Source organism: Pseudomonas moorei (assembly GCF_042846945.1).
GTDB classification, from domain to species: Bacteria; Pseudomonadota; Gammaproteobacteria; order Pseudomonadales; family Pseudomonadaceae; genus Aquipseudomonas; species Aquipseudomonas moorei.
Genome location: NZ_AP035776.1, coordinates 685,001 through 742,425, shown reverse-complemented (window position 1 = coordinate 742,425; position 57,425 = coordinate 685,001). Strand labels below are relative to the sequence as shown.

The window sequence follows — 57,425 nt, the reverse complement described above, 5'->3', positions numbered from 1 at the left end:
CGAGGGCGATGATGGCGCGCACGATGGCGGCGTCGTGTGGGTCATCGGGCAAGCCGCGAACGAAGGATTGGTCGATTTTGAGTATGTCCAGGGGCAGGCGCTTGAGGTAACTCAGTGACGAGTAGCCTGTGCCGAAGTCGTCGATCGCCAGTTGCACGCCCAGATGCTTGAGTTGATGCAGCACCGCCAGCGCTTCTTCCGCCTGGCTCATGATGAAGTTTTCGGTGATTTCCAGCTGCAGGAATCCCGGTTTGAGGCGGTTGTCCTTGAGCAGTTGTTCGATGCGGCCGAGGAGGTTGGGTTGGCGCAGCTGAGCGCCCGCCAGGTTGACGGACAGCGGGCCAAGGCCTTCGTAGGTCAGGTTCCATTCGTGCATTTGCCGGCAGGCGGTTTCAAGCACCCAGTCGCCGATCTGCAGGATCATGCCGTTCTCTTCGGCCAGGGAAATGAAATGCTCTGGCGGTACGTCGCCAAAGGTCGGATGACGCCAGCGAATCAGCGCTTCTGCCCCGACCAGGCGATAGTCTTCGAGGCTGATTTTCGGTTGGTAGTAGAGCTGCAGCTCGTTGCGCTCGATGGCGCGCCGCAATTCATGCTCCAGCGCCACCCGTTCACTGGCTTGCGCGGTGAGGTCGCGGGTATAGCTTTCGACCCGGTTACGGCCCTTGGCTTTGGAGCGATACATCGCCGCGTCGGCGTTCTTGATCAAGGTGGCGACATCACAGCCGTCCTGTGGATAGAGGCTGGTGCCGATACTGGCGCTGATGAAAAACTCGTGCTCACCGGCCTGGAACGGGGCGGTAAAGCAATTAAGCAGCTTGGTGGCGATATTGTCGGCGTCGCTGGCTTGCTGCAGGCCAGGTAACAGGATGATGAACTCATCGCCGCCCAGGCGGGCCACGGTGTCGATATCGCGCAGTTGCTCCTTGAGGCGCACGGCAATGCCTTTGAGCAGCAGGTCGCCGACCGGGTGACCGAGGCTGTCGTTGATGTGTTTGAAACGGTCCAGATCCAGGAACAGTACCGCGCCCTGGCCGCCATTTTCCTTCTGGGTATTGAGGGCGGTCTGCAGGCGGCTTTCGAATAGTGTGCGGTTTGGCAGACCCGTCAGGGGGTCGTGGTGGGCCTGGTAATCGAGTTTGGCCTGGGCGTGTTTGAGGCTGGAAATGTCAGCGAATACCGCCACGAAGTGGGTGATGAACTTGTCCCGGTTGCGCACGGCGCTGATGGTCAGCCAGCTCGGGTAGAGCTCGCCGTTCTTGCGCCGGTTGGAAATCTCGCCTTGCCAGTGACCTTCGGCGGTCAATTGATGCCACATGGCGGCGTAGAACGCGCTGTCATGCAGGCCGGAGGCAAGCAGGCGCGGGGTATGGCCCAGGGCTTCGCTTTCGCTGTAGCCGGTGATTTCGGTAAACGCGCGGTTGACGGCGCTGATGTGCTGCTGGGTATCGGTGATCAGTACGCCTTCGGCAGTGCTCTCGAACACTGTCGCCGCTTGTTGCAGTTTCTCCTGCATCAGGTGGCGCTCGGTGATGTCCCGGGCGATGGTCAGCATGCAGTCCTCATCGCCAATCGGCAGCGGACGGCTGGACACTTCGCAGAGGCGAATCTGTCCGTCGCTGCGGCGAATATGGCAGCTAAAGTCGCGGACAAAACCGTCGCGGTGCAGCAGGTCGAGCATCTGCTTGCGTTCGTTGAGGTTGACCCAGATACCCAGGTCCAGCGCCGAACGGTCCACCGACATCGCGCTGTTGAACCCGGTAATGCGGCTGAACCCTTCGTTGACCTCGATCAGCAGGCCGTCACTTTGCCGGGACAGCAACAAGCCGTCCGGCGAGGCGTGGAACGCCTTGGCGAATTTCTCTTCGGAGGTTTGCAGTTGTTGCTGGGTTTCCTTGAGCTGGGTGATATCACGCACGACCACCACCAGCGCCGGGGTCGTATCGAGGTCAAAGGGTTCGGCGGAAATCAGGCCGGTAAACACCTGGCCATTGCTGCGACGAAAGGGCATCTCCAGGTTGCGGATGCTGCCAGCCTGCAAGCGCTGCAACAGCCCCGGCCCGACGCCGGGAATGCCCCAGATATTCAGGTCGGTGGCGGTCTGGCCGATGACGTCCTCGGCACGCAGGCCGATCTGTTCTTCGAACGCTTCGTTGACTTCGAGCAGGCAGCCGTCGGAAAGGCGCGCGATGACCAGAATGTCGGGGCATTGCTGGAAGACCGAGGCAAATTTCTGCTCCGACAGGCGCAGGGCTTCTTCGGTGCGTTTGGCTTCGCTGATGTCGATCATCAACCCGCGCATCACTGGTTCGTGGCCATGTTCGATCAGGCTGACGATATCGCGCACCCACAGACAGCGCCCATCGGCGGTGATGACCCGGTAATCGAGGCTGTGATCGCGTCCGGCCAGCACTTCGTGATCACAGAAGTTCTGCGCGCGGGTCAGGTCGGCGGGGTGAATGATGTTGCGCCAGAAACCCGGAATCAGCCAGTGCGACAGCGGATAGCCAAGCAAGGCTTCGGCGTGGGGCGACACATAGCTGTAGGTGAAGTCGCTCATCCGCGCTTCCCAGGCAATGGCCGACAGGCTCTCCACCAGCCCGCGGTAGTGGTATTCGCTGCTGCGCAGTTCCTGTTCCAGATCGACGCGGCGGGCGATCTCCGAGCTCAGTCGGCGGTTGATCCGGATCACCACGGCCAGCACGATCATCAACAGCAGTAATCCCGGCAGGCCATAGACCAGCAAATCGGACCAGAAAGTTCGATGATCGAGGACGTTGCCCACCCAATGCTCCTGGATGGCACTGATTTCTGCGGGGCTCACGTCCGCCAGTACCTTATCCAGGATGCCAACCAACACCTTGTTGTCCCGGGGCACGCCCATGGCCAACTGATAGCGATAAGGGGTTTCGCCGCTGACGTACAGCCCGTCCAGCTTGAGCTGGCGCAGGCTCCACACACTGGAGGCGAGGTCGCCCACCACCGCGTCCACTTCATCGGTGGCGAGCGCCTGCAGTGCAGAGCTGACATTGGGCATCGCCACCAGGTTCAAATCGGGATTGTGGGTGCGCAGCAGTTCGTGGGGTGCGTAGTTTTCCACCACGGCGATTTTCAGCCCGTAGAGGTCCTGGATTTTGCGAGGTTGGGCGCCACCGACATGCGCCAGGATGACAATCGGGAAATCCAGATAGGGGCGCGTGAACGACAGGTAGTTCTGGCGTTCCGGGGTCGACATGATGCCCGGCAACAGGTCCAGCTTGCCTTGTTTGGCTTGCTCCAGCACGGCCGTCCAGCTGACCGGCTCGATAGGCGTCAGCTGAACGGCCAAACGCTGACGGATCAGGTCGATATAGTCCGCCGCAAGTCCCTGGTATCGGCCCTGATCGTCGCGAAACTCAAAGGGAGGCCACGAGGCATCGACACCCAGGCGCAAGTTCGGGTGGGCCGCAAGCCAGCTACGTTCTTCGTCGTTCAGAGTCAGCGCGCCAGCCGTTGCGGTCCAGGTCATCAGCGACAGCAAAAAAAGCACGGTCGGCAGTCTGGGCATAACGGTCTCGTTATGGCTCGGGGGAATGTTTCGAGTGTAGACGGGCAAATCGGCGGAAGGGGGAGGACGGGGGATTTAATCTGTAGAAAGCAAAACCCCCGGCCAGGGCCGGGGGTTTTGTGATCACTCGTCGAGGAAGGAGCGCAGATGCTCGCTTCTCGTCGGGTGGCGCAGCTTGCGCAGCGCCTTGGCTTCGATCTGACGAATCCGTTCACGGGTCACGTCGAACTGCTTACCAACCTCCTCAAGGGTGTGGTCGGTATTCATGTCGATACCGAAGCGCATGCGCAGAACCTTGGCTTCACGGGCAGTGAGGCCGGAGAGTACTTCGCGCGTCGCTTCCTTAAGGCTCTCAACGGTGGCTACATCGATTGGCGACTGCATGGTCGAGTCTTCGATGAAGTCGCCCAGATGGGAGTCTTCGTCATCACCGATCGGGGTTTCCATGGAGATCGGCTCTTTAGCGATCTTCAATACCTTGCGGATCTTGTCCTCAGGCATTTCCATGCGTTCGCCCAGCTCTTCCGGCGTCGGTTCACGACCCATTTCCTGCAGCATCTGGCGGGAAATGCGGTTGAGCTTGTTGATCGTCTCGATCATGTGCACCGGAATACGGATGGTGCGGGCCTGGTCGGCGATCGAGCGAGTGATCGCCTGACGGATCCACCAGGTGGCATATGTCGAGAATTTGTAGCCGCGGCGGTATTCGAACTTGTCTACCGCTTTCATCAGGCCGATGTTGCCTTCCTGGATCAGGTCGAGGAATTGCAGGCCACGGTTGGTGTACTTCTTGGCGATGGAGATCACCAGACGCAAGTTCGCTTCAACCATCTCTTTCTTCGCGCGGCGGGCCTTGGCCTCACCGATCGACATGCGACGGTTGATGTCCTTGATCTCGGCGATCGTCAAACCGGTTTCGGTTTCCAGCGCGGTCAGCTTTTGCTGGCAACGAATGATGTCCGGTTGCAGGCGACCAATGGCTTCAGCGTATTTGCTCTTGCCTTTGGCCAGTGCGTCGGACCAGCTTTCGTCGACTTCGTTGCCCGGGAACTGGCGCAGGAAATCGGCACGCGGCATGCGCGCATCACGAACGCAGAGCTGCATGATTGCACGCTCTTGCTGACGCAGGCGATCCAGGGCACTGCGAACACGCTCGACCAGGCCTTCGAATTGCTTCGGAACCAGTTTGATCGGCATGAACAGGTCGGCCAGCGCCAACAGTTCGGCAACGGCTGCCTTGTTGTGGCGACCGTGCTTTTTCAGGGCCTTGCGGGTTATTTCCATCTGATCGGCAACAGCACCAAAGCGCTGTGCTGCGATGATCGGATCCGGACCGCTTTCGGCTTCCTCTTCGTCATCCGAGGCTTCGGCGTCATCATCGTCAGAATCGTCGTCCGCTTTCACGGCTTTCGGATCGATCGGTGGTGGCACTTCGGCTGCAGGCGGCGCAATGCCGTCGTCCGGGTCGATATAACCGCTCAGGACGTCGGACAGGCGACCACCTTCGGAGGTGACGCGGGTGTACTCGGAGAGAATATGGTCAACCGTGCCAGGGAAGTGCGCGATTGCGCTCATCACTTCACGGATGCCCTCTTCAATACGTTTGGCGATTTCGATTTCGCCTTCACGCGTGAGGAGCTCTACAGTACCCATTTCGCGCATGTACATGCGCACCGGGTCGGTAGTGCGACCAATGTCGGTCTCGACCGCTGCCAGCGCAGCTGCTGCCTCTTCGGCCGCGGCTTCGTCGGTATCGGCGTCGGCCAGCATAAGGGAATCCTTATCTGGCGCAACCTCGAATACGTTGATCCCCATGTCGTTGATCATGCGGATGATGTCTTCCACCTGTTCCGGATCTGAAATATCCTCCGGCAGGTGGTCGTTGACCTCCGCGTAAGTCAGGTAGCCCTGCTCACGACCCAGTTTGATCAACTCAATAATACGAGACTGCTGTTGCGCTTTTCCGGACATAACACCCTATCCACTGAAGGTCTTGGCGGGCAAAAAACAAGCCGAGGATTATACCTGAGCTATGACCTCACGCGCCAGTTGAGGTCGGGTTTGATGCGGAAACATTGCGACTTAATAGGTCGCGCAGTTGGTTTTTCTCTTCTGTGCTCAGTTCACTTTGACGTGCTTTCCTGAGCAGTTGTTCCAGGTTTCGCTCGCGTTGGCGGGCTGACAAGCTAGTAATGGTGTCGAAAAACTGTTGTTCAAGGTTGTCCCCTTCAATCAGCCATTCCTTTTCCGCCAGGGCCTTGAGCAAACGGCCTTGCTCCGTGCCGTGCCAACGTGCAATCAATTGAAATGAGTTTAGCTTGGGATTCTTCTGCACGGCTTCGAGCAACGCCACCAGCAGTTGAGTATTGGTGTGGTCCTCGGCGGCAAAGTGCCCGGCATCCTCGACTTTTTCCGCCAGTTGCGGGTGATGCAGTAGTGTACGCAAGGCGGCAAGGGTCGGTGGTTCGACGGCGGCCGGGACCCGCGGGGCACGTGGTTGATCGCGATCGCCGCCACGCTTGCCGTTCTTGTCCCAGGGTTTTTTGTCCCATTTCTTGCCGCCGGCACCGGGTTTCTTGGGCGTCCATTCCTGTTGCGGCACATACATTTCTTGCGATTGCGGCTGATGATAGTCGCTGTAATCGGGCATCGCGTCGTAATCGATGCCCGGGTCGTAAGCGGGCGGCGCCTCTTGTGGCGCGCTTTGCGCCAGTTGGCTGACCGTTTCGCTGCTCAGGCCGGTGATTTCGGTCAGGCGCTGGCGCATCAGAATGCGCAGGTTGGCTCCCGGAACCTTGTCGATCAACGGCGCTGCGAGGGTGGCCATATGGGCCTTGCCTTCGAGGGAGCGCGGGTCCGATTCTTCTGTCAGCTGTTGAAAGAAATAATCTGCCAGTGGCTGGGCGTGCTGGTTGATTCGCGCGCGAAAGGCGTCAGTGCCTTCGGAGCGTACCAGTGTGTCGGGGTCTTCGCCTTCGGGCAGGAACAGAAAGCGTGCCCGTCGCCCATCCTGCAGGCTTGGCAGGGTGGCTTCCAGTGCACGCCACGCGGCGTTGCGACCGGCCTGGTCGCCGTCGAAGCAGAACAACACGCTGGGCACGACGCGAAACAGTCGCTTGAGGTGTTCTTCGCTGGTGGCGGTACCCAGGGTGGCGACGGCGTTGCGCAGACCTTGTTGGGCTAGGGCGATGACGTCCATGTAGCCTTCGACGACGATGATTTCGTCGAGGTTGCGGTTGTTCTTGCGCGCTTCATACAGGCCATAGAGTTCCTGGCCTTTATGAAATACCGGGGTTTCCGGTGAGTTCAGGTATTTCGGCTTGTCGTCGCCCAGCACCCGACCGCCGAAGGCAATGACGCGCCCGCGACTGTCGCGGATCGGGAACATCACGCGATCACGGAAGCGATCGTAGCGTTTGCCGGTTTCGGCGTTCTCGATCAGCAGGCCGGCATCGATCATGGCTTTTTGCTGCAAGGTGTCGCTGCTCAAGTGCTTGAACAGGTTGTCCCAGCCGGGTGGCGCGAAGCCGAGGCCAAAGTCGCGGGCGATTTCGCCGGTCAGGCCACGACCTTTGAGGTAATCCACTGCAGCTTTGCGCGATGGGTGGCTTTTCAGGGCCTGACGGTAAAAGTCGGCCGCAGCGGTGAGTAGCGGATACAGTGGCGAATCGGTCGGCTGGCGCGGTTTGTGCGCGCGACCGCTTTCTTCCCTTGGGACTTCCATGCCGGCCGCCTTGGCCAGGTCTTCGACGGCCTGGACGAAATCCAGGTTGTCGTGGTCCATGATGAAGCCCAGGGCATTGCCGCCAGCGCCGCAGCCGAAGCAGTAATAGAACTGCTTGTCGGGACTGACGCTGAACGAAGGGGTTTTCTCTTTGTGGAACGGGCAGCAGGCGGTGTAGTTCTTGCCGGCTTTTTTCATTTGCAGGCGAGAGCTGACCACATCGACGATGTCGGTGCGGTTCAGAAGGTCGTCAATGAAGCTCTGGGGAATTAGCCCGGCCATGGCGTTCTCGTCATCTGCGCTGAATGAAGTCCGAAACGAAGGGTAGTCGAACGAAGGTCGTTGTTTGAGGCGCGCAAGAAGGGCGGCTCGACCGGTGTCGTCTGCGTAATCGCTGTCGGGAAGTGTATCTGCCGAAAATCCCCTGACGTTAATGCCAATCAGTATTCGACTTTTTGAAAGTGTTGCGCTGAATCCGGCTGCGGCCAGTCATGGGCCTCGGATAGCTCATCATTTGCACGCGTGAGGTGCCTTGGGCTGATCGTCGTGAGAGGAATCAGTGGGTGTGCTCGTCAGTAGCCTTGAAAGGCTCGTCAGAAAAGACGTGCACCGCTGGCAAAAGAGCCAGGTCTGACGCGGTGAAGCAGATTTGTCTCGGTCGCGTCTGCGGCTTCGACAGTGAAGCATCAAGCGTTTTACGCAAATGCCATTAGCCCGGCAAAGAGCCGGGCTTGGCAGAAGCTTGCTACGAACGTCTGAGTATTAGTACAGACGAACGGCGCGGCGCTGTTCGCGCTGAACTTTCTTGGCGTGACGCTTAACAGCGGCTGCTGCTTTGCGCTTACGCTCAGAAGTTGGCTTCTCGTAAAATTCGCGGCTACGAACTTCAGCCAGTACACCGGCTTTTTCGCAGGAGCGCTTGAAACGACGCAGAGCTACGTCGAAGGGTTCGTTCTCTTTTACTTTGACGGCTGGCATCCAGAGCTACCTTCATTCATTACCGGGGTCAACATCCTCGCGGCAAAAGAGCACTTGAAGACGTCGGTTTTTAAGGGTTGCGGATGTTAACCCCTCATCGCACGGAATGCAAAGCCTCTGATCGAAAACCGCTGGTCGGGGCATCGCGCGACGACTATTATGCGCGCCTTCGAATTCAGCCTAAACAAGGCGCAAACCCATGCTAGTACTGGGATTAGAAACCTCCTGCGACGAAACCGGTGTCGCATTATATGACAGTGAACGCGGTCTGCTGGCCGATGCGCTGTTCAGCCAGATCGACCTGCACCGTGCCTATGGTGGCGTAGTGCCGGAGCTGGCCTCGCGTGACCACGTCAAACGCATGCTGCCCCTGATTCGTCAGGTGTTGGCCGAAGCCGACTGCGTGTCGACCGAGATCGATGCGATCGCTTATACCGCGGGTCCTGGCCTGGTAGGGGCGCTGCTGGTCGGCGCTTCCTGTGCTCAGGCACTGGCCTTCGCCTGGGGCATTCCGGCCCATGGCGTACACCACATGGAAGGCCACTTGCTGGCGCCGATGCTTGAGTCGCAACCGCCGGAGTTTCCGTTCGTCGCTTTGTTGGTATCCGGCGGTCATACGCAGCTGGTTCAGGTCGACGGGATCGGTCAATACACGCTTTTGGGCGAGACTCTGGACGATGCCGCCGGCGAAGCGTTCGACAAGACCGCGAAAATGATGGGCCTCAACTATCCTGGTGGCCCGGAAATCGCTCGTCTGGCTGATCAAGGGGTTGCAGGACGTTTCGTCTTCCCGCGTCCGATGTGTGATCGTCCTGGCCTCGATTTCAGCTTCAGCGGCCTGAAGACCTTTGCCCTGAACACCTGGCAGCAGTGTGTGAGCGCCGGGGACGACGGCGAGCAAGCCCGTTGCGACATCTCGCTGGCGTTCCAGCAGGCCGTGGTGGAGACTTTGACCATCAAGTGCAAGCGTGCCCTGAAGGCGGCGGGCATGAAGCGTCTGGTGATCGCTGGCGGGGTCAGCGCCAACAAGGCGCTGCGCACGTCCCTGGAAAAAATGCTCGGTGACATGAAGGGCGATGTTTTTTATGCCCGCCCACAGTTCTGTACCGACAATGGGGCGATGATCGCTTTTGCCGGCTGCCAGCGCTTGCAGGCCGGTCAGCAGGAAAGTCTGGCGATCAGTGTCCAGGCGCGTTGGCCGATGGAGCAGCTCTCGGCGCTGTGATGATGGGCGCTACCGGGCGGCATTTAAAAATGCCGTTCGCGCCCGGCAAACAGGTCGCGTAGATTGCCGCGATGACGCCAGACGATCATCCCCGTGAGCGCGCTCATGGGCAGCAGCGCCCCGGGTTCTTGCCAGGCCAGCAGCGGCAGGGTCAGCGGCGTAGCGATCAAGGCGGCCAGTGAGCTGGTGCGGGTCAGGTAGAACGTCAGCAGCCAGGCGCAGACCGCCAGTAGCGCCGCAGGCGGGTACAGGCCCAGCAGCATGCCGGCAGCGGTGGCGACACCCTTGCCACCGCGAAAGCGGAAGTACAGCGGGAACAGGTGGCCGATGACGGCGCAGACGCCGATCCAGGCCTGATCATGCAGGGAAAGCCCGGCAAAACCGGCGATCAGCACGGGCAGCAGGCCTTTGCAGAGGTCTCCGAGCAAAGTCAGGACGGCGAGTTTTTTGCCGGCCAGGCGCAACATGTTGGTGGCGCCGGCATTGCCCGAGCCACTCATTCGCGGATCGGGGTTACCGGTCAGGCGGCTGAGCAAAATGGCGAAGGACAGAGAGCCGAGCAGGTAGGCGAGGATCGCCAATAACCAAAACATGCTAACTATTCCGGGCGAGGAAGCCCTGATTCTAACGGCGCATTGCGCCCTTGTCGTGTAGCGGAGAAAAGTGCTTGGACAGAGTGTTTATCGAAGGCCTGGAAGTCGACACCGTAATCGGTGCCTACGACTGGGAGCGAGGCATCCGACAGTGCTTGCGTCTTGATCTGAGTTTCGCCTGGGATAATCGTCCGGCAGCCGCCGGTGACGATCTGACCCTGGCGCTCGATTACGCGAGTGTTTCGTCGCGCATCCAGGCCTTTGCCGAGCAGGCGCAGTACCAATTGGTGGAAACCTTCGCCGAGCGTCTCGTGGAAGTGCTGATGAGCGAATTCAAGATCACCTGGATGCGTCTCAAGCTGACCAAGCCCGGTGCAGTGCCGGCCGCTACCGGCGGTGTGGGTGTGGAGATCGAGCGCGGATGTCGCTGACTCAGGTGTATCTCGGTCTCGGTAGCAATATCGAGCGTGAAGCCCATTTGCAGGCCGGCCTGGAGGCTTTGGCAGGATTTCTGGTGGACATCCGCTGCTCGGCGGTTTTCGAAAGCCAGCCGGTGGGGATCAAGAGCGGGCCGTTTTTCAATTTCGTGGTGTCGGCCTTTACCGATCTGCCTCTTATTGAACTGGATCGCCGGCTGAAATTCATCGAGGCGGACAATGGCCGCTACGCCCCGGATCGCAAAGGTTTGCCGCTGGACATCGATGTATTGCTGTTCGGTGATCTGGTGGGCAACTTCGATGGTTTGGTGTTGCCGCGAGCGGAAATTCTGAAAAATGCCTTCGTGATGTGGCCGTTGTCGTTGATCGCGCCGGATCGAGTTCATCCGGGCGTCGGCAAGAGTTTCGCCACATTGTGGGCGCAATCGCAGATTGATCAAGTGCTGGCGCCCGTGGCCTTTGAGTGGCGTGGCATTCAACTGACACCTTCAGATTTGTTGTGACATTCATGACGCCATCGCGGGCTAGCCCACAGGTACGATGCAATCCCTGTGGGCTAGCCCGCGATGTCGTCAGTCAGAACGACGCGGTCTCTTTATAGGCCTTCAACGCCTTGAGTCGTTCACGCTTGATCGCCTCACCCAGTTCCGGCCCTTTGAACCCCTTCTCCAGCAATGGCTGCACCGCAACACTGCGTGCCGCAGTCGCTGCCCCGCGCAGATAATCCGCTTGTGGATAACTTCGCTGCTCCAGACCCTTGCGTCCGCGCGCGTCCATTTCGCATGCGGCGATAAATTCCTCGAACCGTTGCGGTCGACGGTAAACGTCGAAACTCTGCAGCAACTCCAGTAACGTCGACGGTTTTAGCTCCAGGGCACGATGGCTGTGGGTGTGGTATTCACCCACCAACAGCGCCAGTTCCTGACAATCCTTGGGGGCCTTGAAGCGTTCGTTGACCGCTTTGATCAGTTTCAGTCCCTTGAATTCGTGGGCGATGTGCCGAGGCCATTCTTCTTCCGGCGTCAGGCCTTTGCCCAGATCATGCAGCAGGCAGGCCCAGCGAACGGTGAGCGGTTGCTTGTGGCGTGCGGCTTGTTCCAGCACGCTCAGGGTATGCGCGCCCGTGTCGATTTCCGGATGATGGGCTTGTGGCTGCGGCACGCCGAACAAGGCATCGACTTCTGGCATCAGTTCTTTTAGTGCGCCGCATGCCCGCAGCACTTCAATGAATACTTGTGGCTGATCTTCCATCAGTGCGCGGGAGATTTCTTTCCAGCTGCGTTCCGCGGTCAGTGCTTGCAGCTCACCTGATTCGCTGAGTTGACGCATCAGTTCCAGCGTTTTGGGAGCGACGGTGAAGCCAAGCGCGGCATAACGGGCCGCGAAGCGCGCAACGCGCAGAACCCTCAGGGGATCTTCGGCAAACGCGGGGGACACATGACGAAGCAGGCGTGCTTCGAGATCGCGTTGTCCGTGGTACGGATCGGTCAGGTTCTGTTGATCGTCTTCGGCCATGGCGTTGATGGTCAGGTCACGACGGATCAGATCTTCTTCAAGGGTCACTTCGGGGCTGGCGTGAAAGGTGAAGCCGCCGTAACCGCGTCCGCTTTTGCGTTCGGTGCGGGCGAGGGCGTATTCCTCTCCGCTTTTTGGGTGAAGGAATACCGGAAAGTCCAAGCCGACCGGGCGAAAGCCCTTGGCGAGCATTTCTTCGGTGGTGGCGCCCACCACAACCCAATCGATATCGGTGACAGGTTTGCCCAGCAGGCGATCTCGAACGGCACCGCCGACTTTATAAATACGCATAAAAAACCTCCGTTAGCTCGACAGGATAACCGTTGCGTCGAGCTTTCGGAGGCCGAAACAGGATCAAAGATGTATGACGGCCAAATCCAGTCGGCCGTAATCTCCCTCGCCGTGCTCGCTTCTGGGCGGAACGTGGTGGGTTTTCATCACTTGGTCGCCTTGCAGGGTCTCCAGGTGGATGTCGAAGCCCCAGAGGCGGTGCAAGTGCTTGAGCACTTCCTCTGTGGAGTCTCCCAGCGGTTTGCGATCATGTTGCTGGTGGCGCAGGGTCAACGAGCGGTCACCGCGCCGGTCGATGCTGTAGATCTGTACGTTGGGTTCGCGGTTACCCAGATTGTATTGGGCAGCCAGGGTTTCACGAATGATCCGATAGCCGCCTTCATCGTGGATTGCCGGTACCAGCAGGTCGTCCTTCTGGTCGTCATCGAGAATGCTGAACAGCTTCAGGTCGCGGATCACCTTGGGCGAGAGGTACTGCAGGATGAAACTCTCATCCTTGAAGCTGCTCATGGCGAATTTGATGGCCGCGAGCCAGTCGGTGCCGGCAATTTCCGGGAACCAGCGGTAATCCTCTTCCGTGGGTTCTTCGCACATGCGCCGGATGTCGCGGTACATGGCGAACCCCAGGGTGTAAGGGTTGATCCCGCTGTAGTACGGGCTGTCGAAACCGGGTTGAAAGACCACGCTTGTGTGGGACGTCAGGAACTCCATCATGAAGCCATCGGTGACCAGGCCCTCGTCGTACAGGTCGTTCATCAAGGTGTAGTGCCAGAACGTAGCCCAGCCCTCGTTCATGACCTGGGTCTGACGCTGTGGATAGAAATACTGGGCGATTTTTCGCACGATCCGTACGATTTCCCGCTGCCACGGCTCCAGCAGTGGCGCGTGTTTCTCGATGAAATACAGGATGTTTTCCTGAGGCTCGGCAGGGAAGCGCGCATTGTCCTTGTCGCTGTATTTATCCGCACCTTTGGGAATGGTACGCCACAGATCATTGATCTGTTTCTGCATATGTTCTTCCCGGTCCTTTTGCCGGCGACGCTCTTCTTCGGCGGAGATCGGATAGGGACGTTTGTACCGATCGACTCCGTAGTTCATCAGGGCGTGGCAGGAATCGAGCAGGTCCTCGACCGCGTCGATGCCGTGGCGTTCTTCGCACTGCATGATGTACTGCTTGGCGAACACCAGGTAATCGATGATCGAACTGGCGTCTGTCCAGGTGCGAAACAGGTAATTGCCTTTGAAAAAGCTGTTGTGCCCATAGCAGGCATGCGCAACCACCAGTGCCTGCATGCAGATGGTGTTTTCTTCCATCAGATAGGCGATGCACGGGTCCGAATTGATGACTATCTCGTAGGCGAGACCCATCTGGCCGCGGCTGTAGGATTTTTCAGTGCTAAGGAAGTGTTTGCCGTAGGACCAGTGGTGATAACCCAGGGGCATGCCGACAGAGGCGTAGGCATCCATCATCTGCTCTGCGGTAATCACTTCGATCTGGTTGGGGTAAGTGTCGAGCGCATAGCGGGCCGCAAGACGACTGATTTCTTTGTCGTAGGCCTGGATCAGCTCGAACGTCCATTCCGAGCCGGTGGAAATGGGTTGGCGCTTCTGCTCTTTGGCGGTCATGTCACTAACCTGCGCTGGAAGAGTTCACGGAAGACCGGATAGATATCCCCGGCCGAGACCAGTTGTTGCTGGGCAAAAGTGTCAGAGAACGCTTCGGCGATGCGTTCATACTCGAACCACAAAGCCTGATGTTCGCGTGGAGTGATCTCAACGTAAGTGTAGTACTGGACGAACGGCATGATCTGGTTGATCAGGATGTCGCGGCAGATCGGCGAGTCGTCGTTCCAGTTGTCGCCGTCGGAAGCCTGGGCGGCGTAGATGTTCCACTCATTGCTCGGATAGCGCTCGGCCATGATTTCCTGCATCAGCTTCAGGGCGCTGGACACGATGGTCCCGCCGGTTTCGCGGGAGTAGAAAAACTCTTCCTCGTCCACTTCGCGGGCGCTGGTGTGGTGGCGGATGAACACGACGTCGATCTTGTCGTAATTACGTTTGAGGAACAGGTAGAGCAGGATAAAGAAGCGCTTGGCGATGTCCTTGGTCGCCTGAGTCATGGAGCCAGACACGTCCATCAGGCAAAACATCACGGCCTTTGAACTTGGATTGGGCTGCTTGATCAGCAGGTTGTACTTGAGGTCGAACGTGTCGAGAAACGGAACGCGATGGATACGTGCGCTGAGTTTTTCAATTTCGGCTTCGACTTTCTGAATATCGCCGAAATTGTCCGGTTCTTCTTGCTTCAGTCGCAGAAGTTCCTCTTTCGCTTCACGCAGTTTGGCCCGGCTGCTGCCGGACAGCGCAATTCGCCGTGCATGGGCTGAACGAAGGGTGCGAATGATGTTGATCCGCGAGGGGTTACCTTCGTTACTGATGCCTGCGCGAACGGTTTTGAACGTGTCGGTGCCGGTCAGGTTGCGCTTGACCAGGTTCGGCAGCTCAAGATCCTCGAACATGAATTCGAGGAATTCCTCCTGGGTGATCTGGAAGACAAATTCATCCATCCCTTCGCCGGAGTTGCCGGCCTTGCCTGGCCCTCTGCCGCCGCCACCTCCCGGTGGGCGCGCAATGTGTTCGCCGCTGGTGAATTCCTTGTTACCCGGGTGCACGACTGTCTGCTTGCCACCGCGACCATGGTGAAGCACTGGCTCGTCAATGTCGCGGCCAGGGATGCTGATTTGCTCGCCGTGCTCCATATCGGTAATGGAGCGCCGGCTGACCGCCTCTTCGACAGCCTTCTTGATGTGATCACGGTAACGCCGCAGAAACCGCTGACGATTCACCGTGCTTTTGTTCTTGCCATTGAGACGTCGGTCGATCACATAGCTCATGACTGCTCCTTAGAAGCTGTCCTCAAAGGGGCAAGCAATCAAGCAGCACACCGAGTGCCAAGGGATGTACACGCTCCCCCAAGCGCTGTGGATACTGCCTGAACCTCGCTACTGCCTTTCGAACACCTTCCAGAGGCCTGTGTAACAGAAAATGCGTAAACAGGCCTCGGGCTGACGACAACCGGTCTGACCGGCAGCGGGTTATTGTGATTTTCTGACCCGCAGGTACCACTCGGACAGCAGTCGTACCTGTTTGTCGGTGTAGCCCCGCTCGACCATCCGTGTGACGAAGTCGTTGTGTTTCTGCTGGTCCTCTTTGCTGGCCTTGGCATTGAAGCTGATGACCGGCAGCAGGTCCTCGGTGTTGGAGAACATTTTCTTCTCGATGACCACCCGCAGTTTTTCGTAGCTGAGCCAGGTTGGGTTCTTGCCGTTGTTATTGGCCCGGGCACGCAGTACGAAGTTGACGATTTCGTTGCGGAAATCCTTCGGATTGCTGATACCGGCCGGTTTTTCGATTTTTTCCAGTTCCTCGTTGAGTGCCACGCGGTTGAGGATTTCGCCGGTTTCCGGATCGCGGTATTCCTGATCCTGAATCCAGAAATCGGCGTACAGCACGTAGCGGTCGAAAATGTTCTGGCCGTACTCGCTGTAAGACTCGAGGTAAGCGGTCTGGATCTCCTTGCCGATGAATTCGATGTAGCGCGGCGCCAGGTACTCCTTGAGGAAACGCAGGTAGCGTTCGCGGGTTTCCGCCTGGAATTGTTCCTGTTCGATCTGTTGTTCAAGCACGTAGAGCAAGTGCACCGGGTTGGCGGCGATTTCGTGCGGGTCGAAGTTGAAGACTTTCGACAGGATCTTGAACGCGAAACGGGTAGACAGGCCGTTCATGCCTTCATCGACGCCAGCATTGTCGCGGTATTCCTGGATCGACTTGGCCTTCGGATCGGTGTCCTTGAGGTTTTCGCCGTCGTACACGCGCATTTTGGAGTAGATGTTGGAGTTTTCCGGCTCCTTGAGGCGAGAAAGCACAGTGAACTGGGCGAGCATCTTCAGGGTGTCGGGCGCGCAATGGGCCTTGGCCAGCGAGCTGTTGAACAGCAGTTTGTCGTAGATCTTCACTTCGTCGCTGACCCGCAGGCAGTACGGCACTTTGACGATGTAGATCCGGTCGATGAACGCTTCGTTGTTCTTGTTGTTACGGAAGGTGTGCCATTCCGATTCGTTGGAGTGGGCCAGCAGAATCCCGGTGAACGGAATCGCGCCAAGACCTTCGGTACTGTTGTAGTTGCCTTCCTGGGTTGCCGTCAGCAATGGGTGCAGCACCTTGATCGGTGCCTTGAACATTTCGACGAACTCCATCAGGCCCTGGTTGGCCCGGCACAGTGCGCCCGAGTAGCTGTAGGCGTCGGCGTCGTTTTGCGGGAATTCTTCCAGTTTGCGGATATCGACCTTACCCACCAGTGCCGAGATGTCCTGGTTGTTTTCATCTCCCGGTTCGGTTTTGGCCACGGCGATCTGGTTGAGGATCGACGGGTAGAGTTTCACCACGCGGAACTGGCTGATATCGCCGCCGAATTCGGCCAGGCGTTTGGTGGCCCATGGCGACATGATGGTATTGAGATAGCGCCGTGGAATGCCGAAGTCTTCCTCGAGGATCGCGCCATCTTCAGTGGCGTTGAACAGACCCAGAGGCGATTCGAAAACCGGCGAGCCCTTGATGGCGTAGAAGGGCACTTTTTCGATCAGTTGTTTCAGCTTCTCGGCCAGGGACGATTTACCGCCGCCTACAGGGCCGAGCAGATAGAGGATTTGTTTCTTCTCTTCCAGGCCCTGAGCGGCGTGGCGGAAATACGACACGATCTGGTCGATGCATTCTTCCATCCCGTGGAAGTCTTCAAAGGCCGGATAGCGACGGATGACCTTGTTGGAGAAGATTCGCGACAACCTCGAATTGGTCGAAGTGTCGAGCAGCTCCGGTTCACCGATGGCCAACAGCAGACGCTCGGCGGCGGAAGCGTAGGCGCTGCGGTCCTTTTTGCACAGCTCAAGATACTCTTGCAGCGTGAGTTCTTCCTGGCGTGTGGACTCGAAGCGTTGTTGGAAGTGGCTAAAGATACTCATGACGTCACCTCGCTCGATACGTGGAGCCGACGCCGGATCACTCAGTCGATGCTGGCAGCAACCGAACAGGCAGTTGCTGTTTACCCCCCAGAAATCTCTCGAAGCTGACGACTCCGAAAGCTACTCCCGATGACCCGTGCGCCGGTGTACCGGCTCTCCCCTGTTTTGGATGGCCTGCGCTTAAGGATAGTTGGGAATTCGGGAGGTAAAGGCGAGATGCGTAATTATGTGTGGCAGACCGTTCGTCTGCCACCGCGCTAGCCCGCGGGGGCCGGGGCTTGCGTGTTACAAAAAAATTATTCGGAGGTGCCTTGCGCCGTTTCCGAAGGATACGTCGTACGCCACAGCTCAAAACCGCCATCCATGCTGTAGACGTCAGAAAAGCCCTGGCTGACCAGGTAGGCGGCAGCGCTTTGGCTGGAGTTGCCGTGGTAGCAGACCACCACGGTCGGTGCGTCGAGGTCGGCGGCGCGGATGAAATCCGAGATCGAATGGTTGTCCAGATGCTTCGAGCCACTGATGTGCAGTGCGGCGTAGGTACCGGGATCACGGATATCGACCACCACTGCGCCTTTTTCGCGCAGTGCTTGGGCCTGTTCCGGGGGGATGCGTTTGAATTCGCTCATGTCGGGCTCCTTTGGCTCGGCTGAATGGGCAGTCTAGCGCGGGGCGCTGGCTGGCGATGTTTCAGGAATGGTTAAGGCGACTGGCGGCACGGCGGCATGGCCATGTTCATCGCACTTGCAGGACAGGCGTTCGCCCGTATCGACATTCATCAGGGTCAGGGCGCCGCCCCAAACGCAGCCGGTGTCGAGGGCGGATATGCCTGGCTCCTGTACCTTGCCTTCCAGTGCCGCCCAGTGGCCAAAGATGATCTTCAGGTCCTTGGTCTTGCGTTCTTTGTGCTGGAACCAGGGTTTATAACCGGGCGGCGCTGATTCGAGCCCTTCCTTGCTCTTGAGGTCGAGTTTGCCGTCGGCGGTGCAGAAGCGCATGCGAGTGAAATAGTTGGTGATCACCCTCAGGCGAGTCACGCCTTTGAGGTCGCTGTCCCATTTCGCCGGATCGTTGCCGTACATGCCATCGAGATAGGGTGGGAACAGGTTGTCGTCGCGCAGGGCGGCCTCGACTTCGGCGGCGTATTTCAAGGCTTTGCGTAGCGACCATTGGGGCGGTATGCCTGCATGCACCAGCGCCACGTTGCGTTGCTCGTCGTAGTGCATGAGTTTTTGTTGGCGCAGCCAGTCCAGCAAATCGGTGCTATCGGGCGCTTCAATGATCTCGCGCAGGGTGTCAGCTTTTTTCAGGCGTTCGATGTTCTGACCGGCGGCCAGTAAGTGCAGGTCATGGTTGCCGAGCACGCACACCAGCGATTCGCGGATGCTATAGAGGAAGCGCAGGGTCTCCAGTGACTGCGGGCCACGATTGACCAGGTCGCCTACCAGCCACAGGCGATCCTTAGCTGGATCGAAGGCGACTTTTTTGAGCAGGCACTGCAACGCTTCAAGGCAACCTTGCAGGTCTCCGATAGCGTAAGTCGCCATCAGTGCAAGGCCCCGGGTACCGCAAGGCGAAACGGGGCGATGATGGCGTCGAAGTGCGTACCGTCATCGGCAATCATCTGATAGCTGCCCTGCATGGTTCCGACTTTGGTGGTCATGACGGTTCCGCTGCTGTAGGTGTGGCTTTGGCCCGCCGCGATCAACGGTTGCTGGCCGACCACGCCCGCACCGCGAACCTCTTCGACATGCCCGTCGCCGTCGGTGATCACCCAGTGGCGTGACAACAGTTTGGCGGGTAACTCGCCATTGTTTTGCACGGTAATGGTGTAGGCGAAGGCAAAGCGGTCTTGTTCAGGTTGCGATTGTTCTGCCAGATAGCGGGTGACGACGCTGACGTCGACCTGATAACGAGGATCGGACATGCAAGAGGCCTTAAAAACGAAGCGGAACGCGGGGCTTAGCTGATGGAGATCAGTCTAGGCCAAGTATCGGATAGTAAACCAGACATGGGTGCTGGTGTCCTATCCGATAACGCGTCGGGTCTGTCAGATACCGGCAGGCTTCTGTAGGACTTGTTCGCTGAGCTTGTCGGCCAGACGCACAAAGGCGGCCAGATCGAGCTGCTCGGGACGCAGGCTGCCATCGACGCCAGCGGCTTCGATTTCGGCATTGCTCAGCAGCAGCTTGAGGGTGTTGCGCAAGGTTTTGCGGCGCTGGTTGAAGGCTTCGCGTACGACGCGTTCAAGCAGCCGGTGGTCTTTGGCGGGGTGCGGCAGTACCGCGTGGGGCACCAGTCGCACGATAGCCGAATCGACTTTCGGCGGTGGATTGAACGCGCCAGGGCCAACGTTGAACAGATGCTCAACCCGACAGTGATACTGGACCATGATCGACAATCGACCCCAATCACCACCACCCGGGCCCGCTGCCAGACGCTCGACCACTTCTTTTTGCAGCATGAAGTGCATGTCGCGAATCAGATGGGAGTTGTGCAGCAGGTGGAAAATCAGCGGGGTAGAGATGTTGTACGGCAGGTTGCCAACCACACGCAGGCTGCCGGGGGCAGCGTTCAGGCTGTTGAAGTCGAACTTCAGCGCGTCGCCCTGGTGCAGGTTGAAGTTGCTCTTTCCGGCGAACTGCTGGTTAAGGATCGGGATCAGATCCTTGTCCAGTTCCACCACGTCAAGTTGCGCGCCGCTGTTGAGCAGGCCTTCGGTCAATGCGCCCTGGCCTGGGCCGATTTCCAGCATGCGGTCATCGGGTTTGGCGTGGATGGAGCGCAGGATGCGGTCGATGACGCCGGCATCGTGCAGAAAGTTCTGGCCGAAGCGCTTGCGCGCCCGGTGTTGGTATTGCTCGGTCATAAACGGGTCTCGGCCATCTGATAGGCGGTTTCCAGGGCGACTTGCAGGCTGCCGGTATCGATTTTGCCGCTGCCGGCCAGATCAAGCGCAGTGCCGTGATCGACCGAAGTGCGGATGATCGGCAATCCGAGGGTCACGTTGACTGCTGCGCCAAAGCCTTTGTATTTCAGCACAGGCAGGCCCTGGTCGTGGTACATCGCCAGCACTGCGTCGCAGTGCTCCAGATATTTGGGGGTAAACAGAGTGTCGGCGGGCAGGGGGCCGCGCAGGTCCATGCCTTCGCCGCGCAGGCGCTCTAATGTGGGTTCGATAATGTCGATTTCTTCATGGCCCAGGTGTCCACCTTCGCCGGCGTGGGGGTTTAGCCCGCACACCAGGATCCGTGGCTGGGCAATGCCGAATTTTTGTTGCAGGTCGGCATGCAGGATGCGGGTGACCCGCTCCAGCCGCTCTGGCGTGATCGCATCGGCAATTTCGCGAAGGGGCAAGTGTGTGGTGACCAGGGCCACGCGCAGTCCTCGAGTGGCGAGCATCATGACCACTTGCGCGGTATGGGTCAGATCGGCGAGAAATTCGGTGTGCCCGGAAAAGGCAATCCCGGATTCGTTGATCACGCCCTTGTGCACGGGGGCAGTGATCATCCCGGCAAAGTGCCCGTCCAGGCAGCCTTGACCGGCTCGGGTCAGGGTTTCCAGGACGAATGCAGCGTTGGCCTTGTCCAGTTGCCCGGCGACGACCTTGGCATTGAGCGGTGTATCCCAGACGTACAGGCTGTTGGCGGGGGCAGGGGCATCCGGCCAATTGTCCGGAGTGACCGGCAGCAAGTCGACAACCACACCCAGCTGCGCGGCCCGCTCAAGGAGCAGGTCACGGCTGGTGATGGCAATCAGGGGGTGCGGCTGGGCTTGCGAGGCAAGCAGCAGGCACAGGTCGGGACCTATGCCGGCCGGCTCGCCGGGTGTCAGCGCGAAACGTTTGGGCTTCACTGCGCGGCCTGGGTCGCGCCAGGGAGTTTGATTTCGACATACGCTTCGTCACGGATCTGACGCAGCCAGGTTTGCAGCTCTTCATCGTATTTGCGATTACGCAATACTGTCATCGCCTGCTGCTCGCGAGCCTGGGCGGTGTTGTCGGTGGCGCGGCGGCCAAGGACTTCCAGGACATGCCAGCCATATTGAGTCTTGAATGGCTTGGACAATTGACCTTGTGGGGTCTTGGCCATGACTTCGCGGAATTCCGGAACCAACACGTTCGGATCGATCCAGTTCAGGTCTCCGCCATTGAGGGCGGAACCCGGGTCTTCCGAGTAGCTTTTTGCCAGCTCGCCGAAGTCTTCGCCCGCTTCAATGCGGGTATAGAGCGACTGAGCCAGGGCCTTGGTTTTTTCTTCGTCGCGAATCGGGCTTGGTTTGACCAGGATGTGACGCACATGCACTTCGTCACGCACCTGTGTCTCGCCGCCACGCTTGTCGGTGACTTTCAGGATGATGAAGCCGCCCGGTGTGCGCATTGGCTGGGTCACATCGCCAACTGCCATGGTGCTCAGCAGGCGATCGAATGGCGGTGGCAGTTGAGCGGCTTTACGCCAGCCCATGTCGCCACCTTCCAGTGCGGTTTCGCTGGCGGATTTGGCTATGGCCAATTGACCGAAGTCAGCGCCTTGCTTGAGTTGCTGGTAAACCGCATCAGCCTGTTTGGCAGCATTCTGAATCGCCTCGGAGTTGGCGCTTTCCGGCGTAGGAATCAGGATGTTGGCCAGTCGGAACTCTTCGGATAGCTGCATTTTGCCGAGGTCCGAAGCCAGGAAGTTCTTCACTTCCTGCTCGGAGACCTGGATGCGCTCAGCCACACGGCGCTGACGCACACGGCTGATGACCATCTCGCGACGAATCTGGTCGCGGGCGTCGTCAAAAGACAGGCCGTCGCGAGTCAGCGCGGCGCGGAATTGATCGACCGACATGTTGTTGCGTTGGGCAATGGTGCCGACAGCCTGGTTGAGTTCTTCCTCGGTGATACGGATACCGGAACGTTCGCCAATCTGCAGCTGCAGGTTTTCGACGATCAGGCGCTCAAGCACCTGTTGCTCCAGCACGCTGGCCGGTGGCACGGCAGAGCCGCGCTTGGCGATGGTTTGCTGGACTTCATGAACACGTTGGTCCAGTTGGCTCTGCATGACCACGTCGTTGTCGACGATAGCCACCACCTTATCGATGGACTGTACCGCAGCGTTGGCCGCGGTACCCAGGAACAGCGCGCCCAGCAGCAGCGGGCGCAGACAATCAGAAAGCTTGGTTTTCACGTTCACGATAACCTTGGATGCCTTTGTCGAGGAAACTCTCTGCTTTGGCGCCGGTGAGGTCGCCGAGTCCCTTCAGAACGATTTGTAGGAATACGCCGTGGTCGCCTTTTTCGTTTTGCGGTGCTTCCTGACTGAATTCGTCGTAGGAAACCCAGTAACGGTTGATCAGGCGCAGTTTCCAGCAGCAGTTGTCGTACTCGAAACCGCCGAAGGCTTCCAGGGTACGGTTGCGGTTGTAGTCGTATTGCCAGCGGCTGATGGCGTTCCATTGCGGCACGACCGGCCAGATCACCGAGAAGTCGTGCTGTTCGATTTTGTAGTAATCCTTCACATAGCCAGGTGTGCCAGGGGTGCCGTAGTCACCACCGCCCACCGACCACTTGCCGGTTGTCTGGTCGTAACGGACCTGGTCATTGCGATAGCGATAGCCGGCGTTGATGACCTTGTTCGGGTTGTCTTCAGGCTGGTAGTGGAACATCGCGCTGCCCGAGCGAGGGCTGCGGCTGTCCGGGTCCCAGTTGTAATCGGCGGTAGTGCGCCAGTCGCGGTTCCAGCGATATTCGTATTCCAGTGCATAAGGCGAAACGTTCGAATGCGCATCCTGACGGGTTTTCGGGTCAATGCCTGGCAACTGGACTTCACGGTCCTTGAAGTACAAGGCCTGGCCGACGCTGATGCGTTGACGTTCAAAACCGCTGTCTTCGATCCAGCGGTTTGTCACGCCCAGGGACAGCTTGTTCTCGTCACCGACACGATCGGAACCGGAGAAGCGGTTGTCACGGAACAACGACGCATAGTTGAAGGTGTATTCGCCGGTGTCGAATACCGGAATGTCTTGTTGATCCTTCTCTGGGACATAGAGGTAGTAGAGGCGTGGTTCAAGGGTCTGGCGATAGTTCTTGCCGAACCATTGGGTGTTGCGATCGAAATACAGGCCGCTGTCGATGCTGGCGATCGGCACGCCACGATTCTGGGTGCTGCCGAAGGTGCCGTTCAGCTGATCCTGTTCTGCGGACTGCGCGGCAATCTGGCTTTTGCCGATGCTGTCGAGATCCAGTTGATACTGGGTGTACTGGTATTTAAGAGTCGGCTTGAGGAAGCCGTAGGTCCAGTTCAGCGGCAGGCTGACGGCCGGTGCAAGATTGAGGCGATCGCCGTTAGCGCGTGCCAGACCTTGAACGTTGGTATCCAGTCGCGGCGACACGTTGCCGTCCACATCGGTGAACGTGCCATTTTTCAGGTCACGATCAAAGCGCACGACTTCAGTGTTGTAAGTGAAATCCAGGCCGTTCGGATGATAAGGCAGCGCACCATCGAAGGTGATTTGCGGCAGTCGGTCATACGGGGTGATGTTCGAAACGGTTGCAAGCTGGTAAGCCTGGGCGTTCACGCGCGCGGTGTAGCTTTCGCCCCGATAGGTGACGGAACCTTGTTGGTTCACGTAATCAGCACTTTTCACACCAATCTGGTCGGTCTGCAGGTCCTGGAAGTAATAAGGATCGCTGATCTTGGTGTAATCGACTTGCGTGAAGACTCGCGAATCCAGACCACCCTTGTGCTGCCAGTTATACATGTAGCGGTCTTTTGTGTAATCGGTCTGCTTGCTGCGTTCGGTGTCGTCGTCATTGAGGTACGCGGCACCGAACTGACCTTCGCTGGACTTGGTCAGGTAGCGGAACTCGCCTTCCATCAACAAGCCATGCTTTTCCATGTAGCGCGGGTACAACGTGGCATCGTAGTTCGGTGCCAGGTTGAAGTAGTACGGTGTCACCAGCATGAAGCCGGTATCGCTGCCGGTGCCGATGGTCGGCGGCAGGAAGCCGGACTGGCGACGGTCGTCGATCGGGAAGTAGATGTATGGCGTGTACAGGATCGGAATGTCCTTGACTCGCAATGTCACGTTGGTCGCAGTACCGAAACCGGTGGCCGGGTTCAAGGTGATGTTGTTGCCCTTGAGTTGCCAGGCGTTGCTGTTCGGTTCACACGTGGTGTACGTACCATCCTTGAGGCGGATGATCGCGTTTTCGGCACGTTTGGCGTATAGCGCGTTACCGCGGATACGGGACTTGTGCATCACGTATTCGGCGTTATCGACCTTGGCCTCGCCTGTGTCGAGCTGAACATCGGCATGGTCGCCCACGATCAGCGCGCCATTGTCGCGAATGCGCACATTGCCGTTCAGTTCGCCACGGCTCTCGGCCTGGTACAGGCTGGCTTCGTCGGCTTCGACCTGCATGCTGCCCTGGCGCATGACCACGTCGCCGGCCAGGGTGGCAATTTGCTCATCCTGCTTGTAGCGAGAGGCTTTCGCGCCGATAAAGGTTGGTGCGTCACTTTTATTCGTCTTGTCATTCATGCCAGGACGAATCGGTTCGATATAGGAACCAGAGCAGTAAGGACCGGTTTCGGCCAATTGTGCTGCTGTGAGCTGATCGCGTGGAACCCAGTCGAGGTGGCTGTAGTCTTCGCTACGCGACTTCAGACCGCGACCCTCGGACTCGGTGACGAGCGCGGGTTTGGCACCGGTCTCTGCGCTGGTACCTTCCTGTGCAGGGGCCTCGCCAGTGGCGCTGACGGCACTGCCTTCATGCACTGGACGTGGTGGCAAAGCTGCCGCTGGAGATTTTGGCGCACAGGCCCAGGCACCCGAAGCAGAGACTGAGCAGTCATACTGTTCCGCGGCGACCACGTAGGAAGTGGCTAGAGGTTGCAAGGCCAGCATGCTGCCGGTTACCAACAACGGAAATTTTTTACGAAACGCGGGGGATTTCAATGCCATCTTATTAGTCCGGGCTTCCTGCGTGCCATCTGCCCGCGGTGTGGGCCGCACGCCTCTCGATGGTCTGAAAAAGATGCTGGATAATAAAGCATGACCCGCTTGACGGCTAGCGCCGTCGGAGACCCTTGCAATGCCTGACCAAGATGTACGTTTGCAACACCTGAAAGTTTGGCTCGATGAGCAATTGGCGATCCTGTTTGCGGAGCAAGGCTGGGGTGCCGTCCCCCCGGCCACGTTGACCGCCGCCAGTAGTGACGCGAGTTTCCGGCGGTATTTTCGCTGGGAAGGCGCGGGTAAAAGTTTCATTGTGATGGATGCGCCACCGCCCCAGGAAAACTGCAAACCCTTCGTGGATATTGCATTTTTGCTGGCGAAATCCGGAATTAACGTGCCGAAAATTTATGCCGAGGACCTCGAGCGCGGTTTTCTTTTGCTCAATGATCTGGGTAACAAGACCTATCTGGACGTAATCGACAGCGAAAATGCCGACGATTTGTTCGCCGATGCCTTGCAAGCGCTGCTGGCTTTTCAGCAGTTGCCGATGATTGCGCCGCTGCCCGGTTATGACGTGGCGCTGCTGCGACGCGAACTTGAACTGTTCCCGGAGTGGTACGTGAAACGCGAGCTGGGCATCGAATTCGACGCCGCGCAGCAAGTGCTTTGGCAGCAGGTCAGCGATCTGTTGATCGACAGCGCCCTGGCTCAGCCGAAAGTCCTCGTACATCGCGACTACATGCCACGCAATCTGATGCTCAGCGAGCCCAATCCCGGCGTGCTGGATTTCCAGGATGCTGTTTATGGCCCGGTGACTTACGACGTGACTTGCCTGTTCAAGGACGCCTTTCTCAGTTGGCCAGCGGAACGCGTGCGTGGCTGGCTGGAAAGTTACTGGCAGCAGGCCGCGGCGTTGAACATTCCGGTTCAGCCCGACTTCGAAGATTTCCTGCGCGCCAGTGACTTGATGGGCGTGCAGCGTCACCTGAAAGTGATCGGCATCTTCGCCCGTATCTGTCACCGCGACGGCAAGCCACGTTACCTGGCCGATGTGCCGCGTTTCTTTGCTTATATAGATGAGGTGATCGCGCGTCGTCCGGAGTTGGCTGAACTGGACATGTTGCTGGCCAGTCTGCGCGCTGGAGTGACGGCATGAAGGCAATGATTCTGGCAGCGGGCAAAGGCGAGCGTATGCGCCCGCTGACGCTGACCACGCCTAAACCGCTGATTCGCGCAGGCGGTGTGCCCTTGATCGAGTATCACCTGCGCGCGCTCGCCTCGGCAGGGTTTACCGAGATCGTGATCAACCATGCCTGGCTGGGTCAGCAGATCGAAGACTATCTGGGCGATGGCTCGCGGTACGGCGTGCACATTCAATACTCGCCGGAAGGGGAGCCGCTGGAAACGGGAGGCGGGATTTTCCGCGCATTGCCGTTGTTGGGTGATGAGGCGTTCGTGGTGGTCAACGGCGATATCTGGACCGATTACGACTTCAGCGTGTTGCATCAGCCGATTGCCGGTCTGGCTCACCTGGTGCTGGCGAACAACCCGGACCATCATCCGGCCGGGGACTTCCAGTTGATCGACGGGCAGGTCCGCGACGCTCAACCGGACGTTGCCACCTTGACCTACAGTGGTATTGCAGTGCTGCACCCGCAGTTGTTCGAAGGGTGCTCTGCCGGGGCGTTCAAGCTTGCGCCGTTACTGCGCACGGCAATGGCGAACGGGCAAGTCTCCGGCGAACGGCTGAACGGGCAGTGGGTCGATGTCGGAACTCATGAACGATTGGCGCAAGCAGAAACCTTGATTGAAGCGAGACGCTGACATGCTATGGCCAGGGACTCTGATTGGAGCCGGAGCGGGGTTTGCCATTGCCAGCATTCCGGGGGCCTTGCTGGGTGCGTTGTTGGGGCAGGCGCTGGACCGGCGCCTGCACTTGCAGAGCTGGGGGCACTTGCTGGAAAAGCTCGGTGGCCGCCCGACGCTGCGCAACGATGAACTGTTGTTTGTATTGTTGGGGCGATTGGCCAAGAGCGACGGGCAGGTAATGGATGGCCATATCCAGCAGGCGCGGCAGGAAATGCGTGCGCTGGAGATGAATGAATCGGCTCAGCGTCGGGCGATAGCGGCATTCAATCGCGGCAAGTCGGGCAACGATCGGTTGCGTGGTTATCTGCGCCGCTTGAGTGCTCAACCCCATGCGGCAGAAGGGGTGTTGCGCGCCTGTTGGCGGATGATCTGGGCGGACGGTCGGGCCGGCACCCATGAGCGGGAGTTGATTGCCCAATGGGGGCGGTGGCTGGGCTGGCGGTCGTATCAGGTGCAGGCGTTGGCGGCGGACTATGAGCCGCAGAAGCGGTTGGTGGCTAATAAAGCAGCCACCTATCAAGACGCCATGCGGTTGTTGGGCGTGTCAGCCACCACCGAGCCGGCGCAGATCAAGCGTGCCTATCGCCGCCTGCTCAGTCGTCATCACCCGGACAAGGTGGCCGGCAACGGCGCGACGGAGCAGCAGGTTCGCGAAGCGACCGAGAAGACCCGTGAATTGCATGGCGCTTATATGCTGATTCGTCAGCGGAGGGATTTTTGATAGCGGCAACGGGTTGTAGGGCCGGCGACGCCGCCATCGCTGGCCAGCCAGCGCCTGCAGGATTTGCGTTTTGCTGCAGGCGTTGGCGGCTCGGTCACTCAGTGCGCCACAGGCTGTGGATTCAACCAACCCCGAACCCGGCGCACTAACTGCTCCTGCTCTGCCTTGGCGTTACCCGGCAACGCCTTGAGTGAAACCTGGCTGAACGCCGAAGCCTTCAAGCGTTTGCTGGCCTGCAAGCGGGCAAGCGCCGCGTTGCGATCCAGTGGTTTGTCCATGTAGTAAATATCGGCGGTAGGCAGTTTCAGGGTTGGCGTGAGTTCATCCAGCGCGGGTTTCGCTTGAACCGGCGTCTGCGCGGCAACCATCACGAATCGCTCGACCTGCGATGTCTGTTTTTCACTCAGATACCGTGCGGCCCAGTAGGCCCCCGTACCATGTCCCAATACCACAATGCTGCGCGCGCTTTGCTGTTCGGCGAACGCGATAGCGGCATCGATACGGGCAAAGATCCGCTCGGCGTCGGCCTTGGCCTGTTCTTCGGTGGTTTCGGCGATGGCCTTGTCGGCCACATCCGCTTCGCCGCCAGCGGCCTGTTCGATGGGCGCTGCGGTGGTCGAATCCTTGCTGCCGGTGTCTGCCGCCTTGGGGACGGGCGGCACTTCGACGATACGCGGTGCAATGGCATCGCTTTGCAGGTCCGGCAAGGTGATACTCAGGCTGCTCCACGCCGCGTTCGGCAAGTTGCGCCGCAAAGGGCCGATCGCTTGAGGCCAGTCAACGGTTTCGCCCGCGCCCGGGATGATAATTACCGCGCCTTTGGGTTCGGCGGTGTTGGCCGGTTTCCACAAGGCCAGGAAAGAATCGCTGCCCGCTTGCAGTTGCTGCTGTTCCTGAGCCGGGATTTTCCGCTCGAGTGCGGTCGCTTCTTCCTGACTACGCTCAGGCAAGGGCTGGCGCTCGACCGGTTTTTCTTCGGCGGGCTTTTGCGTGGCGGCTGGTGCCGGGTCGGCAGCTTCGACGGAAAAAGCGCAAGGCAGGATCAGCGACAGGCACAATGCTGGCAGTGCCAGGCGGTAGACAGGGGGCATCGGATATTCCAGGCCAGAAGTAATTCCGGCAGCCTAATGGGTTGGTCAGTATTTGTCAGTGTGTGAGAGTTCGATGATGCGTTTTCGCTGCCTGTGGGTTATCGGCTGTTTGTGGTTTCCCTTGATGGGCTGGGCGGCAGTCATGCCTCCGGCGCACGTTGCAACCTTGTCACCCAAGCAGCAACAGTGGCTGGCCCAGCAAGGAGAGCTGCGGGTCGGGCTGGTGTTGCAAGCGCCTTACGCACTCTACGATCGCCGTTTGCAGCGACTGTCCGGGGTTAACGTCGAGCTGATGAAATGGCTGGCCAAGTCACTCAAGGTCGAGCTGAGCTGGCGTAACTTTCCCGACCTCGAGCAACTTGAAGCGGCTGCGCGCGAGGGCGAAATCGATATCGCGCCAGGACTGACCCAAACGCCCGGTGGGCTGCGCCTCTGGCAGTTTTCCGACCCGTACATGCGGGTGCCGCAATTGGTGGTCAGCGATCAGAAAGGCACCGGGTCGGTCGAGCTGGAAAAACTCGACAGCCAGACCCGCGTCGCCATTCGCATGCCCAGCGCCACTGCCGATTACCTGCGCAGCAACTATCCGCATTTGAACCTGCAGGGCGTTCCGGTGGAGCGACAGGCGCTGCAATTGTTGTTGAGTCAGCAAGCGGCCTATGCCGTCGTCGATGAGGCGCAATTGGGGCGACTGTCCGTCGAACCGGAATTCGCCGGGCTGGTCGTCGTGGGCGACATAGGCTTGCCGCAACTGCTGCGGATCGCGACGCGGCGCGACCGGCCGGAGCTGGCTGGCATCGTCGAGAGCGCATTGCGGGCGATCCCGGCCAAGGATCTGGAGAACCTGCACAACCAATGGCTGCAACCCAAATACCCTCGGCTCACCGAGTCTCCGGGGTTCTGGCAAAACCTTTGCCTGCTGTTACTGGTGTTGACGCTGAGCAGCATGGCCATCGTGTTCTGGCAGCGACGCCAGCAGCACAGCCTGGAGCAGCGACTGGCAGCCGCGCAGGACGACATTGCCTTGCGTGCCGCCAGCGAAGAAGCCTTGCGCCTGACGCAGTTTTCCATCGACCAGAGCACCGTGGGCATTCTCTGGGTCAATTGGGACAGTCACGTGCGTTATGCCAACCGCGCGGCCGAAACCATGTTGGGCTATGCATCGGGGGGAATCATTGACCGGCCCTTGATTGACTTCGAACCCGGCTTGCACATGGATCGCTGGTTGAACCTGTGGAAACTCGCCAGGGCCAGTGATGACGCCCCGCAAAGTTTCGAAACCAATTGCTTGCGGGCCGATGGCAGCATCCTGCCCGCTGATGTTTCGTTGAGCTTCCTGCGGTTTCGCGACGGCGAATACCTGGTGGTTTACCTCACTGACGTCACCGAGCGTCGTCGCGCCCTGGCCGCGTTGCAGGAAAGTGAAGCGCGACTGCAAGGGATCGCGGCGAATGTGCCCGGATTGGTCTTTCGTCTGGAGCGGGCACCGGTGACAGGCCAGATCGACTTTGCCTACATCAGCGAAGGCAGCGAGAAGCTGGTGGGTTATTCCCCGGCCACCCTGGCCCACCGTGACAAAGGTCTGCGCAGTGTGGTGCATCCGGATGACAAGGCCAGCTATCACCAGACCCAGGACCACGCGTTGGATACCGACAGCGACTGGTCATGGCAAGGCCGAATCCTGACCCGTCAAGGCGAGCAACGCTGGGCGGAGATCAAGGCGATTACCCGGCGGCTCAAGGATGGTGCCTATGTCTGGGACGGTATTGTCTGGGACATCAGCGAGAGCAAGCGCATCGAACTGGAGTTGGCCAGTTCCCGGGAGCAGTTGCGGGAGCTGTCCGCGCACCTGGAAAGCGTGCGTGAAGAGGAAAAGGCGCGCATTGCCCGGGAAGTTCACGACGAGCTGGGTCAGATGCTGACCGTGCTCAAACTGGAGACATCCATGTGTGAGCTGGCCTACGCCCAACTCGACCCCGGTCTGAACGAGCGCTTGAACAGCATGAAGCGCCTGATCGCTCAGTTGTTCCAGTTGGTACGTGATGTGGCGACAGCATTACGGCCACCGATTCTCGATGCCGGGATTGCCTCGGCCATTGAATGGCAGGCCCGTCGCTTTGAGGCGCGCACTCAGATTCCGTGTCTGGTGCAGGTGCCGGACAATTTGCCGGTGCTCAGTGATGCCAAGGCGATTGGCCTGTTTCGTATCCTTCAGGAAGCACTGACCAATGTCATGCGCCATGCCCAGGCGCATACTGTCGAACTGACACTGGCCCTTGATGGCAACGAGCTCTGTCTGACCGTCAGCGATGATGGCGTAGGATTCGTCGCAGTTGCTGGCAGGCAGACTTCCTTTGGCGTGGTGGGCATGCGCGAACGGGTGCTGATCATGGGCGGCCAGTTGTCGCTTGAGAGTGAGCCGGGCGAGGGCACGACCCTGATCGTGCGAGTGCCGCTGGATGAGGAGAAGTGAGTGATCCGTGTACTGGTAGCCGAAGACCACACCATCGTCCGCGAAGGCATCAAGCAATTGATCGGCCTGGCCAAGGACTTGCTCGTGGTAGGGGAGGCGAGCAATGGCGAACAATTGCTCGAGACTTTGCGACATGTACCCTGCGAAGTGGTCCTGCTGGATATCTCCATGCCGGGCGTAAACGGCCTGGAAGCGATTCCACGCATACGTGCGCTGAACAATCCACCGGTGATCCTGGTGTTGTCGATGCACGATGAAGCGCAAATGGCGGCCCGGGCGTTGAAGGTCGGCGCTGCTGGCTACGCCACCAAGGACAGCGATCCGGCCCTGTTGCTGACGGCTATCCGCCGGGTGGCGGCCGGTGGACGCTATATCGATCCGGAACTGGCCGACCGGATGGTCTTTGAAGTCGGCCTGACCGATTCGCGCCCCCTGCACTCGCTGCTGTCGGAACGCGAGTTTTCAGTGTTCGAACGCCTGGCCCAGGGGGCGAACGTCAACGACATCGCCCAGCAATTGGCGTTGAGCAGCAAAACCATCAGCACCCACAAGGCGCGGCTGATGCAGAAACTCAACATCACCTCCCTGGCGGAGCTGGTGAAGTACGCGATGGAACACAAGCTCCTCTAATAGCGCCTAAATTCTTTGTGGGAGCCAGCTTGCTGGCGATGGCGTACTTGAGATCCTTTCGCCAGCAAGCTGGTTCCTACAGGAATAACGCGACGCCATATCCATTTACGACATCGCGCCAAAAAGCTTTTGCCGTCGCCCGTGGCTTGTAGCTGACAGCTTGCCGCTGCGTATGCCAAAACGCGCCATCCTTGTAGGGCAATCCCTACCCCCAACCTTCCATCCGTCTGAGGCGATTCTCTCCTGCACCCCGATTTGCGTGGTCTCCAGCGTCCACTAGGCTTAGTCCACAGCAGTCATCAACAACAAAGGTGTGGGTATGAGCCAGGTCGATTCAAGCGCAGGGGCCAATGATGTTCTGGTCAGCTTTCGTGGAGTGCAAAAGAGCTACGACGGCGAGAACCTGATCGTCAAAGACCTCAACCTGGATATTCGCAAAGGCGAATTCCTCACCTTGCTCGGGCCGTCCGGTTCCGGCAAGACCACCAGCCTGATGATGCTTGCCGGTTTCGAAACCCCGACCGCCGGTGAAATTCTCCTGGCCGGTCGTGCCATCAATAACGTGCCGCCGCACAAGCGCGACATTGGCATGGTGTTCCAGAACTACGCGTTGTTCCCGCACATGACGGTCGCCGAGAACCTGGCGTTCCCGCTGACCGTTCGCGGCATGAACAAGAGCGATGTCAGCGACAAGGTCAAGCGTGTGCTGAGCATGGTGCAACTCGACGCCTTCGCTCAGCGTTACCCGGGACAACTGTCCGGCGGTCAGCAGCAGCGTGTGGCGTTAGCCCGCGCACTGGTGTTCGAGCCGCAACTGGTGCTGATGGACGAACCCCTTGGCGCGCTCGACAAACAACTGCGTGAACACATGCAGATGGAAATCAAACACCTGCACCAGCGTCTGGGCGTGACCGTGGTCTACGTGACCCACGACCAGGGCGAAGCCCTGACCATGTCCGACCGCGTGGCGGTATTCCATCAAGGTGAAATCCAGCAGATCGCGCCGCCGCGCACGCTCTACGAAGAGCCGAAAAATACCTTCGTCGCCAACTTCATCGGCGAGAACAACCGACTCAATGGCCGTTTGCACAGTCAGACCGGCGACCGCTGCGTGGTGGAACTGGGGCGTGGTGAAAAAGTTGAAGCGCTGGCGGTGAATGTCGGCCGGACCGGCGAGCCGGTGACCTTGTCCATTCGCCCGGAGCGCGTGAGCCTCAATGGCTCCAGCGAGTCCTGCACCAACCGCTTCTCCGGAAGGGTGGCGGAATTCATCTATCTGGGCGACCACGTCCGGGTTCGCCTGGAAGTCTGTGGCAAGACCGACTTCTTCGTGAAACAACCGATTGCCGAGCTCGATCCCGCGCTGGCGGTGGGTGATGTGGTACCGCTTGGCTGGCAGGTCGAGCACGTTCGCGCGCTCGATCCCCTTCTAGAGGCGAATTGATCGCCCTGGCTTCAACAACACCAACCCTGCACGTGGAGAGAACAATAAATGTTGAGATCCCTGAAATTCACCGCTCTGGCACTGGGCATGATGGGGGCAGCAAGCGCGATGGCCGCTGGCCCGGACCTGACCGTGGTGTCCTTTGGCGGCGCGAACAAGGCAGCGCAGGTCAAAGCCTTCTATGCACCGTGGGAAGCGGCAGGCAACGGCAAGATCGTGGCAGGCGAATACAACGGTGAAATGGCCAAGGTCAAGGCCATGGTCGACACCAAGAGCGTGTCCTGGGATCTGGTGGAAGTAGAGTCGCCAGAACTGTCCCGTGGTTGTGACGAAGACATGTTCGAGCCGCTCGATCCGAAGCTGTTCGGCAAGACCGAAGACTACGTCAAAGGCGCGATCCAGCCATGCGGCGTGGGTTTCTTCGTGTGGTCGACCGTGCTGGCCTACAACGCCGACAAGCTGAAAACCGCACCGACCAGCTGGAAAGACTTCTGGGACACCAAGCAATTCCCGGGCAAGCGTGGCCTGCGTAAAGGCGCCAAGTACACCCTGGAATTCGCTCTGATGGCCGACGGCGTTGCGCCGAAAGACGTCTACAAAGTGCTGGCCAGCAAAGACGGTCAGGACCGCGCGTTCAAGAAACTCGACGAACTCAAGCCAAGCATTCAATGGTGGGAGGCCGGTGCTCAACCGCCGCAATACCTCGCATCCGGTGATGTGGTCATGAGCTCGGCCTACAACGGCCGTATCGCTGCCGTGCAGAAAGAAAGCAACCTGAAAGTCGTGTGGAACGGCGGCATCTACGACTTTGACGCTTGGGCCATTCCAAAAGGCCTGGACAAGGCGCGGGCAGAAGCGGCGAAGAAATTCATCGCCTTCTCGGTGCAGCCACAGCAGCAGAAGACCTACTCGGAAAACATCGCCTACGGCCCGGCCAACACCCAAGCCGTACCGCTGCTGGCCAAGGATGTCCTGAAAGACATGCCGACCACCCCGGAAAACATCGCCAACCAGGTGCAGATCGACGTCAGCTTCTGGGCTGACAACGGCGAGCAACTGGAACAGCGCTTCAATTCCTGGGCTGCGAAATAAACAGAGGGCTCGCCCTCCTGTGAGGGCGAGCTTTTGTGGCGAGGGAGCTTGCTCCCGCTTGAGTGCGCAGCACTCACAAAATTGGAAGTTGTCAGCAGAATTTTGGGGCCGCATCGAAGCCCAGCGCGAGCAAGCTCGCTCGCCACAAAAGTTCGCTCCCACTTTAATGATCGTTTAAAGATTTCCGGAGTACGCCATGGCTATCGCCGTTCCCCTGAACGCGGGCACTGATCCCACCTTGAAGCAACGGCTCAAGCACGCCGAGCGGGTCAACCGCTGGAAGGCCCAGGCCTTGATCGCGCCCCTGGTGCTGTTTCTGTTGCTGGTGTTCCTGGTGCCGATCGTGGCGCTGCTCTACAAAAGTGTCGGTAACCCGGAAGTGGTTGGCGGCATGCCGCGCACCGTAACGGCTATCGCCAGTTGGGACGGCCGAGGGCTGCCCGCCGAACCGGTTTACAAGGCGGCCAGCGAGGACCTCGCTGAAGCCCGCAAGAATCAGACCTTGGGCGATCTGTCCAAGCGCTTGAACATGGAGTTGGCCGGCTATCGCAGCCTGTTGACCAAAACGGCCCGCGCCTTGCCGTTTGCCACCGAGCCAACCTCTTATAAAGAAGCACTGGAAGGGCTCGACGAGCGCTGGGGTGATCCCGCCTATTGGCAGGCCGTACGTCGCAACACCAGCAGCATTACGCCTTTCTATTTGCTGGCTGCCGTCGATCATCGCATCGATGACCTCGGCGAGCTGGCACCAGCCACCCCGGATCAGGCGATCTACCTCGACATCTTTGCCCGCACCTTCTGGATGGGCCTGATCATCACCGTCATTTGCCTGGTGCTGGCCTATCCGTTGGCCTACCTGCTGGCGAACTTGCCGTCGCGTCAAAGCAACCTGCTGATGATTCTGGTGCTGCTGCCGTTCTGGACCTCAATCCTGGTGCGGGTCGCGGCGTGGATCGTGTTGCTTCAATCGGGTGGCCTGATCAACAGCGGCCTGATGGCCCTGGGCATCATCGATAAACCGCTGGAACTGGTGTTCAACCGCACCGGGGTTTACATCTCGATGGTGCACATCCTGCTTCCATTCATGATTCTGCCTATCTATAGCGTGATGAAAGGCATCTCGCCGACCTACATGCGTGCGGCGATTTCCCTCGGTTGCCATCCGTTCGCCAGCTTCTGGCGGGTGTACTTCCCGCAGACCTATGCCGGTGTCGGCGCCGGTTCCCTGTTGGTGTTCATCCTCGCCATCGGTTACTACATCACCCCGGCATTGCTGGGCAGCCCGAACGATCAGATGGTCAGCTACTTCGTCGCCTTCTACACCAACACCAGCATCAACTGGGGCATGGCGACCGCGCTGGGCGGGCTGCTTCTGCTGGCAACGGTCGTGCTTTATCTGATTTACAGCTGGCTGGTAGGCGCCAGTCGCCTGCGCCTGAGCTAAGGGGAGAACGAAATGCTGAGTCCTTATATGTCGCCCATTGAGCGGGTGTGGTTCTACAGTTTGCGGATTCTCTGCGGCCTGATTCTGTTGTTTCTGATTCTGCCGGTGCTGGTGATCATTCCGCTGTCGTTCAACTCCGGCAGCTTCCTGGTGTACCCGCTGCAAGGTTTTTCGCTGCACTGGTATCAGGACTTCTTCGCGTCGGCCGAATGGATGCGCTCACTGAAGAACAGCATCATCGTCGCCCCGGCCGCCACCGTGCTGGCCATGGTCTTCGGTACGCTGGCGGCCATTGGTCTGACCCGTGGCAACTTCCCTGGCAAGGCACTGGTTATGGCGCTGGTGATTTCGCCGATGGTGGTGCCGGTGGTGATCATCGGTGTGGCTAGTTACTTGTTCTTCGCCCCGCTGGGTTTTGGCAACAGCTTCTTCTCGTTGATCGTGGTGCACGCGGTATTGGGTGTGCCGTTCGTGATCATCACGGTGTCGGCGACTTTGCAGGGCTTCAACCAAAACCTGGTGCGCGCCGCTGCCAGCCTCGGTGCTTCGCCGCTGACGACGTTCCGGCGGGTGACCCTGCCGTTGATCGCGCCGGGCGTGATCTCCGGTGCGTTGTTCGCCTTCGCCACCTCGTTCGATGAAGTGGTGGTGACGCTGTTCCTCGCCGGTCCAGAGCAAGCGACTCTGCCAAGGCAGATGTTCAGCGGGATTCGTGAAAACCTCAGCCCGACCATCGCCGCTGCGGCGACGTTGCTGATCGCTTTCTCGGTGATCCTGTTGCTGACCCTGGAGTGGTTGCGTGGGCGTAGCGAGAAATTGCGGACCGCACAGGTCTGACGCTCGACCAACTCCAGGAGCGAGTCTGCTCGCGATGAACGTCAACGATAACGCGGGGAACCTGACATCCCGCGGCGCTCTCAGGTTCATCGCGAGCAAGCTCGCTCCTACAGGTGTTCTTTAGTGGTTCTCGGGGGCGTCGGTCATTCACGACCTGAATACCAGACAACCCCAAATCCCCAGCTACTCTTGTGCCCAGCTCCCCTACCTATAAAGAGGCTGCGCACATGAGTCTTTCCTCTTTCAAAATCGCTCATAAATTGATCACTGGCGCCGGGGCTATCGAGCAACTGGCGGCGGAGTTGACGCGCCTGGACATCGACAACCCGCTGATCGTCACTGACGCCGCTCTCGTCAAATCCGGGACGGTGGAGCTGGCGCTGGCGCAGTTGGGGGATCGCACTTACGAAATCTTCGACCGGGTTTTGCCCGACCCGGAAATCGCCATCGTTGAAGACTGCATGCGGGTCTACCGCGACGGCGGGCATGACGGCTTGATCGGCCTGGGTGGCGGCAGCGCCATCGACATCGCCAAGAGTGTGGCCGCGTATGCCGGTTACCACGGCGCCTTGGAGGACCTGTTCGGCATCGACCAGGTGCCACGCAAGGGGCCGCCGCTGATCGCCATCCCGACCACGGCCGGTACCGGTTCGGAAGTCACCAACGTGGCGATCCTCTCCGACAAGGTCGCGCAGTTGAAGAAGGGCATCGTCAGTGACTACCTGCTGCCGGACGTCGCCCTGGTCAGCCCGCAGATGACCTTGACCTGTCCCCGCGGTGTCACGGCGGCCAGTGGCGTCGATGCGCTGGTGCACGCCATCGAATCCTATTTATCGCTGAATGCGTCGCCGATTACCGATTCCCTGGCCATTGGGGCCATCAAACTGATTGCCAGGGCGCTGCCCAAGGCCTACGCCAATCCGTCAAATCTTCAGGCCCGCGAGGACATGGCTACCGCCAGCCTGATGGCCGGCATGGCCTTTGGTAATGCCGGTGTCGGTGCGGTACATGCGCTGGCGTATCCGCTGGGTGGGCGATACAACATCGCCCATGGCGTCAGCAACGCGTTGCTGCTGCCCCATGTCATGCACTGGAACAAGTTGGCCTGCGTCGAGCGCATGCAGGATATTGCCGAGGCCATGGGCGTGAAGACCGCTCATCTGAGCGTCACGGAAGCGGCCGATAAAGCCGTGGAAGCGATGACCGAGCTGTGCGCGGCGGTGGAAATCCCGTCTGGCCTGCGCGTCTTCGGGGTTCCCGAAGACGCGATTCCGTCCATGGCCGTGGAAGCGGCGGGAATCGAGCGCCTGATGCGCAATAACCCGCGCAAACTGAGCGCTGTCGATATCGAGAAGATCTACCGCGCGGCTTACCAGGCATAGCCCAATCATCGCGGTCACGGTGCGCGCGTCAAAGCATGAGGTATACAATGCGCGCCATCGTGATTCTGCTCAGAAAAGGTGCGTCATGCAGCCCTTCGTTATTGCTCCGTCGATTCTCTCCGCCGACTTCGCCCGCCTGGGTGAGGAAGTGGACAATGTCCTGGCCGCTGGCGCCGACTTCGTGCACTTCGATGTCATGGACAACCATTACGTGCCAAACCTGACCATTGGCCCGATGGTGTGCTCGGCGCTGCGCAAGTACGGCGTGACCGCGCCGATCGACGCGCACCTGATGGTCAGCCCGGTGGACCGCATCGTCGGTGACTTCATCGAAGCGGGCGCGACCTACATCACCTTCCACCCGGAAGCCACGCAGCACATCGATCGTTCCCTGCAACTGATCCGTGAAGGCGGCTGCAAATCGGGCCTGGTGTTCAACCCCGCGACCCCGCTGGACGTGCTCAAGTACGTGATGGACAAGGTCGACATGATCCTGCTGATGAGCGTCAACCCAGGCTTCGGCGGGCAGAAGTTCATTCCCGGCACCCTCGACAAGCTGCGCGAAGCGCGGGCGCTGATCGACGCCTCCGGTCGCGATATCCGTCTGGAAATCGACGGCGGCGTGAACGTCAATAACATCCGTGAAATCGCTGCAGCCGGTGCCGACACCTTCGTCGCGGGCTCGGCGATCTTCAACGCTCCAAATTATCAGGAAGTCATAGAAAAAATGCGCTCCGAACTGGCGCTGGCTCGTCCATGAGCGGATTTGAGCAGCTGTTCCCGGGAAGCCTGCCACGGCTGGTGATGTTCGATCTGGACGGCACATTGATCGATTCGGTCCCTGACCTTGCGGCGGCCGTGGATAACATGCTGCTCAAACTCGGGCGTCAACCTGCCGGCATCGAAGCGGTGCGTGAGTGGGTGGGCAACGGCGTTCACATGCTGGTGCGCCGTGCCCTGGCCAATCACATCGACGCCGAGGGTGTCGATGAGGTCGAAGCCGAGCATGCCCTGGAGCTGTTCAATGGCTTCTATGAACAAGGTCACGAACTGACGGTGGTCTACCCTGGCGTGCGCTCCACCCTGAAGTGGTTGCACAAGCAGGGTGTAGAGATGGCGCTGATCACCAACAAGCCGGAGCGCTTCGTCGCGCCGCTGCTGGATCAGATGAAGATCGGTCGCTATTTCCGCCTGATCATCGGTGGTGACACGCTGCCGCAGAAGAAGCCCGATCCGGCCGCACTGTTTTTCGTGATGAAAATGACCAATATCCCGGCTTCGCAGGCCTTGTTCGTTGGCGATTCGCGCAGTGATGTGCTGGCAGCGAAAGCGGCGGGGGTCAAGTGCGTAGCCTTGAGTTACGGCTATAACCATGGCCGTCCGATTGCCGAAGAATCGCCGACGCTGGTCATCGACGATCTGCGCAAACTAATTCCCGGTTGCCTGGATCCAGCGGCTGAGATAACGTTGCCCGACGCTGTTCAATCCCCTCCTGGAAATTCCATCGTGGTGGTCACTCGCAAACTCTGGATGAAAGTCATCAAGGCCCTGGCCCGTTGGCGTTGGCGCGCCTGACTTGTTCCTGGCCGGTTATCCGGCGCGTTTGCATACCTGACAGTTAGACCCTCAAACCACGAGGCACATCATGATCCGCGAAGAATTCCTGCGTTTGGCCGCTGCCGGCTACAACCGCATCCCGCTTGCCTGCGAAACCCTGGCCGACTTCGACACGCCGCTGTCGATCTACCTGAAACTGGCCGACGAGCCTAATTCTTACCTGCTGGAATCGGTACAGGGCGGCGAAAAGTGGGGCCGTTACTCGATCATCGGCCTGCCGTGCCGCACCGTGCTGCGGGTTCACGACCATCACGTCAGCGTGACCGTCGATGGCGTGGAGACTGAAAGCCACGACGTGGAAGACCCGCTGGCCTTCGTCGAAACCTTCAAGGCCCGCTACAACGTACCGACCATCGCCGGTCTGCCGCGCTTCAACGGCGGCCTGGTGGGTTACTTTGGCTACGACTGCGTACGTTATGTGGAAAAGCGTCTGGGCAAATGCCCGAACCCGGATCCGCTGGGCGTGCCGGACATTCTGCTGATGGTCTCCGACGCGGTAGTGGTGTTCGACAACCTCGCCGGCAAGATGCACGCCATCGTCCTGGCCGACCCGGCACAGGAAGACGCCTTCGAGCAAGGTCGCGCACGCCTGGAAGAACTGCTGGAAAAACTGCGTCAGCCGATCACTCCACGCCGTGGCCTGGACTTCAGCAAGCAACAAGCGGCCGATCCGGTGTTCCGCTCCAGCTTTACCCAGGACGATTACGAAAAAGCCGTCGACACCATCAAGGAATACATCCTGGCTGGCGACTGCATGCAGGTTGTGCCGTCCCAGCGCATGTCGATCGATTTCAAGGCCGCACCCATCGACCTGTACCGCGCGCTGCGCTGCTTCAACCCGACGCCTTACATGTACTTCTTCAACTTCGGCGACTTCCACGTCGTCGGCAGTTCGCCGGAAGTGCTGGTGCGGGTCGAAGACAACCTGATCACGGTGCGCCCGATTGCCGGCACCCGTCCGCGTGGGGCGACCGAAGAGGCCGATCTGGCGCTGGAAAAAGATCTGCTGTCCGACGACAAGGAAATTGCCGAGCACTTGATGTTGATTGATCTGGGTCGTAACGACACCGGTCGGGTCTCGGAAATCGGTTCGGTGAAACTCACCGAGAAAATGGTTATCGAGCGTTATTCCAACGTGATGCACATCGTGTCCAACGTCACCGGGCAATTGAAGGCCGGGCTGACGGCGATGGACGCATTGCGGGCAATCCTGCCGGCGGGCACCTTGTCGGGCGCACCGAAGATTCGTGCGATGGAAATCATCGACGAGTTGGAGCCCGTCAAGCGCGGCGTCTACGGCGGCGCCGTCGGCTATTTCGCCTGGAACGGCAACATGGACACCGCCATTGCAATTCGCACGGCGGTGATCAAGAACGGCGAGCTGCATGTGCAGGCCGGTGGCGGCATCGTCGCCGACTCGGTGCCGGCGCTGGAATGGGAAGAAACCCTGAACAAGCGCCGCGCGATGTTCCGCGCCGTTGCCCTGGCTGAACAAACTCCAGAAAGCTGACCCATGGACGGACCCGTATGCCGGCCGCCTCGACCGATCGAGCGCAGGCCGCAACGGGTGGTTCATCCGAAGGCTGCATTAGAAGTCAGTGAATTCAAGAGGTTCTTAACGCCATGTTGCTGATGATCGATAACTACGACTCTTTTACTTACAACGTTGTGCAATACCTGGGTGAGCTGGGCGCCGAGGTCAAAGTCGTGCGCAACGATGAACTCACTATTGCTGAAATCGAAGCCCTCAACCCGGAGCGCATCGTGGTGTCTCCCGGTCCGTGCACGCCGACCGAAGCCGGCATCTCGATTGAAGCGATCAAGTATTTCGCCGGCAAACTGCCGATTCTCGGTGTGTGCCTGGGCCATCAGTCCATCGGCCAGGCCTTTGGCGGCGATGTGGTCCGTGCCCGCCAGGTCATGCACGGCAAGACCAGCCCGGTTTTCCACGAAGACAAAGGTGTCTTCGAAGGCCTGAACCGCCCGTTGACGGTCACGCGCTATCATTCATTGATCGTCAAGCGTGAAACCCTGCCTGATTGCCTGGAGTTGACGGCCTGGACCCAGCTCGAAGACGGTTCGGTGGACGAGATCATGGGCCTGCGTCACAAGACCCTGAACATCGAAGGCGTGCAGTTTCACCCTGAATCGATCCTCACCGAGCAGGGTCACGAGCTGTTCGCGAACTTCCTCAAACAAACTGGCGGCACGCGCTAAGGACTTTTCATGAATATCAAGACAGCCCTGAGCCGTATCGTCGAGCAGCTCGACCTCAGCACCGAGGAAATGCGCGATGTGATGCGCGAAATCATGACCGGGCAATGCACGGACGCGCAGATCGGCGCGTTCATGATGGCCATGCGCATGAAGAGCGAAAGCATCGATGAAATCGTCGGCGCCGTGTCGGTCATGCGTGAACTGGCGGACAAGGTCGAACTCAAGACCCTCGACGGTGTCGTCGATGTGGTCGGTACCGGCGGTGACGGTGCCAACATCTTCAATGTGTCGACCGCTTCGGCCTTCGTGGTCTCGGCGGCCGGCTGCACCGTGGCCAAGCACGGTAACCGCGCGGTTTCGGGTAAAAGCGGCAGTGCCGATTTGCTGGAAGCCGCCGGTATCTACCTGAACCTGACCCCGGTTCAAGTGGCGCGCTGCATCGATAACGTCGGCATCGGCTTCATGTTTGCCCAGACTCACCACAGTGCCATGAAGCATGCCGCTGGCCCGCGCCGCGAACTCGGCCTGCGCACCCTGTTCAACATGCTCGGCCCGCTTACGAATCCGGCCGGTGTGAAACATCAGGTGGTGGGCGTTTTCACCCAGGCCCTGTGCCGGCCATTGGCCGAAGTCTTGCAGCGTCTGGGCAGCAAGCATGTGCTGGTGGTGCATTCGAAGGACGGTCTGGACGAATTCAGCCTGGCTGCGCCTACTTATGTGGCCGAACTCAAGGATGACCAGATCACCGAGTATTGGGTCGAGCCGGAAGATTTGGGCATGAAGAGCCAGAGCCTGCATGGCCTGGCGGTGGAAAGCCCGGCGGCGTCCCTTGAGCTGATTCGCGATGCCTTGGGCAAGCGCAAGACCGAAAACGGTCAGAAGGCCGCTGAGATGATCATGCTCAATGCCGGTGCAGCGTTGTACGCCGCCGACCATGCCAGCAGTTTGAAAGAGGGTGTCGCCTTGGCGCACGATGCGCTGCACACCGGACTCGCTCGGGAAAAACTCGAGGAGCTGGGTGCCTTTACCGCGGTATTCAAAGTGGAGAATGAGGGATGAGTGTACCGACGGTTCTGGAAAAGATTCTGGCACGCAAGGTTGAGGAAGTTGCCGAGCGCAGCGCTCGCGTAAGCCTCGCCGAGCTGGAAAACCTGGCCAAGGCGGCCGATGCACCCCGTGGTTTTGCCAAGGCTTTGCTGGCTCAAGCCAAGTTGAAGCAGCCGGCAGTCATTGCTGAAATCAAAAAAGCGTCGCCGAGCAAAGGTGTGATCCGCGAGAACTTCGTTCCCGCCGCCATTGCCAGGAGCTACGAGAAAGGCGGCGCCACCTGTCTATCGGTGCTCACCGATATCGACTACTTCCAGGGCGCTGATGAGTACCTGCAGCAGGCGCGTGCCGCGTGCAAACTGCCGGTAATCCGCAAGGACTTCATGATCGATCCCTACCAGATCGTTGAAGCCCGAGCCCTGGGCGCGGACTGCGTGCTGTTGATCGTCTCCGCTTTGGACGACGTGAAAATGGCTGAGCTGGCGTCGGTGGCGAAAAGCGTCGGCCTCGATGTGCTGGTGGAAGTCCACGACGGCGACGAGTTGGACCGGGCCCTGAAAATCCTCGACACGCCACTGGTTGGCGTGAACAACCGTAACCTGCACACTTTTGACGTCAGCCTGGAAACCACACTCGACCTGTTGCCGCGGATCCCGCGCGATCGTCTGGTGATCACCGAAAGCGGCATCCTCAACCGTGCCGATGTCGAGTTGATGGAAATCAGCGACGTTTATGCGTTCTTGGTCGGCGAAGCATTCATGCGCGCCGAAAGCCCGGGCACCGAACTGCAGCGCCTGTTCTTCCCTGAGCGTGGCATTCCTGTCAGTGGTTCTACACTCGACTGATCACCCGCAGATCGAATCGAACCTTTCGCGGGCGGGCTCGCTCCCACATTGAATCTCTGGTGTTGGCAGAAACTTTGTGGAAGTGGGCCTGCTCGCGATGGCGGCATAAGACGCGCCACAGACTTTGTGTCCTACGGAATACCTTATGACCTCACCTGTTTCCCTGACCATTGAAGCCGGCCTGCAAGCCGAACAGGATTTGCTGGCGTCGGTTTGTGCCGGCGATGCGGAGTTCGGCCTGCTGTTCTGGCAACCGAGCGATCGCGCATTGGTCATGCCGCGCCGCTTGAATCGTCTGCCTGGTTTCGAGCACGCCTGCGAAGTCTCCGCCGCTGCCGGCTGGCCAGTGCTGTTACGTGAAACCGGCGGTGAGCCGGTGCCGCAATCTGCGTCGACGATCAACATTGCGCTGGTCTACGCACCGCCACGCAGCGAGGGGGATTTGAATCGCATCGAATCCGGTTACCGGCGCCTGTGTGATCCGATCTGTCAGTTGCTCGATGAGCTGGGCGGCACTTCGTCGCTGGGCGAAATCGAAGGCGCGTTCTGCGATGGCCGTTTCAACGTGAACCTTGATGGACGCAAGATGGTCGGTACTGCCCAACGCTGGCGCCAGAGCCAGGGTGGCCAGCGCCCGGTAGGGCTGGTGCACGGTGCAATGCTGTTGGATGACGAGCGTGAGTCGATGGTCGCGGCGGTCAATCGCTTCAACGCGGCATGCGGTCTGGATCAGCGAGTGCGCGCTGAAAGCCACATCGCCCTGCACGAGAAGTTCTCGGCACCCGACGCGTTGGAACGTCTCGATGAACGCTATCGGTTGATGCTGGCGCGGATGTTCAGCGCTTAGCGGGTACCGAAGACCACCATGGTCTTGCCTTTGACGTCCACCAGGTTGCGTTCTTCCAGGTCCTTGAGCACGCGGCCGACCATTTCCCGTGAGCAACCAACAATCCGTCCGATTTCCTGACGGGTCACTTTGATCTGCATACCGTCCGGATGGGTCATCGCGTCCGGCTGCTTGCACAGTTCGAGAAGGCAGCGCGCAACGCGTCCTGTCACGTCGAAAAACGCCAGGTCACCGACTTTGCGCGTGGTGTTACGCAGGCGTTGTGCGATTTGTCCGCTTAACACGTAAAGAATGTCTGGGTCCTGCTGGGACAATTCACGAAATTTTGCGTAGCTGATTTCCGCGACTTCACATTCGACCTTGGCACGCACCCAGGCACTGCGCTCCTGTTCCAGGCCTGCTTGTTCAAACAGGCCCAGCTCCCCGAAAAAGTCCCCGCTGTTCAGGTAGGCGATGATCATTTCCCGGCCGTCATCGTCCTCGATCAGGATGGTGACCGAGCCTTTGATAATGAAAAACAGGGTTTCCGAGCGGTCACCGGCACAAATGATGTTGCTCTTGGCCTGATAGCGACGACGCTGGCAATGCATCAACAGCTTGTCGAGGTTTTTGATCTTGGGGGTTGGGGCAATAGCAACCATGGTTGTATCCCGAAAAGACAGCACGGTGTGTTTGGTTTTTTTATGAAACGCGAAAGCCGCGGCAAGCTGGCTATGCGCCAGCGAATTGGCGCCAGCTTAACAGACACGTCTTGCAATATTCGAGAATTTACCTACAGCGCTGGAGGTTATGTCCTAGGAAGGCGAGCGCTGTCAATCACGGGGCCTGTGCTAAGCTGGCGACCCTTTTTTATACAGTGGAGTCTTGGCGATGAAGGCACGCATCCAATGGGCTGGCGAAGCCATGTTCCTCGGCGAATCCGGTAGCGGTCATGTCGTGGTCATGGACGGTCCGCCCGAGGCTGGCGGACGTAACCTGGGTGTCCGGCCGATGGAAATGCTCCTGCTGGGTGTCGGCGGTTGCAGCAATTTCGACGTGGTCAGCATCCTCAAGAAATCCCGCCAGGCGGTCGAAAGCTGCGAAGCTTTCCTCGAGGCTGAGCGTGCGACTGAAGATCCGAAGGTTTTCACCAAGATCCACATGCACTTCGTGGTAAAGGGCCGCGGGCTGAAAGAAGCCCAGGTCAAGCGTGCCATCGAGCTGTCTGCCGAGAAATATTGCTCGGCCTCGATCATGCTCGGTGCGGCCGGTGTCGAGATTACTCACGACTACGAAATCATCGAGCTCGGTTGAATCGACATTCAACTATCATAAAAGCCGTGCAGACTCTGCTGATCCCAAGCCGACGTCTGCATGATGCGCCAATTTTTTCAGGGCAGTGGCCGGTCAAACGACAGGCCGCTTACCCGAACAGACAACCCAAATCGCCATTGCAAAGAGGTGTTAACCGTCCTACGCAGCTGCGTCGTTCGCATCTGACGGGCATGCTTGATCACGCGGCCGGGCCGCATACATAGAGAGTTCTTAACGGTGAAAAGCAAACTCAAGCTCCACGGGTTCAATAACCTGACAAAGACCTTGAGCTTCAACATCTATGACATCTGCTACGCGGAAACCCCGCAAGACCAGCAGACCTACGTTGAGTACATCAATAAAGAGTACAACGCCAAGCGCCTGACGCAGATCCTCACAGAAGTTGTCGATATCATTGGTGCCAATATCCTGAACATCGCCAGTCAGGACTATGAGCCGCAGGGCGCCAGTGTCACGATTCTCATCTCCGAAGAACCGGTGACCCCGACTGACAGCCAGATCGAAGAGTCGCCGGGCCCGCTGCCCGAAATTATCCTGGCCCACCTCGACAAGAGCCACATCACGGTGCACACCTATCCGGAAATCCATCCGGTCGACGGCATTGCAACCTTCCGTGTGGATATCGACGTGTCGACATGCGGGGTCATTTCACCGCTAAAAGCGCTCAACTTCCTGATTCACCAGTTCGATTCGGATATCGTGACAGTGGATTACCGTGTGCGTGGTTTCACCCGCGACGTTGAAGGCAAAAAGCACTTCATCGACCACGAGATCAATTCGATTCAGAACTACCTTTCCAAAGACACTCGCGATGCGTATCAGATGACTGACGTGAACGTGTATCAGGAAAACCTGTTCCACACCAAAATGCTGCTGAAGAACTTCGAACTGGATAACTACCTGTTCGGTGATGCGACCAGCAGCTTGTCCTCTGAGCAGCGTGCGCAGGTGACCGAGCGTGTGAAACACGAAATGCTCGAAATCTTCTACGCGCGCAATATGTCGAGCTAAGACCATCGAGCACAAAAAAAGGCGACTTCCTTGCGGCAGTCGCCTTTTTTATTGCGGGCGCGGGCTCCTGTAATAAAGGAGTCAGATCCGGTAAGTGCTCTTGGTCATGACCTTGGCCAGCAGACTCATCCCGAATTTCACGGGTGCCGGAAAGCGGAAACCGCCCGCTTCCCGTGCGCTCTCGGCATGCTGCTCTTCATCAAGACGCATCTGCTCGAGAATTGCCCGGGACTTTTCATCCTCGGCCGGCAGCTGCTCAAGGTGTTCATTCAAGTGCTTGCACACCTGATCTTCAGTCGCTGCAACGAACCCCAGGCTGACTTTGTCGCTGATCAACCCGGCGACCGCACCAATCCCGAACGACATGCCGTAAAACAGTGGGTTGAGAATGCTGGTGTGGCTGCCCAGCTGATGAATGCGCTGTTCGCACCAGACCAGGTGGTCGATTTCTTCTTCGGCGGCATGCTCCATGGCCTCACGCACCTTCGGCAGCTTGGCGGTCAGGGCCTGACCCTGGTACAGCGCCTGGGCGCAAACTTCACCGGTGTGGTTGATACGCATCAGGCCGGCGACGTGCCGGGTGTCCTCGTCGCTCATCTTCGCATCCGGCTGCACGATGGCAGGCGACGGACGGTACGGCTGACCACTGAAGGGCAGCAAAGTACGCATCGCGGCATCGGCTTGCAGCAGAAGGCGGTCAATTGGCGAGTAGTGACGTTGGGTAGTCATGCTGACCTCCGGGGAGAATCTCGGCGGCCAGTTTAACTCAATCGGCCGGGGAAGGTTTGCGCTGGGTCATTGTGGGGCTGGGGTTGTGACAATGCTGTGATGCCTCTGTGGGAGCGAGCCTGCTCGCGAAGAGGCGCTGACATCCAACGACTGTATTGGCTGCCACTGCGGCTTCGCGAGCAAGCTCGCTCCTGCAGGTTTACGAAATCAGCCCGGCGGCCAGTGCATCTGGCGCTGACCCAGCACATGCATGTGAATGTGATAGACGGTCTGGCCACCCAGTTCATTGCAGTTCATGACGACGCGGAAGCCGTCTTCGCAACCCAGTTCCTTGGCCAGGCGCTGAGCGGTTAACAGGATATGCCCGGCCAATGCCTTGTCGTCCTCGGTCAGGTCGTTCAGGGTGCGCACCGGTTTTTTCGGGATCACCAGAAAATGCACGGGTGCCTGTGGGGCGATGTCGTGGAAGGCCAGTACCTGGTCGTCCTCGTAAATGATCTTCGCCGGGATTTCCCGGTTGATGATCTTGGTGAACAGAGTATCCACAGCTGTTTTCTCCGTTGTTTGGGCTGGCCTGAGTGTACTCATGGGGTGTGTCCGAGCCCAGCCTTTTACCTGTCAGGTCGATCAGCGTGGGCAGTGAGCCTTGATGACCATGCCAGCGATTGTTCGGGTCAACCACCGCGAGCCGAAGCGGGGCAGGGCGGCGAGCCAGCGGTTGCGGCGTCCCGGAATGATGATTGCGCGATTTTTTTCCAGGGCCCGCACGGTATAGAGCGCGACTTCTTCCGGGCTCATCAGAAGTTTGCTCTTGGCCAGTTTGTCGGTGTTGAGTTGTGCGGTGCGGAAAAAGCCCGTGCGCGTCGGGCCAGGGCAGAGCACGGACACGTTGACCGCGCATTTTTTCAGCTCGACACGCAGGCCTTCGGAAAAATGCAGCACGTAAGCCTTGCTGGCGTAGTAAGTGCTCATCCAGGGACCGGGCTGGAACGCCGCAAGCGAGGCAACATTCAGAATCTGTCCACCGCCCTGCAGCGCCATACTGTTACCGATGGCGTGGCACAGGCGGGTCAGCGCCAGAATGTTCACTTCGATCAGGTCCTGCTCGGTCATCCAGTCCTGGGCCAGGAACGGGCCGCAAGTGCCGATACCGGCACAATTGACCAGCAAATCGATCTGCCGGTCGCCTTCCTCCAGTTCCAGCAGGAACCCCGACAGGCGCAACGGTTCGCCCAGGTCGCAGGCGCGGAACAATACTTCCACACCAAAACGTTGGGTCAGTTCAATCGCAATACTTTCCAGCTGATCACGCTGACGGGCAACCAGAATCAGGCTGCGGCCACGCCGGGCCAGCGCTTCGGCCATCGCCAGGCCGATGCCGCTGGAAGCGCCAGTGATCAGAGCGTAACGGGTCATGCAGTTCTCCATCGCAACAGCTCCGCGCCGCGACGCAGGTGTCATGGGCGGGGAGCGCTGTTCATTCTTGCGCAGAGTCTACAGGGGGCAGGGCTTGTTCGGCTGCATCGTCGGTGGAATTTGGTGTCGGTTCGACCTCGATGTCGATCTCGTCGGTGGTGACCGTGCCACTTTGGTAGCTGCTTTCGAGGGTGTTTTCGTATGCATCCTGAATGGCCGAGATACCGCCCGCCATTGCTCCGACGATCATCAGGGCAATCAATACGAGCCATAACGACGACAGTACCTTGACCGCCGTGCTGTTGGGCGGTGGAGGTGCGCCGTAACGGTTGGTCATGCTGGTTCCCGGTAAAGCCACCAGCAACAGCGGAAAGAAACTGCCCACGAACGGTACAAGGTTCAGCAACCAGAGCCAGCCTGACCAGCCGATATCGTGCAGGCGTTGAATGCTGATCAGGACGCTGGCGATCAGGAACACCACGCCCAGGATGAAAGCCAGAATGCCGCCCATGATCAGGCCGGCGGTCGAATCGGTGCTGACGAGTGCCAGACCGATCAGGGCAAATACGCCGGCCACAGTCATCGCCAGCAGGCACAGCACCATGGACCATGCGAGAAACCGCAGGCGTCCGATGCGTCCTTCGACGCCGAATGGTTTGAGCGGCGCGTACTCAGGCACGGGCCCAGCGACCTCAGCCTGCGGCGGAGTGTAGGGGGAGTTGGGTTCTGTTACTGCGCCGACGTGGTCACGGACTTCGGAGAGATTCAGTTCGATCGCCGGTTCTGGCTCGATGCGGGCATCTATGCCGGCATTCTTCAGGGCTTGCAGGTAGGCCTGCGCGTCAATCTGTGACAGATCACGTTTGAGTGCGACGGGTTGACCGCTGAACAGGCGCTCGATGGCGGCAACCTCGCTTTTGTAAAGTGCGGCGAGATTGAGTTTGGCGGTGTTGATATCAACACCTGGCAGTAGCGTGCCGTCAAAGACGATCTTGAAACGGTTGTCGCTCATTGCCGAGGCATCCTTGTCGCGAGTGTTTTAAGGGTGATGTACAGGGCCAGCCAAGGGAGGATGGCCCGGTTTTTTCAGCGTGGCCAGCGTCTGGGCAGTTGTGCGGCCTGTTCCAGTGCCTTGCGATACTCCGCGTCGAGCCGCGCCACCAATTGGTCAACGCTGGGTAAATCATCGATTCCCCCCACGCCCTGGCCTGCGGACCATACGGTTTTCCAGGCTTTGGCTTCATCGCTGATCGGCTTGAGCTTGGAGCCGAAGTTGACCTCACCCTTGTTTTGCAGCGCTGCCATGTCAAACCCGGCGGCTTCCAAGCTTTGGCGCATGAAGCTCGCCGGTACACCCGACACGGCTGGAGTATGGATGATGTCTGCCGCCTTGGACGACAGCAGCATTTCCTTGTAGGCGTCAGGCGCATGACTTTCGGCAGTGCCGATAAATCGCGTGCCGAAGTAGGCCAGATCCGCACCGAGCAATTGGGCGGCGAGGATTTCGTGCCCATGGTTCAGGCATCCGGCCAACAACAATGTCTTGTCGAAGAATTGTCGGATCTCGGCGATCAGAGAGAACGGGCTCCAGGTTCCGGCATGCCCACCGGCACCGGCGGCCACGGCGATCAACCCATCCACGCCGGCCTCGGCGGCTTTTTCGGCATGGCGGCGCGTCGTCACGTCATGGAATACCAGGCCGCCGTAACTGTGCACGGCGTCAACCACTTCTTTCACTGCGCCGAGGCTGGTGATCACAATCGGCACTTGGTGTTCGATGCAGATCGCCAGATCCGCCTGCAGTCGCGGATTGCTGTTGTGCACGATGAGGTTCACCGCGTATGGCGCGGGACTTTCCAACGCTGCCAGCCCGGCTTCGATCTCTTCCAGCCAGGCTTTGAAGCCGCTGCTCTCGCGCTGATTCAGCGCAGGAAAACTGCCCACTACCCCGTTGCGGCAGCAGGCGAGCACCAGTTGCGGATTGGAAATCAGGAACATCGGCGCCACCACCACGGGCAGGCGTAGACGTTGTTCAAGCAGAGCGGGCAGTGACATGGGAAGTACCCCGGTGAGTTGTGCCTGTTGGATTTAGAACGGCCGAACAACGACCAGAATGACGATAGCCAGCAATATCAGAACCGGCACTTCATTGAACCAGCGATAAAAGACATGGCTACGGGTGTTTTCGCCACGGGAAAAGCGCTTCACCTGAGCGCCACACATGTGGTGGTAGCCGATAAGCAGAACCACCAGGGTCAGTTTGGCGTGCATCCATCCACCCTGGCTGAAATAAGCGCCAGGGTTGAGGCTGATCAGCCAGCCACCGAAAATCAGCGTCGCGATCATCGCCGGGCCCATGATGCCGCGGTAAAGCTTGCGCTCCATGAGGCTGAAGCGTTCCTTGCTGACGGTGTCCTCGCTTTGAGCGTGATAGACGAACAGGCGCGGCAGGTAAAACAGACCGGCAAACCAGCACACGACGCTGATGATGTGAAAAGCTTTGAGCCACAGATAAAGCATTTTTAGTTATTCCCAGATTCACGGTAGCCGGGATAGTAGAGGCTTGAGGCTCCATACGTCACCTTGCCGGTTGTCGCAGGCGCGCCAGGCCCCTATTATCGACGGCTTTCCAGTGGGTTCGTTGAGGGCAGGTTTATGGTCAAGGTCGGTATCGTCGGCGGCACGGGTTACACCGGTGTCGAACTGCTGCGTCTGTTGGCACAGCATCCGCAAGCTGAAGTGGTAGTCATCACTTCCCGATCCGAGGCCGGCCTGGCCGTGGCCGACATGTACCCGAACCTGCGAGGCCACTACGACGGCCTGGCGTTCACCGTTCCAGACATCAAGACCCTGGGCGCCTGCGACGTGGTGTTCTTCGCCACGCCACACGGTGTTGCCCACGCCCTGGCGGGTGAGTTGTTGGCGGCGGGGACCAAGGTCATTGATCTGTCGGCTGACTTCCGTCTGCAAGATGCTGATGAATGGGCCAAGTGGTACGGCCAGCCGCATGGTGCACCGGAACTGCTCGATGAGGCGGTTTACGGCTTGCCGGAAGTCAATCGTGAGCAGATCAAGAAAGCGCGCCTGATTGCGGTACCGGGTTGTTACCCAACCGCCACGCAACTGGGTTTCCTGCCTTTGCTTGAAGCTGGTCTGGCCGATGCTTCGCGCCTGATCGCCGACTGCAAGTCCGGCGTCAGCGGTGCCGGTCGTGGTGCTGCCGTCGGTTCGTTGTACTCCGAGACATCGGAAAGCATGAAGGCCTACGCCGTCAAAGGTCACCGCCACTTGCCGGAAATTCGCCAGGGTCTGCGGCGTGCCGCAGGCAAGGATGTCGGTCTGACCTTTGTTCCGCATCTGACACCGATGATTCGTGGCATTCACTCCACGCTGTACGCGACTGTGGTGGATCGTTCGGTGGATCTGCAGGCGCTGTTCGAAAAGCGTTATGCCAACGAACCGTTCGTCGACGTAATGCCAGCCGGTAGCCACCCGGAAACCCGTAGCGTGCGTGGCGCCAACGTCTGCCGCATTGCGGTACATCGGCCACAGGACGGTGATCTGGTGGTAGTGCTGTCGGTGATCGACAACCTGGTCAAAGGTGCGTCGGGTCAGGCGGTGCAGAACATGAACATCCTGTTCGGACTGGATGAGCGCCTTGGCCTGTCTCACGCTGGCATGTTGCCGTAAGGCGCTGTAGCACCGAGTAAAAAGGCCCGTTGAACGGGCCTTTTTGCATTCCGGGCTGGCGATTGGATTGGTTGATATACCATAACAATAGTTGACCGCTTTTCTAGGAGAAGCGGATAATGCGCGTCATCACGCATTATGGCGGCGTAACGCCGGGAGATAGTCAGCATGAGCGTCGAATCCTTCACCCCCACGGCTTTGCAATTCACCCACGGTGCCGCGCACAAGGTGAAGAGCCTGGTCGATGAAGAGGGGAATGATCGCTTGAAGCTGCGCGTATTCGTTACGGGCGGCGGTTGTTCAGGTTTTCAGTACGGTTTTACCTTCGATGAAGAAGTGGCCGATGACGACACCATCGTCGAGCGCGAAGGCGTGAGTCTGGTTGTCGATCCGATGAGCTTCCAGTACCTGGCCGGGGCCGAGGTGGATTATCAGGAAGGTCTGGAAGGTTCGCGCTTCGTCATCAAGAACCCGAATGCAACCACTACCTGTGGCTGCGGGTCTTCGTTCTCGATCTGATCAGCACGCTTGCATTACTAAACGCCGCAAAGCCTCAGGGCTCTGCGGCGTTTTGCTGTGGGGCGTTTATGCGGGGTAAATTGCGCCCAATACACGCAAGCCGCGGGCACCGGTGACGCTCGGGCGATTGGCTGCGATGCCTTCGAGGCAACAGTGGGCCAGCCAGGCGAAGGCCATGGCTTCCACCCAGTCAGGGTCGACACCGTAAGCCGCAGTACTGCTGACGGTTGAGTCTGGCAGCAGGTTGGCCAATCGGTTCATCAGCGTGGTGTTATGTGCGCCGCCGCCACAGACCAGCAGCTCCTGGGTGTCCGATTGGGCGCTTTGCAGGGACTCGGCGATGGTTAGAGCTGTCAGCTCAAGCAGTGTCGCTTGCACGTCTTCGGGAGCGAATGTTGGCAGCTGTGCCAGGTGCTGCATCAGCCATGGCAGATTGAACACTTCCCGGCCGGTGCTCTTCGGTCCTTTGGTCAGGAAGAATGGGTCGCTGAGCAGCGCTTTCAACAGCACTGGCTCGACTTTCCCGCTGGCAGCCCATTGGCCGTTCCGGTCGAAATTGTCACCGCGCTGGTGATGAATCCACGCGTCCAGCAGCACATTCCCCGGGCCGCAGTCGAAGCCGGCGACAGGCTTGCCCGGTTCAATCAGGCTGAGGTTGCTGAAGCCGCCGATGTTGAGCACAGCTCGGTTGCCGGTCCGTTCTTCAAACAAGGCTTCGTGGAAGGCCGGCACCAGTGGGGCGCCTTGCCCGCCAGCGGCCACATCACGGCTGCGGAAATCACTGACCACCGTGATGTGGGTCAGCTCCGTCAGCAGGGCCGGATTACCGATCTGTACCGTAAAGCCCCGCGCAGGCTCGTGACGAATGGTCTGGCCATGGCTGCCAATCGCTCGAATGTCTTGGGGTTTGAGCTGTTCTTGTGCGAGGAGAGTGTGAATGCCCTGCGCTGCGAGCGCCACCCAGTTTTGCTGTGCGATGGCAGAGCGGGCTATCTCGTCGGGTCCGCTGGCGCACAGGCCAAGCAGCTCAGTGCGCAGGGTTTCGGGCATGGGGATATAGTGCGTGGCGATCAGCCTGATTGCCTGGGTTTGCTCGATCAGCGCAATGTCCAGGCCATCAAGGCTGGTTCCGGACATCACGCCTATATAGAGCGACATGGCTTAACGCTTGCTCGAAGCCAGCATGGTGGCCTTTTCCTGCTCCATGCGCGCCATCAGTGGCTGGCTCTGTGCGAGGAAGCGGGCGCGTTCGGCTTTGGCAATTGGATCAGCCATCGGCAGCTTCTGGCCCAGTGGATCGACGTGAACGCCATTGACCTGGAACTCGTAGTGTAAGTGCGGTCCGGTCGAAAGTCCGGTGGTGCCGATGTAGCCGATGACCTGACCCTGTTTGACGCTGCCACCGGTTTTCACGCCTTTGGCAAAGCCTTGCATGTGGCCATACAACGTCGTGTAGGTGCTTCCGTGCTGAATGATCACGGTGTTGCCGTAGCCACCGCGACGACCGGCCAGCAATACTTTACCGTCACCAGCCGCCTTGATTGGCGTGCCGCGTGGCGCTGCATAGTCAACGCCTTTGTGCGCGCGAATCTTGTTCAGGATCGGGTGCTTGCGGCCCATGGAAAACTTGGAGCTGATGCGGGCGAAGTCCACCGGGGTGCGGATGAACGCCTTGCGCATGCTGTTGCCTTCAGCAGTGTAGTAGCTGCTGTTGCCTTGTTTGTTGGTGTAACGCACAGCCGTGTAGGTTTTGCCACGATTGGTGAAGCGCGCGGACAGGATCGGACCGTTGCCAACAGCTTTGCCATTGACGACTTTTTGCTCGTAAATCACATCGAATTCGTCGCCCTGGCGAATGTCTTGGGCGAAGTCGACGTCATAGCCAAATACGCTGGCCATATCCATGGTCAGGCTGTGGGACAGGCCGGCACGAGCAGCGGACTGCGACAGCGAGCTGTTGATCACGCCATGTACGTAGGCGGATCGTACAGTCGGCTTGGCGGTAATGCGGTTGAACGTATAGCCCTTGTTGTTCTTGGTCAGGGTGATGGTTTCGAGGTCGCTGACCTTGCTGTGCAGGTTGTTCAGCTGGCCGTCGGGGCCCAGCTCGAATTCAAGTTTCTGTCCGTGCTTGAGCTGACTGAACTGTTTGGCCTGTTTGTCACTGGCCAACACGTCATGCACCGATGCGGCTGGAAGGCCGACTTTCGCGAACAGGGTGGAGAGGGTATCGCCCTTGCCGACGATCACTTCCCTGTGGTTGGGTGCTTTCTTTTCTACCGCGGCCGGCGCGGGTGCAGGCGCTGGCGCGGATTGAGCGGTTTCCTGAGTGTCTTCTGCGCTGTTGTCGATCTGCGCAAAAGGGGAAGTAACCGGCTCATTTGTGGCTTGAACGGCTTCGGTAGCGTCTTGTTCTTGTGTCAGTTGTTCAGCAGGACTTTCCAGTTCAAGACTCAGGGTCGTCTTTTTGGCTTCAACATCACTGGAAGGGAATACCAGAAGCGCCAGGCTCAGGAGGGCGGCAATGCCACTCGCTGCGAGCAGATGGGTTTTCGGGTAAAGCGGTGGCGCTTTAGACGATTCTTTGGTCATAAGTGATTTTTTGACTTTGAAAAAGATGAATTGGAAAAGATGAATGACATGATGAAGATGAAATAACTGTATAAAATATAACCAAATCATCTCTGAAGCAAGTCTGCGGACGCTCTGTTCGTGGATTGGCGTCCGTGCGCCGGGCAAACCTTGTATTTGACGCGCGATCTTGTATGGTTGGGTCCCTTTGAATCTGAGCCTTGCGGGTCTGTTATGAAGTCGGTTGAAGAGCAGCTAGCGCTGATCAAACGTGGTGCGGAAGAACTGTTGGTCGAGTCCGAGCTGATTGAAAAGCTCAAGCGCGGCCAGCCGCTGCGTATTAAGGCAGGCTTCGATCCGACTGCGCCGGATTTGCACCTGGGGCATACCGTGCTTATTAATAAGCTTCGCCAGTTCCAGGAGTTGGGTCACCAGGTGATCTTCCTGATTGGTGATTTCACCGGGATGATCGGTGATCCCAGCGGCAAGAGCGCTACGCGTCCCCCGCTGACCCGTGAGCAGGTGCTCGAAAACGCCGAGACCTACAAGACCCAGGTCTTCAAGATTCTTGATCCGGCTAAAACCGAGGTTGCATTCAACTCCACGTGGATGGACAAGATGGGGCCGGCCGACTTCATTCGCCTGACTTCGCAGTACACCGTAGCTCGCATGCTCGAGCGCGATGACTTCGACAAGCGATACACGACCAATCAGCCAATCGCCATTCACGAGTTCCTCTATCCACTGGTTCAGGGTTACGACTCGGTTGCCTTGCGTGCGGATGTCGAGCTGGGCGGTACCGACCAGAAGTTCAACCTGTTGATGGGGCGCGAGCTGCAGCGTAGTTACGGTCAGGAGGCTCAATGCATTCTGACCATGCCGTTGCTTGAAGGTCTGGATGGCGTAAAGAAGATGTCCAAGTCGTTGGGCAATTACGTGGGTATCCAGGAGGCGCCGGGTGTCATGTACGGCAAGCTGGTCTCCATTCCGGATGCGCTGATGTGGCGTTACTTCGAGCTGCTCAGCTTCCGCTCCATGGATGAGATCAATGCTTTCCGCGCTGATGTAGAGGCGGGCGCTAATCCGCGTGATATCAAGATCAAGTTGGCGGAAGAGATTGTTGCGCGCTTCCATGGTGAGGAGGCTGCGGCCAATGCTCATCGCGCAGCCGGCAACCGTATGAAAGATGGTGAGCTGCCTGACGATCTGCCGGAGATCGAGTTAACTGCAGCTGAGGATATGCCGATCGCTGCCGTCCTCAATAAGGCAGGTCTGGTGAAGAACTCGGCGGTCGCTCGGGATCTGCTCGGCTCTGGTGGTGTGCGTATCGATGGCGAGGTTGTTGATCGCACC

Annotated in this window: 51 protein-coding genes (2 of these 51 running past the window's edge); 25 read left to right on the top strand and 26 right to left on the bottom strand. The window is 59.0% G+C overall.

What is annotated here, in order from left to right; genetic code table 11:
• The 4 genes from ACGJAX_RS03600 to rpsU form a co-directional block, all read right to left on the bottom strand.
• Positions 1–3,547 carry the 5' portion of an EAL domain-containing protein gene (locus ACGJAX_RS03600; RefSeq protein WP_390957425.1) on the bottom strand. It extends 200 nt beyond the left edge of the window, so only the first 3,547 of its 3,747 coding nucleotides appear in the window; it begins with the start codon at positions 3,545–3,547; its stop codon lies beyond the left edge, outside the window.
• A gap of 123 nt (positions 3,548–3,670) precedes the next feature.
• Complete coding sequence (rpoD, locus tag ACGJAX_RS03595) at positions 3,671–5,518, bottom strand: RNA polymerase sigma factor RpoD (RefSeq protein WP_390957424.1); 1,848 nt, start codon at positions 5,516–5,518, stop codon at positions 3,671–3,673.
• A gap of 67 nt (positions 5,519–5,585) precedes the next feature.
• Positions 5,586–7,553, bottom strand: a complete 1,968-nt coding sequence (dnaG, locus tag ACGJAX_RS03590) for a DNA primase (protein WP_247258108.1) — start codon at positions 7,551–7,553, stop codon at positions 5,586–5,588.
• A gap of 480 nt (positions 7,554–8,033) precedes the next feature.
• Positions 8,034–8,249, bottom strand: a complete 216-nt coding sequence (gene rpsU, locus ACGJAX_RS03585; protein WP_002551877.1) for a 30S ribosomal protein S21 — start codon at positions 8,247–8,249, stop codon at positions 8,034–8,036.
• Between the two features lie 199 nt (positions 8,250–8,448).
• On the opposite strand from rpsU, the gene tsaD reads away from it, so the two are divergent.
• Positions 8,449–9,474, top strand: coding sequence for a tRNA (adenosine(37)-N6)-threonylcarbamoyltransferase complex transferase subunit TsaD (tsaD, locus tag ACGJAX_RS03580; RefSeq protein WP_390957422.1), 1,026 nt, complete (start codon positions 8,449–8,451; stop codon positions 9,472–9,474).
• A gap of 23 nt (positions 9,475–9,497) precedes the next feature.
• On the opposite strand, the gene plsY is transcribed toward tsaD, so the two are convergent.
• Entirely contained in the window at positions 9,498–10,067 is a 570-nt protein-coding gene (plsY, locus tag ACGJAX_RS03575; RefSeq protein WP_090325720.1) for a glycerol-3-phosphate 1-O-acyltransferase PlsY, read from the bottom strand.
• Between the two features lie 74 nt (positions 10,068–10,141).
• On the opposite strand from plsY, the gene folB reads away from it, so the two are divergent.
• Together folB and folK are read left to right on the top strand one after the other, a co-directional pair.
• Positions 10,142–10,498: a dihydroneopterin aldolase gene (gene folB / locus ACGJAX_RS03570; RefSeq protein ID WP_015097071.1), complete on the top strand. Its 357-nt coding sequence runs from the start codon at positions 10,142–10,144 to the stop codon at positions 10,496–10,498.
• Entirely contained in the window at positions 10,489–11,007 is a 519-nt protein-coding gene (folK, locus tag ACGJAX_RS03565; protein WP_390957420.1) for a 2-amino-4-hydroxy-6-hydroxymethyldihydropteridine diphosphokinase, read from the top strand. Before folB ends, folK begins: the two co-directional genes overlap by 10 nt.
• Positions 11,008–11,080: 73 nt before the next feature.
• Here the strand turns inward: folK and ACGJAX_RS03560 are convergent, their stop codons facing one another.
• The 11 genes from ACGJAX_RS03560 to ACGJAX_RS03510 all read right to left on the bottom strand — a co-directional run bounded on the left by ACGJAX_RS03560 (position 11,081) and on the right by ACGJAX_RS03510 (position 25,272).
• Positions 11,081–12,310, bottom strand: coding sequence for a multifunctional CCA addition/repair protein (locus tag ACGJAX_RS03560; protein ID WP_390957419.1), 1,230 nt, complete (start codon positions 12,308–12,310; stop codon positions 11,081–11,083).
• A gap of 63 nt (positions 12,311–12,373) precedes the next feature.
• Positions 12,374–13,936, bottom strand: coding sequence for a SpoVR family protein (locus ACGJAX_RS03555; RefSeq protein WP_390957418.1), 1,563 nt, complete (start codon positions 13,934–13,936; stop codon positions 12,374–12,376).
• The gene (locus ACGJAX_RS03550) at positions 13,933–15,204 is read right to left on the bottom strand and encodes a DUF444 family protein (RefSeq protein WP_390957417.1); all 1,272 of its coding nucleotides are present in this window, start codon (positions 15,202–15,204) and stop codon (positions 13,933–13,935) included. Before ACGJAX_RS03550 ends, ACGJAX_RS03555 begins: the two co-directional genes overlap by 4 nt.
• Positions 15,205–15,405: 201 nt before the next feature.
• Complete coding sequence (locus tag ACGJAX_RS03545; protein ID WP_047534149.1) at positions 15,406–17,328, bottom strand: PrkA family serine protein kinase; 1,923 nt, start codon at positions 17,326–17,328, stop codon at positions 15,406–15,408.
• 296 nt (positions 17,329–17,624) lie between these two features.
• The gene (gene glpE, locus ACGJAX_RS03540) at positions 17,625–17,954 is read right to left on the bottom strand and encodes a thiosulfate sulfurtransferase GlpE (RefSeq protein ID WP_390957416.1); all 330 of its coding nucleotides are present in this window, start codon (positions 17,952–17,954) and stop codon (positions 17,625–17,627) included.
• Positions 17,955–17,987: 33 nt separating this feature from the next.
• Complete coding sequence (locus ACGJAX_RS03535; RefSeq protein WP_390957415.1) at positions 17,988–18,872, bottom strand: symmetrical bis(5'-nucleosyl)-tetraphosphatase; 885 nt, start codon at positions 18,870–18,872, stop codon at positions 17,988–17,990.
• On the bottom strand, positions 18,872–19,252 hold the full coding sequence (gene apaG, locus ACGJAX_RS03530) for a Co2+/Mg2+ efflux protein ApaG (RefSeq protein WP_090325715.1): 381 nt from the start codon (positions 19,250–19,252) through the stop codon (positions 18,872–18,874). The genes ACGJAX_RS03535 and apaG overlap by 1 nt, the downstream gene beginning before the upstream one ends.
• A gap of 123 nt (positions 19,253–19,375) precedes the next feature.
• Positions 19,376–20,194 carry a 16S rRNA (adenine(1518)-N(6)/adenine(1519)-N(6))-dimethyltransferase RsmA gene (gene rsmA / locus ACGJAX_RS03525; RefSeq protein ID WP_090325713.1) on the bottom strand — a complete coding sequence of 273 codons (819 nt, stop codon included), beginning with the start codon at positions 20,192–20,194 and terminating at the stop codon, positions 19,376–19,378.
• Positions 20,191–21,180, bottom strand: coding sequence for a 4-hydroxythreonine-4-phosphate dehydrogenase PdxA (pdxA, locus tag ACGJAX_RS03520; RefSeq protein WP_247258115.1), 990 nt, complete (start codon positions 21,178–21,180; stop codon positions 20,191–20,193). Before pdxA ends, rsmA begins: the two co-directional genes overlap by 4 nt.
• On the bottom strand, positions 21,177–22,499 hold the full coding sequence (surA, locus tag ACGJAX_RS03515; protein ID WP_390957414.1) for a peptidylprolyl isomerase SurA: 1,323 nt from the start codon (positions 22,497–22,499) through the stop codon (positions 21,177–21,179). The genes pdxA and surA overlap by 4 nt, the downstream gene beginning before the upstream one ends.
• Complete coding sequence (locus ACGJAX_RS03510; protein WP_390957413.1) at positions 22,474–25,272, bottom strand: LPS assembly protein LptD; 2,799 nt, start codon at positions 25,270–25,272, stop codon at positions 22,474–22,476. The genes surA and ACGJAX_RS03510 overlap by 26 nt, the downstream gene beginning before the upstream one ends.
• Before the next feature lie 130 nt (positions 25,273–25,402).
• On the opposite strand from ACGJAX_RS03510, the gene ACGJAX_RS03505 reads away from it, so the two are divergent.
• The 3 genes from ACGJAX_RS03505 to ACGJAX_RS03495 are packed head-to-tail and all read left to right on the top strand — an operon-like array spanning position 25,403 to position 27,856.
• A complete protein-coding gene (locus ACGJAX_RS03505) occupies positions 25,403–26,422 on the top strand; it encodes a phosphotransferase (RefSeq protein ID WP_390957412.1) in 1,020 nt (339 codons plus the stop codon).
• Entirely contained in the window at positions 26,419–27,090 is a 672-nt protein-coding gene (gene murU, locus ACGJAX_RS03500; protein ID WP_390957411.1) for an N-acetylmuramate alpha-1-phosphate uridylyltransferase MurU, read from the top strand. Before ACGJAX_RS03505 ends, murU begins: the two co-directional genes overlap by 4 nt.
• Before the next feature lies 1 nt (position 27,091).
• On the top strand, positions 27,092–27,856 hold the full coding sequence (locus tag ACGJAX_RS03495; RefSeq protein WP_390957410.1) for a TerB family tellurite resistance protein: 765 nt from the start codon (positions 27,092–27,094) through the stop codon (positions 27,854–27,856).
• A gap of 98 nt (positions 27,857–27,954) precedes the next feature.
• Here the strand turns inward: ACGJAX_RS03495 and ACGJAX_RS03490 are convergent, their stop codons facing one another.
• Entirely contained in the window at positions 27,955–28,947 is a 993-nt protein-coding gene (locus ACGJAX_RS03490; RefSeq protein WP_390957409.1) for a DUF3530 family protein, read from the bottom strand.
• A gap of 73 nt (positions 28,948–29,020) precedes the next feature.
• Here ACGJAX_RS03490 and ACGJAX_RS03485 point away from each other — a divergent pair, with 73 nt between their 5' ends.
• The 14 genes from ACGJAX_RS03485 to ACGJAX_RS03420 all read left to right on the top strand — a co-directional run bounded on the left by ACGJAX_RS03485 (position 29,021) and on the right by ACGJAX_RS03420 (position 44,822).
• Positions 29,021–31,420, top strand: a complete 2,400-nt coding sequence (locus ACGJAX_RS03485; protein WP_390957408.1) for a PAS domain S-box protein — start codon at positions 29,021–29,023, stop codon at positions 31,418–31,420.
• Entirely contained in the window at positions 31,421–32,050 is a 630-nt protein-coding gene (locus tag ACGJAX_RS03480; protein WP_090325697.1) for a response regulator transcription factor, read from the top strand.
• 319 nt (positions 32,051–32,369) lie between these two features.
• Positions 32,370–33,494: an ABC transporter ATP-binding protein gene (locus ACGJAX_RS03475; protein WP_090325695.1), complete on the top strand. Its 1,125-nt coding sequence runs from the start codon at positions 32,370–32,372 to the stop codon at positions 33,492–33,494.
• A gap of 48 nt (positions 33,495–33,542) precedes the next feature.
• Positions 33,543–34,586 (top strand): ABC transporter substrate-binding protein, encoded by a 1,044-nt coding sequence (locus ACGJAX_RS03470; protein ID WP_047534118.1) that lies wholly within the window; start codon positions 33,543–33,545, stop codon positions 34,584–34,586.
• A gap of 196 nt (positions 34,587–34,782) precedes the next feature.
• Entirely contained in the window at positions 34,783–36,030 is a 1,248-nt protein-coding gene (locus ACGJAX_RS03465) for an ABC transporter permease subunit (RefSeq protein ID WP_390957407.1), read from the top strand.
• Between the two features lie 12 nt (positions 36,031–36,042).
• Complete coding sequence (locus tag ACGJAX_RS03460) at positions 36,043–36,867, top strand: ABC transporter permease (RefSeq protein ID WP_090325691.1); 825 nt, start codon at positions 36,043–36,045, stop codon at positions 36,865–36,867.
• Positions 36,868–37,094: 227 nt separating this feature from the next.
• Positions 37,095–38,249, top strand: a complete 1,155-nt coding sequence (locus ACGJAX_RS03455) for an iron-containing alcohol dehydrogenase (RefSeq protein WP_390957406.1) — start codon at positions 37,095–37,097, stop codon at positions 38,247–38,249.
• Between the two features lie 85 nt (positions 38,250–38,334).
• Positions 38,335–39,009, top strand: coding sequence for a ribulose-phosphate 3-epimerase (gene rpe / locus ACGJAX_RS03450; RefSeq protein ID WP_033044299.1), 675 nt, complete (start codon positions 38,335–38,337; stop codon positions 39,007–39,009).
• Positions 39,006–39,824 carry a phosphoglycolate phosphatase gene (locus tag ACGJAX_RS03445; RefSeq protein ID WP_090325686.1) on the top strand — a complete coding sequence of 273 codons (819 nt, stop codon included), beginning with the start codon at positions 39,006–39,008 and terminating at the stop codon, positions 39,822–39,824. The genes rpe and ACGJAX_RS03445 overlap by 4 nt, the downstream gene beginning before the upstream one ends.
• Before the next feature lie 70 nt (positions 39,825–39,894).
• A complete protein-coding gene (trpE, locus tag ACGJAX_RS03440) occupies positions 39,895–41,376 on the top strand; it encodes an anthranilate synthase component I (RefSeq protein ID WP_090325684.1) in 1,482 nt (493 codons plus the stop codon).
• A 113-nt stretch (positions 41,377–41,489) separates the two neighbouring features.
• The gene (locus tag ACGJAX_RS03435) at positions 41,490–42,083 is read left to right on the top strand and encodes an aminodeoxychorismate/anthranilate synthase component II (RefSeq protein WP_090325683.1); all 594 of its coding nucleotides are present in this window, start codon (positions 41,490–41,492) and stop codon (positions 42,081–42,083) included.
• 9 nt (positions 42,084–42,092) lie between these two features.
• Positions 42,093–43,142, top strand: a complete 1,050-nt coding sequence (trpD, locus tag ACGJAX_RS03430) for an anthranilate phosphoribosyltransferase (RefSeq protein ID WP_247258125.1) — start codon at positions 42,093–42,095, stop codon at positions 43,140–43,142.
• On the top strand, positions 43,139–43,975 hold the full coding sequence (trpC, locus tag ACGJAX_RS03425; protein ID WP_390957405.1) for an indole-3-glycerol phosphate synthase TrpC: 837 nt from the start codon (positions 43,139–43,141) through the stop codon (positions 43,973–43,975). The genes trpD and trpC overlap by 4 nt, the downstream gene beginning before the upstream one ends.
• A 145-nt stretch (positions 43,976–44,120) precedes the next feature.
• On the top strand, positions 44,121–44,822 hold the full coding sequence (locus ACGJAX_RS03420; protein ID WP_247258127.1) for a lipoyl protein ligase domain-containing protein: 702 nt from the start codon (positions 44,121–44,123) through the stop codon (positions 44,820–44,822).
• Here ACGJAX_RS03420 and crp read toward each other — a convergent pair.
• On the bottom strand, positions 44,819–45,463 hold the full coding sequence (gene crp / locus ACGJAX_RS03415) for a cAMP-activated global transcriptional regulator CRP (RefSeq protein ID WP_090325675.1): 645 nt from the start codon (positions 45,461–45,463) through the stop codon (positions 44,819–44,821). The genes ACGJAX_RS03420 and crp overlap by 4 nt on opposite strands.
• 229 nt (positions 45,464–45,692) lie before the next feature.
• Here crp and ACGJAX_RS03410 point away from each other — a divergent pair, with 229 nt between their 5' ends.
• Positions 45,693–46,115 (top strand): OsmC family protein, encoded by a 423-nt coding sequence (locus tag ACGJAX_RS03410; RefSeq protein ID WP_039590822.1) that lies wholly within the window; start codon positions 45,693–45,695, stop codon positions 46,113–46,115.
• A gap of 237 nt (positions 46,116–46,352) precedes the next feature.
• Complete coding sequence (speD, locus tag ACGJAX_RS03405) at positions 46,353–47,147, top strand: adenosylmethionine decarboxylase (protein WP_390957404.1); 795 nt, start codon at positions 46,353–46,355, stop codon at positions 47,145–47,147.
• Positions 47,148–47,228: 81 nt separating this feature from the next.
• Here the strand turns inward: speD and coq7 are convergent, their stop codons facing one another.
• The 6 genes from coq7 to hemJ all read right to left on the bottom strand — a co-directional run bounded on the left by coq7 (position 47,229) and on the right by hemJ (position 51,812).
• Complete coding sequence (gene coq7 / locus ACGJAX_RS03400) at positions 47,229–47,876, bottom strand: 2-polyprenyl-3-methyl-6-methoxy-1,4-benzoquinone monooxygenase (protein WP_090325671.1); 648 nt, start codon at positions 47,874–47,876, stop codon at positions 47,229–47,231.
• A 207-nt stretch (positions 47,877–48,083) separates the two neighbouring features.
• Positions 48,084–48,422: a histidine triad nucleotide-binding protein gene (locus ACGJAX_RS03395; RefSeq protein ID WP_248916627.1), complete on the bottom strand. Its 339-nt coding sequence runs from the start codon at positions 48,420–48,422 to the stop codon at positions 48,084–48,086.
• An 81-nt stretch (positions 48,423–48,503) separates the two neighbouring features.
• Entirely contained in the window at positions 48,504–49,292 is a 789-nt protein-coding gene (locus ACGJAX_RS03390) for an SDR family oxidoreductase (RefSeq protein WP_090325668.1), read from the bottom strand.
• A 61-nt stretch (positions 49,293–49,353) separates the two neighbouring features.
• Positions 49,354–50,304 (bottom strand): DUF805 domain-containing protein, encoded by a 951-nt coding sequence (locus ACGJAX_RS03385; protein ID WP_390957403.1) that lies wholly within the window; start codon positions 50,302–50,304, stop codon positions 49,354–49,356.
• Positions 50,305–50,378: 74 nt separating this feature from the next.
• A complete protein-coding gene (locus ACGJAX_RS03380) occupies positions 50,379–51,347 on the bottom strand; it encodes a nitronate monooxygenase (protein WP_390957402.1) in 969 nt (322 codons plus the stop codon).
• Between the two features lie 33 nt (positions 51,348–51,380).
• Entirely contained in the window at positions 51,381–51,812 is a 432-nt protein-coding gene (hemJ, locus tag ACGJAX_RS03375; RefSeq protein ID WP_390957401.1) for a protoporphyrinogen oxidase HemJ, read from the bottom strand.
• Positions 51,813–51,947: 135 nt separating this feature from the next.
• On the opposite strand from hemJ, the gene argC reads away from it, so the two are divergent.
• Together argC and erpA are read left to right on the top strand one after the other, a co-directional pair.
• Positions 51,948–52,982, top strand: coding sequence for an N-acetyl-gamma-glutamyl-phosphate reductase (argC, locus tag ACGJAX_RS03370; RefSeq protein ID WP_247258132.1), 1,035 nt, complete (start codon positions 51,948–51,950; stop codon positions 52,980–52,982).
• Between the two features lie 168 nt (positions 52,983–53,150).
• Complete coding sequence (gene erpA / locus ACGJAX_RS03365; RefSeq protein ID WP_007906865.1) at positions 53,151–53,501, top strand: iron-sulfur cluster insertion protein ErpA; 351 nt, start codon at positions 53,151–53,153, stop codon at positions 53,499–53,501.
• 66 nt (positions 53,502–53,567) lie between these two features.
• On the opposite strand, the gene ACGJAX_RS03360 is transcribed toward erpA, so the two are convergent.
• Positions 53,568–54,659 carry an anhydro-N-acetylmuramic acid kinase gene (locus ACGJAX_RS03360; RefSeq protein WP_390957400.1) on the bottom strand — a complete coding sequence of 364 codons (1,092 nt, stop codon included), beginning with the start codon at positions 54,657–54,659 and terminating at the stop codon, positions 53,568–53,570.
• Positions 54,660–54,662: 3 nt separating this feature from the next.
• Positions 54,663–56,093 (bottom strand): peptidoglycan DD-metalloendopeptidase family protein, encoded by a 1,431-nt coding sequence (locus ACGJAX_RS03355; protein WP_390957399.1) that lies wholly within the window; start codon positions 56,091–56,093, stop codon positions 54,663–54,665.
• Positions 56,094–56,306: 213 nt separating this feature from the next.
• Here ACGJAX_RS03355 and tyrS point away from each other — a divergent pair, with 213 nt between their 5' ends.
• Positions 56,307–57,425 carry the 5' portion of a tyrosine--tRNA ligase gene (gene tyrS, locus ACGJAX_RS03350; protein WP_390957398.1) on the top strand. The gene runs 81 nt beyond the window's last position, so only the first 1,119 of its 1,200 coding nucleotides appear in the window; it begins with the start codon at positions 56,307–56,309; its stop codon lies beyond the right edge, outside the window.

Coding starts and splice junctions, on each gene's coding strand:
- rpoD (WP_390957424.1), bottom strand. CDS start 5,518: ATGTCCGGAAAAGCGCAACAGCAGTCTCGTATTATTGAGTTGATCAAA.
- dnaG (WP_247258108.1), bottom strand. CDS start 7,553: ATGGCCGGGCTAATTCCCCAGAGCTTCATTGACGACCTTCTGAACCGC.
- rpsU (WP_002551877.1), bottom strand. CDS start 8,249: ATGCCAGCCGTCAAAGTAAAAGAGAACGAACCCTTCGACGTAGCTCTG.
- tsaD (WP_390957422.1), top strand. CDS start 8,449: ATGCTAGTACTGGGATTAGAAACCTCCTGCGACGAAACCGGTGTCGCA.
- plsY (WP_090325720.1), bottom strand. CDS start 10,067: ATGTTTTGGTTATTGGCGATCCTCGCCTACCTGCTCGGCTCTCTGTCC.
- folK (WP_390957420.1), top strand. CDS start 10,489: ATGTCGCTGACTCAGGTGTATCTCGGTCTCGGTAGCAATATCGAGCGT.
- ACGJAX_RS03560 (WP_390957419.1), bottom strand. CDS start 12,310: ATGCGTATTTATAAAGTCGGCGGTGCCGTTCGAGATCGCCTGCTGGGC.
- ACGJAX_RS03555 (WP_390957418.1), bottom strand. CDS start 13,936: ATGACCGCCAAAGAGCAGAAGCGCCAACCCATTTCCACCGGCTCGGAA.
- ACGJAX_RS03550 (WP_390957417.1), bottom strand. CDS start 15,204: ATGAGCTATGTGATCGACCGACGTCTCAATGGCAAGAACAAAAGCACG.
- ACGJAX_RS03545 (WP_047534149.1), bottom strand. CDS start 17,328: ATGAGTATCTTTAGCCACTTCCAACAACGCTTCGAGTCCACACGCCAG.
- glpE (WP_390957416.1), bottom strand. CDS start 17,954: ATGAGCGAATTCAAACGCATCCCCCCGGAACAGGCCCAAGCACTGCGC.
- ACGJAX_RS03535 (WP_390957415.1), bottom strand. CDS start 18,872: ATGGCGACTTACGCTATCGGAGACCTGCAAGGTTGCCTTGAAGCGTTG.
- apaG (WP_090325715.1), bottom strand. CDS start 19,252: ATGTCCGATCCTCGTTATCAGGTCGACGTCAGCGTCGTCACCCGCTAT.
- rsmA (WP_090325713.1), bottom strand. CDS start 20,194: ATGACCGAGCAATACCAACACCGGGCGCGCAAGCGCTTCGGCCAGAAC.
- ACGJAX_RS03510 (WP_390957413.1), bottom strand. CDS start 25,272: ATGGCATTGAAATCCCCCGCGTTTCGTAAAAAATTTCCGTTGTTGGTA.
- ACGJAX_RS03505 (WP_390957412.1), top strand. CDS start 25,403: ATGCCTGACCAAGATGTACGTTTGCAACACCTGAAAGTTTGGCTCGAT.
- murU (WP_390957411.1), top strand. CDS start 26,419: ATGAAGGCAATGATTCTGGCAGCGGGCAAAGGCGAGCGTATGCGCCCG.
- ACGJAX_RS03495 (WP_390957410.1), top strand. CDS start 27,092: ATGCTATGGCCAGGGACTCTGATTGGAGCCGGAGCGGGGTTTGCCATT.
- ACGJAX_RS03490 (WP_390957409.1), bottom strand. CDS start 28,947: ATGCCCCCTGTCTACCGCCTGGCACTGCCAGCATTGTGCCTGTCGCTG.
- ACGJAX_RS03485 (WP_390957408.1), top strand. CDS start 29,021: ATGATGCGTTTTCGCTGCCTGTGGGTTATCGGCTGTTTGTGGTTTCCC.
- ACGJAX_RS03475 (WP_090325695.1), top strand. CDS start 32,370: ATGAGCCAGGTCGATTCAAGCGCAGGGGCCAATGATGTTCTGGTCAGC.
- ACGJAX_RS03470 (WP_047534118.1), top strand. CDS start 33,543: ATGTTGAGATCCCTGAAATTCACCGCTCTGGCACTGGGCATGATGGGG.
- ACGJAX_RS03465 (WP_390957407.1), top strand. CDS start 34,783: ATGGCTATCGCCGTTCCCCTGAACGCGGGCACTGATCCCACCTTGAAG.
- ACGJAX_RS03460 (WP_090325691.1), top strand. CDS start 36,043: ATGCTGAGTCCTTATATGTCGCCCATTGAGCGGGTGTGGTTCTACAGT.
- ACGJAX_RS03455 (WP_390957406.1), top strand. CDS start 37,095: ATGAGTCTTTCCTCTTTCAAAATCGCTCATAAATTGATCACTGGCGCC.
- rpe (WP_033044299.1), top strand. CDS start 38,335: ATGCAGCCCTTCGTTATTGCTCCGTCGATTCTCTCCGCCGACTTCGCC.
- ACGJAX_RS03445 (WP_090325686.1), top strand. CDS start 39,006: ATGAGCGGATTTGAGCAGCTGTTCCCGGGAAGCCTGCCACGGCTGGTG.
- trpE (WP_090325684.1), top strand. CDS start 39,895: ATGATCCGCGAAGAATTCCTGCGTTTGGCCGCTGCCGGCTACAACCGC.
- ACGJAX_RS03435 (WP_090325683.1), top strand. CDS start 41,490: ATGTTGCTGATGATCGATAACTACGACTCTTTTACTTACAACGTTGTG.
- trpD (WP_247258125.1), top strand. CDS start 42,093: ATGAATATCAAGACAGCCCTGAGCCGTATCGTCGAGCAGCTCGACCTC.
- trpC (WP_390957405.1), top strand. CDS start 43,139: ATGAGTGTACCGACGGTTCTGGAAAAGATTCTGGCACGCAAGGTTGAG.
- ACGJAX_RS03420 (WP_247258127.1), top strand. CDS start 44,121: ATGACCTCACCTGTTTCCCTGACCATTGAAGCCGGCCTGCAAGCCGAA.
- crp (WP_090325675.1), bottom strand. CDS start 45,463: ATGGTTGCTATTGCCCCAACCCCCAAGATCAAAAACCTCGACAAGCTG.
- ACGJAX_RS03410 (WP_039590822.1), top strand. CDS start 45,693: ATGAAGGCACGCATCCAATGGGCTGGCGAAGCCATGTTCCTCGGCGAA.
- coq7 (WP_090325671.1), bottom strand. CDS start 47,876: ATGACTACCCAACGTCACTACTCGCCAATTGACCGCCTTCTGCTGCAA.
- ACGJAX_RS03390 (WP_090325668.1), bottom strand. CDS start 49,292: ATGACCCGTTACGCTCTGATCACTGGCGCTTCCAGCGGCATCGGCCTG.
- ACGJAX_RS03385 (WP_390957403.1), bottom strand. CDS start 50,304: ATGAGCGACAACCGTTTCAAGATCGTCTTTGACGGCACGCTACTGCCA.
- ACGJAX_RS03380 (WP_390957402.1), bottom strand. CDS start 51,347: ATGTCACTGCCCGCTCTGCTTGAACAACGTCTACGCCTGCCCGTGGTG.
- hemJ (WP_390957401.1), bottom strand. CDS start 51,812: ATGCTTTATCTGTGGCTCAAAGCTTTTCACATCATCAGCGTCGTGTGC.
- argC (WP_247258132.1), top strand. CDS start 51,948: ATGGTCAAGGTCGGTATCGTCGGCGGCACGGGTTACACCGGTGTCGAA.
- erpA (WP_007906865.1), top strand. CDS start 53,151: ATGAGCGTCGAATCCTTCACCCCCACGGCTTTGCAATTCACCCACGGT.
- ACGJAX_RS03360 (WP_390957400.1), bottom strand. CDS start 54,659: ATGTCGCTCTATATAGGCGTGATGTCCGGAACCAGCCTTGATGGCCTG.
- ACGJAX_RS03355 (WP_390957399.1), bottom strand. CDS start 56,093: ATGACCAAAGAATCGTCTAAAGCGCCACCGCTTTACCCGAAAACCCAT.